This is a genomic window from Kitasatospora sp. NPDC002543, from assembly GCF_053594915.1.
The window spans coordinates 1-47,418 of record NZ_JBSFWR010000066.1; the positions used below are offsets into that span (position 1 = coordinate 1).

General features: G+C 73.4%; 45 protein-coding genes and 2 pseudogenes. 21 read left to right on the forward strand and 26 right to left on the reverse strand.

Annotated elements, in window-relative coordinates:
- Positions 1–94: pseudogene (locus ACWD4P_RS24905) on the forward strand (VOC family protein); the annotation flags it as partial.
- 165 nt (positions 95–259) lie between these two features.
- Here the strand turns inward: ACWD4P_RS24905 and ACWD4P_RS24910 are convergent.
- The 11 genes and pseudogenes from ACWD4P_RS24910 to ACWD4P_RS24960 all read right to left on the reverse strand — a co-directional run.
- Positions 260–1,315: pseudogene (locus ACWD4P_RS24910) on the reverse strand (MFS transporter); the annotation flags it as partial.
- 64 nt (positions 1,316–1,379) lie between these two features.
- Positions 1,380–2,102 (reverse strand): FadR/GntR family transcriptional regulator, encoded by a 723-nt coding sequence (locus ACWD4P_RS24915; RefSeq protein WP_359830137.1) that lies wholly within the window; start codon positions 2,100–2,102, stop codon positions 1,380–1,382.
- 262 nt (positions 2,103–2,364) lie between these two features.
- Positions 2,365–3,210, reverse strand: a complete 846-nt coding sequence (locus ACWD4P_RS24920; RefSeq protein WP_359830138.1) for an HAD family hydrolase — start codon at positions 3,208–3,210, stop codon at positions 2,365–2,367.
- A 52-nt stretch (positions 3,211–3,262) separates the two neighbouring features.
- Positions 3,263–4,537 (reverse strand): serine--tRNA ligase, encoded by a 1,275-nt coding sequence (gene serS, locus ACWD4P_RS24925; protein ID WP_359830140.1) that lies wholly within the window; start codon positions 4,535–4,537, stop codon positions 3,263–3,265.
- A 542-nt stretch (positions 4,538–5,079) separates the two neighbouring features.
- Positions 5,080–6,015, reverse strand: a complete 936-nt coding sequence (pheA, locus tag ACWD4P_RS24930) for a prephenate dehydratase (RefSeq protein ID WP_449781090.1) — start codon at positions 6,013–6,015, stop codon at positions 5,080–5,082.
- A gap of 191 nt (positions 6,016–6,206) precedes the next feature.
- Positions 6,207–7,547, reverse strand: coding sequence for an iron uptake transporter deferrochelatase/peroxidase subunit (efeB, locus tag ACWD4P_RS24935; protein WP_449781091.1), 1,341 nt, complete (start codon positions 7,545–7,547; stop codon positions 6,207–6,209).
- Positions 7,548–7,552: 5 nt separating this feature from the next.
- The gene (locus ACWD4P_RS24940; protein WP_449781092.1) at positions 7,553–9,583 is read right to left on the reverse strand and encodes a FixH family protein; all 2,031 of its coding nucleotides are present in this window, start codon (positions 9,581–9,583) and stop codon (positions 7,553–7,555) included.
- A gap of 12 nt (positions 9,584–9,595) precedes the next feature.
- Positions 9,596–10,123: a copper chaperone PCu(A)C gene (locus ACWD4P_RS24945; RefSeq protein WP_449781093.1), complete on the reverse strand. Its 528-nt coding sequence runs from the start codon at positions 10,121–10,123 to the stop codon at positions 9,596–9,598.
- A complete protein-coding gene (locus ACWD4P_RS24950) occupies positions 10,120–10,779 on the reverse strand; it encodes an SCO family protein (RefSeq protein ID WP_359831504.1) in 660 nt (219 codons plus the stop codon). Before ACWD4P_RS24950 ends, ACWD4P_RS24945 begins: the two co-directional genes overlap by 4 nt.
- A 75-nt stretch (positions 10,780–10,854) precedes the next feature.
- Positions 10,855–11,601, reverse strand: coding sequence for a YcnI family copper-binding membrane protein (locus ACWD4P_RS24955; protein WP_449781094.1), 747 nt, complete (start codon positions 11,599–11,601; stop codon positions 10,855–10,857).
- A 183-nt stretch (positions 11,602–11,784) separates the two neighbouring features.
- The gene (locus ACWD4P_RS24960; protein ID WP_449781095.1) at positions 11,785–12,609 is read right to left on the reverse strand and encodes a hypothetical protein; all 825 of its coding nucleotides are present in this window, start codon (positions 12,607–12,609) and stop codon (positions 11,785–11,787) included.
- A 230-nt stretch (positions 12,610–12,839) separates the two neighbouring features.
- Between ACWD4P_RS24960 and ACWD4P_RS24965 the strand changes: the two genes are divergently transcribed.
- The 3 genes from ACWD4P_RS24965 (at position 12,840) to ACWD4P_RS24975 (ending at position 15,258) form a co-directional block, all read left to right on the forward strand.
- Positions 12,840–13,481, forward strand: coding sequence for an ATP-binding protein (locus tag ACWD4P_RS24965; RefSeq protein WP_449781096.1), 642 nt, complete (start codon positions 12,840–12,842; stop codon positions 13,479–13,481).
- A gap of 167 nt (positions 13,482–13,648) precedes the next feature.
- Positions 13,649–13,876: a hypothetical protein gene (locus ACWD4P_RS24970; protein ID WP_449781097.1), complete on the forward strand. Its 228-nt coding sequence runs from the start codon at positions 13,649–13,651 to the stop codon at positions 13,874–13,876.
- A gap of 59 nt (positions 13,877–13,935) precedes the next feature.
- Entirely contained in the window at positions 13,936–15,258 is a 1,323-nt protein-coding gene (locus tag ACWD4P_RS24975) for an amidase (protein WP_449781098.1), read from the forward strand.
- Positions 15,259–15,292: 34 nt separating this feature from the next.
- Here the strand turns inward: ACWD4P_RS24975 and ACWD4P_RS24980 are convergent, their stop codons facing one another.
- Positions 15,293–15,451: a hypothetical protein gene (locus ACWD4P_RS24980; protein ID WP_359816995.1), complete on the reverse strand. Its 159-nt coding sequence runs from the start codon at positions 15,449–15,451 to the stop codon at positions 15,293–15,295.
- A gap of 202 nt (positions 15,452–15,653) precedes the next feature.
- On the opposite strand from ACWD4P_RS24980, the gene ACWD4P_RS24985 reads away from it, so the two are divergent.
- On the forward strand, positions 15,654–16,475 hold the full coding sequence (locus ACWD4P_RS24985) for a protein phosphatase 2C domain-containing protein (RefSeq protein WP_359816993.1): 822 nt from the start codon (positions 15,654–15,656) through the stop codon (positions 16,473–16,475).
- Positions 16,476–16,615: 140 nt separating this feature from the next.
- Here ACWD4P_RS24985 and ACWD4P_RS24990 read toward each other — a convergent pair whose 3' ends face one another.
- Together ACWD4P_RS24990 and ACWD4P_RS24995 are read right to left on the reverse strand one after the other, a co-directional pair.
- Positions 16,616–17,575, reverse strand: coding sequence for a pirin family protein (locus tag ACWD4P_RS24990; protein WP_449781099.1), 960 nt, complete (start codon positions 17,573–17,575; stop codon positions 16,616–16,618).
- A gap of 124 nt (positions 17,576–17,699) precedes the next feature.
- On the reverse strand, positions 17,700–18,203 hold the full coding sequence (locus ACWD4P_RS24995; protein ID WP_392881702.1) for an SseB family protein: 504 nt from the start codon (positions 18,201–18,203) through the stop codon (positions 17,700–17,702).
- Positions 18,204–18,416: 213 nt separating this feature from the next.
- Between ACWD4P_RS24995 and ACWD4P_RS25000 the strand changes: the two genes are divergently transcribed.
- Entirely contained in the window at positions 18,417–20,246 is a 1,830-nt protein-coding gene (locus ACWD4P_RS25000) for an acyl-CoA dehydrogenase (RefSeq protein ID WP_359816989.1), read from the forward strand.
- 292 nt (positions 20,247–20,538) lie between these two features.
- Positions 20,539–21,846 (forward strand): M18 family aminopeptidase, encoded by a 1,308-nt coding sequence (locus ACWD4P_RS25005; protein WP_449781100.1) that lies wholly within the window; start codon positions 20,539–20,541, stop codon positions 21,844–21,846.
- Positions 21,847–21,973: 127 nt separating this feature from the next.
- Here the strand turns inward: ACWD4P_RS25005 and ACWD4P_RS25010 are convergent, their stop codons facing one another.
- On the reverse strand, positions 21,974–23,818 hold the full coding sequence (locus ACWD4P_RS25010) for an NHL domain-containing thioredoxin family protein (protein ID WP_449781101.1): 1,845 nt from the start codon (positions 23,816–23,818) through the stop codon (positions 21,974–21,976).
- A gap of 92 nt (positions 23,819–23,910) precedes the next feature.
- The gene (locus ACWD4P_RS25015; protein ID WP_359816983.1) at positions 23,911–24,423 is read right to left on the reverse strand and encodes a GNAT family N-acetyltransferase; all 513 of its coding nucleotides are present in this window, start codon (positions 24,421–24,423) and stop codon (positions 23,911–23,913) included.
- A 194-nt stretch (positions 24,424–24,617) separates the two neighbouring features.
- Between ACWD4P_RS25015 and ACWD4P_RS25020 the strand changes: the two genes are divergently transcribed.
- Together ACWD4P_RS25020 and ACWD4P_RS25025 are read left to right on the forward strand one after the other, a co-directional pair.
- The gene (locus tag ACWD4P_RS25020) at positions 24,618–25,106 is read left to right on the forward strand and encodes an LURP-one-related/scramblase family protein (RefSeq protein ID WP_359816981.1); all 489 of its coding nucleotides are present in this window, start codon (positions 24,618–24,620) and stop codon (positions 25,104–25,106) included.
- A 137-nt stretch (positions 25,107–25,243) separates the two neighbouring features.
- Entirely contained in the window at positions 25,244–25,666 is a 423-nt protein-coding gene (locus tag ACWD4P_RS25025; protein ID WP_359816980.1) for a DUF350 domain-containing protein, read from the forward strand.
- A gap of 70 nt (positions 25,667–25,736) precedes the next feature.
- On the opposite strand, the gene ACWD4P_RS25030 is transcribed toward ACWD4P_RS25025, so the two are convergent.
- Positions 25,737–26,084: a winged helix-turn-helix transcriptional regulator gene (locus tag ACWD4P_RS25030; RefSeq protein ID WP_359816978.1), complete on the reverse strand. Its 348-nt coding sequence runs from the start codon at positions 26,082–26,084 to the stop codon at positions 25,737–25,739.
- Between the two features lie 105 nt (positions 26,085–26,189).
- On the opposite strand from ACWD4P_RS25030, the gene ACWD4P_RS25035 reads away from it, so the two are divergent.
- Positions 26,190–27,089 (forward strand): NAD(P)-dependent oxidoreductase, encoded by a 900-nt coding sequence (locus ACWD4P_RS25035; protein ID WP_449781102.1) that lies wholly within the window; start codon positions 26,190–26,192, stop codon positions 27,087–27,089.
- Between the two features lie 23 nt (positions 27,090–27,112).
- A complete protein-coding gene (locus tag ACWD4P_RS25040; protein ID WP_359816974.1) occupies positions 27,113–27,682 on the forward strand; it encodes a GNAT family N-acetyltransferase in 570 nt (189 codons plus the stop codon).
- A gap of 110 nt (positions 27,683–27,792) precedes the next feature.
- On the opposite strand, the gene ACWD4P_RS25045 is transcribed toward ACWD4P_RS25040, so the two are convergent.
- Entirely contained in the window at positions 27,793–28,848 is a 1,056-nt protein-coding gene (locus ACWD4P_RS25045) for an aldo/keto reductase (protein WP_449781103.1), read from the reverse strand.
- Positions 28,849–29,023: 175 nt separating this feature from the next.
- Between ACWD4P_RS25045 and ACWD4P_RS25050 the strand changes: the two genes are divergently transcribed.
- The 3 genes from ACWD4P_RS25050 (at position 29,024) to ACWD4P_RS25060 (ending at position 32,156) form a co-directional block, all read left to right on the forward strand.
- Positions 29,024–29,959, forward strand: a complete 936-nt coding sequence (locus tag ACWD4P_RS25050) for a hypothetical protein (protein ID WP_449781104.1) — start codon at positions 29,024–29,026, stop codon at positions 29,957–29,959.
- An 80-nt stretch (positions 29,960–30,039) separates the two neighbouring features.
- Positions 30,040–31,071 carry an NAD(P)/FAD-dependent oxidoreductase gene (locus tag ACWD4P_RS25055; RefSeq protein WP_449781105.1) on the forward strand — a complete coding sequence of 344 codons (1,032 nt, stop codon included), beginning with the start codon at positions 30,040–30,042 and terminating at the stop codon, positions 31,069–31,071.
- A gap of 152 nt (positions 31,072–31,223) precedes the next feature.
- Positions 31,224–32,156: a class I SAM-dependent methyltransferase gene (locus ACWD4P_RS25060; protein WP_449781106.1), complete on the forward strand. Its 933-nt coding sequence runs from the start codon at positions 31,224–31,226 to the stop codon at positions 32,154–32,156.
- Positions 32,157–32,192: 36 nt separating this feature from the next.
- Here ACWD4P_RS25060 and ACWD4P_RS25065 read toward each other — a convergent pair whose 3' ends face one another.
- Positions 32,193–33,032, reverse strand: coding sequence for an alpha/beta fold hydrolase (locus tag ACWD4P_RS25065; protein WP_449781107.1), 840 nt, complete (start codon positions 33,030–33,032; stop codon positions 32,193–32,195).
- Positions 33,033–33,155: 123 nt separating this feature from the next.
- Here ACWD4P_RS25065 and cutA point away from each other — a divergent pair, with 123 nt between their 5' ends.
- A complete protein-coding gene (gene cutA, locus ACWD4P_RS25070) occupies positions 33,156–33,506 on the forward strand; it encodes a divalent-cation tolerance protein CutA (RefSeq protein ID WP_359816963.1) in 351 nt (116 codons plus the stop codon).
- Positions 33,507–33,557: 51 nt separating this feature from the next.
- Here the strand turns inward: cutA and metG are convergent, their stop codons facing one another.
- From metG to ACWD4P_RS25085, 3 genes are all read right to left on the reverse strand, one after another.
- The gene (metG, locus tag ACWD4P_RS25075) at positions 33,558–35,291 is read right to left on the reverse strand and encodes a methionine--tRNA ligase (protein ID WP_449781108.1); all 1,734 of its coding nucleotides are present in this window, start codon (positions 35,289–35,291) and stop codon (positions 33,558–33,560) included.
- 163 nt (positions 35,292–35,454) lie between these two features.
- On the reverse strand, positions 35,455–35,658 hold the full coding sequence (locus ACWD4P_RS25080) for a DUF397 domain-containing protein (protein ID WP_359816959.1): 204 nt from the start codon (positions 35,656–35,658) through the stop codon (positions 35,455–35,457).
- Positions 35,655–36,503, reverse strand: coding sequence for a helix-turn-helix domain-containing protein (locus ACWD4P_RS25085; protein WP_449781109.1), 849 nt, complete (start codon positions 36,501–36,503; stop codon positions 35,655–35,657). The genes ACWD4P_RS25080 and ACWD4P_RS25085 overlap by 4 nt, the downstream gene beginning before the upstream one ends.
- Positions 36,504–36,828: 325 nt before the next feature.
- Between ACWD4P_RS25085 and ACWD4P_RS25090 the strand changes: the two genes are divergently transcribed.
- Positions 36,829–36,984 carry a hypothetical protein gene (locus ACWD4P_RS25090; RefSeq protein ID WP_359816955.1) on the forward strand — a complete coding sequence of 52 codons (156 nt, stop codon included), beginning with the start codon at positions 36,829–36,831 and terminating at the stop codon, positions 36,982–36,984.
- 70 nt (positions 36,985–37,054) lie between these two features.
- Here ACWD4P_RS25090 and ACWD4P_RS25095 read toward each other — a convergent pair whose 3' ends face one another.
- Together ACWD4P_RS25095 and ACWD4P_RS25100 are read right to left on the reverse strand one after the other, a co-directional pair.
- Entirely contained in the window at positions 37,055–37,657 is a 603-nt protein-coding gene (locus ACWD4P_RS25095) for a GNAT family N-acetyltransferase (RefSeq protein WP_359816953.1), read from the reverse strand.
- Positions 37,658–37,805: 148 nt separating this feature from the next.
- Positions 37,806–39,089, reverse strand: coding sequence for an adenylosuccinate synthase (locus ACWD4P_RS25100; protein ID WP_359816951.1), 1,284 nt, complete (start codon positions 39,087–39,089; stop codon positions 37,806–37,808).
- A 126-nt stretch (positions 39,090–39,215) separates the two neighbouring features.
- Between ACWD4P_RS25100 and ACWD4P_RS25105 the strand changes: the two genes are divergently transcribed.
- From ACWD4P_RS25105 to purM, 3 genes are all read left to right on the forward strand, one after another.
- A complete protein-coding gene (locus ACWD4P_RS25105; protein WP_359816949.1) occupies positions 39,216–40,061 on the forward strand; it encodes a diacylglycerol kinase family protein in 846 nt (281 codons plus the stop codon).
- A gap of 357 nt (positions 40,062–40,418) precedes the next feature.
- Positions 40,419–42,002 (forward strand): amidophosphoribosyltransferase, encoded by a 1,584-nt coding sequence (gene purF / locus ACWD4P_RS25110; RefSeq protein ID WP_359816947.1) that lies wholly within the window; start codon positions 40,419–40,421, stop codon positions 42,000–42,002.
- Between the two features lie 101 nt (positions 42,003–42,103).
- Positions 42,104–43,237 (forward strand): phosphoribosylformylglycinamidine cyclo-ligase, encoded by a 1,134-nt coding sequence (gene purM / locus ACWD4P_RS25115; protein ID WP_359816945.1) that lies wholly within the window; start codon positions 42,104–42,106, stop codon positions 43,235–43,237.
- A gap of 151 nt (positions 43,238–43,388) precedes the next feature.
- Here purM and ACWD4P_RS25120 read toward each other — a convergent pair whose 3' ends face one another.
- Positions 43,389–43,646, reverse strand: coding sequence for a DUF3073 domain-containing protein (locus ACWD4P_RS25120; protein WP_359816943.1), 258 nt, complete (start codon positions 43,644–43,646; stop codon positions 43,389–43,391).
- Between the two features lie 386 nt (positions 43,647–44,032).
- Positions 44,033–45,190, reverse strand: a complete 1,158-nt coding sequence (locus tag ACWD4P_RS25125; RefSeq protein ID WP_449781110.1) for a Glu/Leu/Phe/Val dehydrogenase dimerization domain-containing protein — start codon at positions 45,188–45,190, stop codon at positions 44,033–44,035.
- Between the two features lie 175 nt (positions 45,191–45,365).
- Between ACWD4P_RS25125 and ACWD4P_RS25130 the strand changes: the two genes are divergently transcribed.
- The gene (locus ACWD4P_RS25130; RefSeq protein ID WP_449781111.1) at positions 45,366–46,313 is read left to right on the forward strand and encodes a hypothetical protein; all 948 of its coding nucleotides are present in this window, start codon (positions 45,366–45,368) and stop codon (positions 46,311–46,313) included.
- Between the two features lie 487 nt (positions 46,314–46,800).
- Positions 46,801–47,007, forward strand: coding sequence for a developmental transcriptional regulator BldC (bldC, locus tag ACWD4P_RS25135; protein ID WP_014137253.1), 207 nt, complete (start codon positions 46,801–46,803; stop codon positions 47,005–47,007).
- Positions 47,008–47,418: the final 411 nt, after the last annotated feature.

Here is a 47,418-nt window from a genome sequence, read left to right on the forward strand (position 1 = left end):
GGTCCTCCAGGAGCCGATGGACCAGCCCTACGGGGTGCGCGACTGCGCCTTCCGGGACCCGTCGGGCAACATGCTGCGCTTCAACCAGCCGCGCAGCCGCGCCGACCACCAGGACCAGCACCAGCATCAGCACCAGCGGGGTCTCCCAGCCGCCGGTCAGCTGGCGCAGCGCGCCCGCGCCGACCGGGCCGACCGCCGCGACCAGATAGCCGATCGCCTGCGACATCCCGCTCAGCTGGGCGGCACCGGCGGCGGTGCGGGTGCGCAGCACGATGAACGCCAGGCCCAGGCCCAGCGAACCGCCCTGCGCCACGCCCAGGATGGTCGCCGACACCCACGCGGCGGAGACCGGCGCGACCAGCAGCAGGGCGATGCCCAGCCCGTTCATGGCGACCATGGCCAGTGCCAGCCCGCGCTGGCTGGTCATCCGGCCGGCCAGCAGCGGCACCAGGAAGGCGCCCGTGACCTGCACCAGGTTGGAGAAGGCGAAGACCAGGCCGGCCTGGCCGCGGTCCATGCCGTGGTCGGCCAGGATGGTCGGCATCCAGGCGACCAGGGTGTAGACCAGCAGCGACGAGATGCCCATGAAGAGGCTGATCTGCCAGGCGAGCGGGGACTTCCAGATGCCCTCGATCGGCTTGGCCGGCGCGGCGGCCGGGGCCACCGCCCCCTGCTGCTCCCGCTGCCGCTCCTGGCGGGAGCGCAGCACCTGCGGCAGCCAGGCCACCGCGGCGATCAGCGCGAGCAGCGACCAGGCGCCGAGCGAGGCCTGCCAGCCGCCGCCGAGGGCGTGCTCCAGCGGGACGGAGGTGCCGGCCGCGAGCGTGGCGCCGACCAGCATGGTGGTCGAGTAGACACCGGTCATGGTGGCCGCGCGGTCCGGGAACTCGCGCTTGACCAGACCCGGCATCGACACGTTCAGCACCGCGATCGCCACACCGATGATCACGCAGCCCGCGTACAGGGCCGCCACCGAGGGCAGCACCCGCAGCAGCACGCCCGCGCCGAGCACCAGCACCGCGCCGAACACCACCCGCTCGGCGCCGAAGCGGCGGGTCAGCCGCGGGGTGAGCGGGGCGCCGACGCCCTGGAACAGCACCGGGACGGTGGTGATCAGCCCGCCCACGGTGGCGGACAGTCCGAAGGTCTGCCGGATCTCGCCGACCATCGGGGAGACCGCCGCCAGACAGGCGCGCATGTTCAGCGCGACCAGCACGATGCCGGTCAGCATCAGGAGCGGATGGGCCAGCCGGCTGCGGACGGGGAGCGGGGCAGAAGTGGTGACAACCGGCTGCTGGGCACGGGTGACGGCCATGGGTGTGCTGTTCTTTCGTGAATGTGCGGGGAAGGCGGACGGCGGAAGGGAGGCTCGCGCCGTCCTACTTCCGGGCCGCGATGGCCGCGAGCAGCTGCTCGACGGCCGCGGTGGGCTCGGCGAGCAGCGCGCGGGAGGCTGCCTCGGCCCGGTCCGGGTCACCGCTCTCGATCGCGTCGACCAGTGCCTCGTGGGTGGCCACGACGGCCTCGGGCATCTCGTGGTCGCCGAAGGCGGAGGTCATCGCCTCGCGGACGGAGGCGCCGAAGTAGCGGTACACCTCGGCCAGCGCGGGGTTGTGCGCGGCCTCGACGACGGCGGTGTGGAACTCCAGGTCGTGCTCGACGGTGGCCTCGCGGCTCGCCCGCTCGGGGTGGGCCGCGAACACCTCGGCCTCACGGGCCAGCGCGGCGCGCATCCGCTGGACGTCCTCGGGGGTGTGCCGCAGTGCGGCCAGCCGGGCGCCCTCGGTCTCCAGCGCCGCTCGGACCTCCAGGACGTCCCGGATGCCGGAGCGCTGCACACCGCGCAGCACCGCCGCCGGGTCGCTGGTGGAGCGGACGAACGTGCCCTCGCCCTGCCGGGAGACCAGCATTCCGGCGTGCACCAGCACCCGGATCGCCTCCCGCACGGTGTTCCGCCCGACGCCCAGCTGCTCGGCCAGCTCGTGCTCGGTGGGAATCCTCGACCCCACCGGCCACACTCCGCCGGCCAGCTGCTCCCGCAGCTGCTCGATGGCGGTGTCCACCAGGGAACGTCGCCCGGCCGCCTGCAGACCGCCGCTCATGCCGGACCTCCCTTCCCGCCGTGCACCGATGACCACCTCGGTCGTCGGTCATCCTACAACCACTTGCCCGGTCATCCTACAACCCATCCCCGACCTGCCCGAACCCCCGATCGGCCCTCCCGGAACGGCCCCCGTACCGGCTCCGTACCGGCCCCGCACCGGCTCCGGAGACGACTGTTCCCCGCACCCCCTCGGGGGTGCGGGGAACCGGCAGTGCCTGGTGCGTCGGCGTCCCGCGCCGGCTTCCGCCGGGCCGGGCGGGTCAGGGCCGCGGGTAGAGGCGCTCCAGGACCACGGCGACGCCGTCCTCGTCGTTGCCGGCGGTGACGGCGTCCGCGACGGCGAGGAGTTCCTCGTGGGCGTTGGCCATGGCGACGCCGTGGGCGGCCCAGCCGAACATCGGGACGTCGTTGGGCATGTCGCCGAACGCGATGGTGTCGGCGGCGCGCACGCCCAGGCGGCGGGCCGCGACGGCCAGGCCGGTGGCCTTGGACAGCCCGAGCGGGAGCAGTTCGACCACGCCGGCGCCGGCCATCACCACGCCGACCAGGTCGCCGGCGGCGCGGCGGGCGGCCTCGGCGAGGGCGTCGTCGGTGAGCGCGTGGTGCTGGATGTACAGCTTGCTGAGCGGAGCGCCGAGCAGTCCGTCGCGCTCGACCCGGACGACCGGCAGGCGGGAGCCGATCTGCAGCTCGTAGCCGGGACCGGCCAGCACCTGGCCGTCGAGGCCGTCCTGGTTGGCGGCGATGGCCAGCGGGCCGGTCTCGGCCTCGATCTTCTCGATCGCGAGCGCGGCGAGCCGTCGGTCCAGGGTGAGCGAGGTGAGCAGCTTGTGCGCGCCGGCGTCGTACACCTGGGCGCCCTGGCCGCAGACCGCTATCCCGGTGTAGCCGATCTCGTCGAAGACCGGGCGGGCCCAGACCGCCGAGCGCCCGGTGACGATGATGTGCAGCGCGCCCGCGCCGGTGGCCGCGGCCAGGGCGGCGCGGGTGCGCTCGGAGACGGTCTCCCCGCTGGTGAGCAGGGTGCCGTCGAGATCGGTGGCGACCAGCCGGTAGGGCAGGTCGCCACCGCCGGGGGAGCCGGGGCTGGGGCTGGTGGTGCTCATGGGCCGTACGTCTCCCGGGAGTCGCGGGTGGTGCTGGGTGGTGCGGACCGGGTTACTTGACCGGCTCGAGGACGGTCCGCCCGCCGAGGTACGGCCGCAGCGCCTCGGGCACGACGACCGAGCCGTCGGCCTGCTGGTGGTTCTCCAGGATCGCCACGATGGTGCGCGGGACGGCGACCAGGGTGCCGTTCAGGGTGGCGAGCGGGCGGGTCTTGCCCTCCTCGCGCATCCGGATCGACAGCCGGCGGGCCTGGTACTCGGTGGTGTTGGAGGTCGAGGTGACCTCGCGGTACTTGCCCTGGGTGGGGATCCACGCCTCGATGTCGAACTTGCGCGCGGCCGAGGCGCCGAGGTCGCCGGAGGCGACGTCGATGACCCGGTACGGCAGCTCCAGCGCGTTGAGGAAGTCCTTCTCCCACTGGAGCAGGCGGCGGTGCTCGTTCTCCGCGTCCTCCGGAGTGGTGTAGACGAACATCTCCACCTTCTCGAACTGGTGGACGCGGATGATGCCGCGGGTGTCCTTGCCGTAGGTGCCGGCCTCGCGGCGGAAGCAGGACGAGTAGCCGGCGTAGCGCAGCGGCAGCTTGTCGGCGTCGAGGATCTCGTCCATGTGGTACGCCGCCAGCGGGACCTCGCTGGTGCCGACCAGGTACCGGTCGTCCTCGGCGAGGTGGTACACGTTCTCGGCGGCCTGGCCGAGGAAGCCGGTGCCGTCCATGGCGGCCGGGCGGACCAGGGTCGGGGTGATCATCGGGACGAAGCCGGCCGCGGTGGCCTGGGCGATCGCCATGTTGACCAGGGCGAGCTCCAGCAGCGCGCCGACGCCGGTCAGGTAGTAGGAGCGGGCACCGGCGACCTTGGCGCCGCGCTCGGTGTCGATCGCGCCGAGGATCTGGCCGAGCTCGACGTGGTCGCGGGGCTCGAAGCCCTCGGCGGCGAAGTCGCGCGGGGTGCCGATCTCCTCCAGGGTGACGAAGTCCTCCTCGCCGCCGACCGGGGCGGCCGGGTCGATGAGGTTCGCCAGCGAGCGGAGCAGGCGGTCGGCCTCCTCCTTCGCCGCGCTCTGCTCGGCGTCGGCGGCCTTGACCTCGGCGGCCAGGTCCTTGGTGCGCTGGAGCAGGGCGGTCTTCTCGTCGCCCTTGGCCTGGGCGACCTGCTTCCCGAGCACCCGCTGCTCGCTGCGCAGTTCGTCGAAGCGGCTGCCCGAGGACCGGCGCCGCTCATCGGCGGAGAGGAGGGCGTCGACCAGGTCGACGTCCTCGCCACGGACGCGCTGCGAGGCGCGCACTCGGTCAGGGTCCTCACGAAGCAGGCGAAGGTCAATCACAGGCCCAAGCGTACCGGGCGCCCGTTCCTCCACCGGTACCGCTTTTTCCCTGGGGATAACTCGGCCGATCCTGTGGATAACTCCTGTGGGGAACCTTCCCGGGTCGAGTTATCCACAGGCGGGGGCCCGGGCCTGTGGATCAAAGGGGAGGATCGTCTTCCGCGTGAACGAACCAGGGAATTGAGGTTTCAAACCTCAATCAACCTTCTCGGGTGAGGGAATTGAAGCACTCGGACGGGTGATTTGCTGGCAACCGGGTGACTCTGGTCCGATTGGTCATCTCTGCGACGCAAACCGATGGTCCGACCGGTTCTGCGCAATGGCTATACCGGTTTGTCGACTCGTCCCCAGGCCTGTGGATAACTCCGGGCTGTGGACAGCCGGCGCCCCTGTGGACAGCGGCCTCCGGCTCCGGGCGGCCTGTGGACGACGGGGAGGGTCACGCGACCCGCCTGATCGAACCGGTCCGAAACAGTCGGAAAAGGTCGGAAAGACAAAAGATGTCACCGGGGTGTCCGGGGGTGCCGGACACTCCGCCGGCTTCAGATGTCGCCGCGGCCGTCGAGCGCGCGGGAGAGCCAGTCCGCCGCCGAGGTGAAATCCTCGTCCGAGGTCCCCGGCCGCCGGTGGGTCGACTCCTGCCGGTCGGCACGCGGATAGGAGCCGAGGTACCGCACCTGGGGGCAGATCCGCTTGAGGCCCATCATCGCCTCGGCGACCCGGCGCTCCGACAGGTGGCCCTCGCAGTCGATCAGGAAGCAGTAGCTGCCCATGCCCTCGCCTGTCGGGCGGGACTCGATCCGCATCAGGTTGACCCCGCGCACCGCGAACTCCTGGAGCAGCTCCAGCAGCGCACCCGGGTGGTCGTCCGGCAGCCAGACCACCATCGAGGTCTTGTCCGCGCCGGTCGGCGAGGAGACCCGCCCCGGGCGGCCGACCAGGACGAACCGGGTGGCCGCGCTCTTCGCGTCCGCGATCTCCTTGACCAGCGGCTCCAGCCCGTAGATCGGCGCCGCGAACTCGCCCGCGAACGCGCCGTCGTAGCGGCCCTCGGCGACCAGCCGGGCGCCGTCCGCGTTGGAGGCGGCCGACTCCCACTTCGCGTCCGGCAGATTGGCCGCCAGCCAGCGCCGCACCTGCGGCTGGGCCACCGGGTGGCTGGTCACCGTCCTGACCCCGGACAGCTCGGTGCCCGGCCGCACCAGCAGCGCGAAGGTGATCGGCAGCAGCACCTCACGGTAGATCATCAGCGGTGTGCCGGCGGCCAGTTCGTCGTTGGTCGCGGTGACCGCGCCCTCCACCGAGTTCTCGATCGGGACGAACGCCCCGGCCGCCTCCCCGCCGCGCACCGCGTCCAGCGCCAGCGCCACCGAGGACAGCGGCACCAGCTCCCGGGTCGCCGCCTCGGGCAGCGTGTGCAGGGCCGCCTCGGTGAACGTGCCGGCCGGTCCGAGGTAGGTGTAGCGGGTGGCCGACATGACGCCTCCGTGGGATCTCGGTGCCGCGTGGGCAGGGTGTGCCGAAGCAGCGGGGTGTGCCGAAGCAGTCACCCTAACGATTCCGCGGCCCCGGCAGGAAAGCGTTCCAGTGGCCGGGACCGCGGCGGTGAACTCCGGTGGAACCAGGGGGTCCGGGGGGATCCCCGGCGGATCCCCCGGGACACCCGCGGCTACCCCTCCAGCAGCTGCTGGCCGAGGTACCCGCCGGGCGGCGGGCCCGGCGGCAGCGCGTACAGGCCGCTCGCCTCGTGCCGCAGGAAGCGGGAGAGGCCGTCGCCCCGGGAGAGCTTGCGCTGCACCGGGGTGAAGCCCCTGCGCGGGTCGGACTGGAAGGCGAGGAAGAGCAGCCCGGCGTCCGGCGAACCGTCCGGCAGCAGCCCGTCGTGGTACGAGAAGCCGCGCCGCAGCATCGCCGCCCCGCCGTTGGCCGCGGGGGCGGCGACCCGGACGTGCGCGTCGGAGGGGATCGCCAGGGCGCCGTCCGCGTCCTGCGCGGCGAGGTCCACCGGGGACCGCTCGCCGGCCCCGGCGGGTGCGCCGAGCGGGGCTCCGTCCGACTTGCGCCGCCCGATCACCCGCTCCTGCCGCTCCACCGGCAGCGCCTCCCAGTGGTCCAGCAGCATCCGGATCCGCCGGAACACCAGGTACGAGCCGCCGGCCAGCCAGGCCGGCCCGTCGCCGCCCGCGGCGCAGAACACCGTGGCGGCGAAGCCCTCCTCCTCCGGCCGGGGGTTGTTGGTGCCGTCGATCTGGCCCATCAGGTTGCGTCCGGTCACCGGCCGGGCGGCGGCGCCGGGGGTGCGGGCGAACCCGGCCGACTGCCAGCGCAGCGCCGCGGTTCCGGTCGCCAGCCGCTGGAGCACCCGCAGGGCGTGCACCGCGACCAGGGCGTCGTCCGCGCCGATCTGGACGAAGAGGTCGCCGTCGCCCCGGGCCGGGTCCAGCACGTCACCGGGGAAGGCCGGCAGCGGTTCGAGCCCGGGCGGGCGGCGGTCGGCCAGCCCGGCCCGGTCGAACAGCGAGGCCCCGAAGCCGACCGTGACGGTCAGCGAGCAGGGGCCGGCGTCCAGCGCGACCTGGTTGTCGAACTCCTCGGCCGGCTCCCCGGCGGTCAGCCGCTCGGCGGCCTTCGTCCAGCGCTGCAGCAGGGTGCGCAGCCCGTCCCGGCCGACGCCCTCGGCCAGGTCGAAGGCGGCCAGCTGGACCCTGGCCTGCGCCGGGTCGGTGATCCCGGCCTGGTGCTCGCCGCGGAACGGCACCCGGGCCGCGCCCAGCGTCCCGCCGGCCGAGCCCCCAGCGAGCGCCGAGCGGCCGGTCCGCCCGTCCAGGGCGACCGCCCCGGCAACACCCGCGCCGGCGCCCGCCAGCAGCCCGGCCCCGGCGGTGCCGAGCAGTGCCCGCCGGGTGAACCCCGCCGGCCCGTGGCCCGCCGACGGCTCCTGCCCCTCCGGTCCGTGCCCCGCCGACGGCCCGTGCCCCGCCGGACCCTGCTCCGTGGAAACGTCCGTCATCCCGCTCACCCGATCTTGAACTGCTGGGTCGGGGTGGTCTGGTCGATGTCGGAGGACCGGATCTGCACCGACACCACCCAGGTGCCCGCCAGCGGCAGCTGCGCGGTGCCGCTCCAGCGGCCGGTGCCCTCCGGGGTGAGCGCGACCGGCAGGGGGCCGAGGTCGCGGTCCGGCAGGGTGAAGGCGAGCTGCACCTCGGGGACGTCCACCGGCTGCCCGTCCGCGCCGTCCAGCGCGAGCTTCACCTCGTTCGGCCCGGTCCGGGCCGGGTTGAGGGTCACGACCGCGGTGCCCTTGGCGTTCGGCGTCCGGCCCTTGGTGTCGTACGGGAGCTTGAGCTCGACGGTCCGGCCCGGCTCGGTCTGCGGTGCCGCCGCGGGCCCGCCGGCGGCCGGAGCCGTGGCGGCCCCCGCCCCGACCTCGCTCGCCACCCGTCCGGGCGGGGAGTTGGTGAGCATCGTGGTGACCACCAGCACCGCCACCGCGACCAGGGCCTCGACCAGCACCGAGCGGCGCAGCCCGGCCCGGGTCGGGGTCAGCCCGCGGTCGCGTCCGGCGCTCCGCAGGGCGGCCCGCTGACGCTCCAGCTGTGCCTGCCGGGCCGGGTCCTCGCTGTGCGCCGCCACGGCGACCGGCTCCGGCAGTTCGGCCGGTGCGACCTCCACCGCCTCGGCGGGGGCCGAGCGCAGCCTGGCCAGCCAGGAGCGGGAGATCCAGGCGACGCCGAGCATCGCGACCACGCAGCCGCTCTTCACCAGCAGCAGCCGCCCGTACTCGGTCCCGGTCAGCGCGCCCCAGCTGCCCAGGCCCCGCCAGGACTGGTAGATCCCGGTCGCGGCCAGGACGGCCACCGAGCCGAAGGCGATCTTCGAGAAGCGGTCCACCACCTCGGCGCCGACGCCCTCGCGCAGCGCGACCAGCAGCGCGGCCAGACCGCCCAGCCAGAGCGCCATCGCGATCAGGTGCAGGATGCCGAGCGGCAGCGCCAGCCAGACCTGGATGCCCACCGAGGCGTGGTCGGCGCCGACCCAGGTCGCCGAGAGGGCGACCGCCAGCACCAGGCCGGCCACGCCCAGGCCCAGCCGGACCTCGCGCTGCGGCCGCTCGGCGGCCCGCCGCTCCAGCTCGCGCAGTTCGGCGGCCTCGGCGTCGTCCTCGGCGGCCGCCGGAGCGTCGGAGAATCCGTTCTCCTCCTCGTCGCGCGGCTTCGGGACGACCGGTCGCGGCGGCTGCCCCAGCTGCCCGACCAGCAGCGACAGGAACACCCCGCCGGCCGCGAGCAGCAGCAGCCGGGCGGCCAGCGCGGTGCCGATCCGCTCGTCCAGCGTGGCGCGCACCAGCGACAGGTCGAAGGCCTGCCCGATCCCGGAGCCGCGCTCGTACGGGCCGCGCAGCATCAGCACCGCGACGGTGGAGACCAGCAGCGCCGTCCAGCCGGTCATCAGCAGCCGCTGCACCCGGCGCCGGGCGGTGCCGGCCGGCCAGCAGAGCAGGACGAAGGCGGCGACGCCGACCAGCAACGCGAAGGCGGCGTAGGCGACGGTGCGCCCGGTGCCGTACAGGGCGGCGACCAGGCCGTCCGCCTCGGCGCCCTGGAGCGCGGTGGCCGACACCGAGGTGTCCGAGGGCGCGCCGATGGAGAAGGTGAACGCCCCGCCGACCGGGTGGGAGTCGTCCGAGACGGCCCGCCACGCCACCGTGTACGTGCCGTTGGCGAGCCCGTCCCGCAGCCCGACCCGGGCGGTGTTGCCCTTGCCGTCGGCGTGCGCCGGGTTGCCGGTGTCGACGGCCTTGCCGGCCGGGTCGAGCACCCGGACGGAGTCGCCGGAGAGGGAGACGGACTCGCTGAAGGTCAGCGTCACCGCCTGCGGAGCGGTGGCGACCACCGAGTTCTGCCGCGGGTCGGTGGAATCCAGGGTGGCGTGCGCGGAGGCCGGCCCGGCGCCCGCGAGCATCAGCGCGAGCAGCGCGCCGAGCACTCCGAGCACCCCGGCGATCCGGCGGTGGGTGGCCTTCTCCAGGCCGGCCGACTGCATGGTGGCGGTCCCCTAACTCTGGCCGGGGCGGTAGGTGAGCTCCTTGACCGGCACCTTCACGGAGATGGTGCCGGACTTGGCGAAGGTGAGGTCGAGCTCCAGCTCGTCGCCGAGCGACGGGGCCTTCTGCCATCCCATGATCATGAGGTGGTTGCCGCCCCGGGCGAGCTGCAGCGCGCCGTGCGCGGGGACGTCCAGGCTGTCCACCTGCTCCATGGTCGACGCCGTCGAGCGGTGCATGGTGACGGACTCGGCGGCCGGGCTGGTCACCTTGAGCAGCTGGTCCTGGCCGCCGTCGTTGCGGACGGTCAGGTAGCCGGCCGCCATGCCGCCGGCAGGGGGCAGCGGGATGTAGGAGTCGGCGACGCTGAGCCTGGCCGGGCCGGTGGAGGCGCCGCCCCGGGCGTTCGCGCCGCCGCCGGTGCCGCCGCCCGTGCCGCAGGCGGCCAGGATGGCGCCGCCGCCGAGGGCCGTCGCGACGACGGCGCCGAGCAGGGCGCTGCGGCGGAAGCGGCTGGTTCCGGTCTGCGCCGAGCTCACGCCGCGACCCCCTTGGCGAGCAGCGGCAGGTCGTGCTCGTAGGTCTTCTCCTCGGTGCCGCTCATGTAGAGCACGTGCGCCTTGTCGTCCGAGGGGAGGAAGGCCAGCACCTGGGCGCCGTGGGTGGAGGTGACGGTGCCGTCCCCGTTGACCACCGGGTCCTCGATCATGATGCCGAGCGACTTGGCCGCGGTCTTCACCTTGGCCAGGTCCCCGGTGAGGCCTATGAAGTCGCTGCCCATCGAGTCCAGCCAGGTGCGCAGCACCTTGGGGGTGTCGCGGTCCGGGTCGGTGGAGACGAAGACGACGTTGATCTTCTGGCGCTCCTCGGCGGGGAGCGCCTTCATCGCGACGCCGATGTCGCCCATGGTGGTCGGGCAGACGTCCGGGCAGCTGGTGTAGCCGAAGAACAGCAGGGTGGCCTTGCCGTTGGTCTGCTGCCGCAGGTCGAAGGGCCGGCCGTCGGTGTCGGTCAGCTGGAGGTCCGGCTTCTCGAAGTTCTTGGCGAGCTTGGTGCCCTGGTACGGGGTGTCCTCCTTCTGCCGGGTGACCTTGGCGGTGGTGGAGTCACCGCCGGAGGAGCCGCAGGCGGAGAGGGTCAGGGCGGCGGCCAGCGCGAGGGCGGCCGCGCCGGCCAGACGGGTGGTGCGGGGCATGGGAGTTCCGATCGTGCGCGGTGGACCGCCGGCGGGCCGTACCCGGGGTGCGGGTACGGCCCGCCGGCGCGGGGTTCAGGAGGCGGAGCCGCTCTTGCGGCGCAGGCCGAGCACGCCGACGGCGGTGCCGATCACGCCGACCACGATGCCGACCACGCCCAGGGCGCGGGCGGTGGAGTCGCTGGACTTGGCGTCGCCGGCGGAGGCGGCGTGGTCGGAGCTGTCCCCGTGGGCGCCCGCGGCCGGGGAGGCGGTGACGCCGTGGCCGTCGCCCTCGGCCGCCTTGGTGAGCTTCAGGACGGGCGCGGGCTTGGCCGGCTCGGGCTGGCCGTCCTTGCTCTCGTCGATCCAGCGGGCGATGTCGCCGTTGTCGTAGGTCTGGAGGGTCTTGAACTCCAGGCTGTCGGCGTCGGTCGGCAGCGGGCCGAGCGAGACCCGGAACTCCTGGAACTGACCGGGGGCGATCTTGGTGCCGGCGTCGGCGGTCCAGGTGATCTTGGAGACGGCCTCGGTGACGTCGTTGCCGTGCACCTTGATCGGCTTGTCGAGCTTGGCCTTCTCGACCGTGGCGGTCCAGCCCGGCAGCGGCAGGGTCCGGACCGAGGCCAGCGGGTGGTCCAGCGGGAGGTTGACCTCCAGCTTCACCGTGCTCGCGGTGTCGCTCTCGTTCGGCACCCGGAAGTCGACGGCCGTGTAACCGCCCTGGGCGGCCGCACCCGGGTTCACGGTGACGTGCGCGGAGGCGGGGCCGGCCAGCGCCACCACGGAGGCGGCGGCGGTGAGGGCGACGGCGGCGATGCGGCGGATGGGAAGGGAACGCATGATGCGGGTCTCCGATCGGAGCTCGGCGGCCGTGCTACCGGGCGACGGACGTGAGCCGTACCGCGGGGGCCGCGCGTGGGGACGTGGGAGCAGTGCCTCGGGCCGCCCCGGTGGTCGGGGAACGGCCGGACGGTGCGCACGCCGGGCGTCCGGTACGGCCGCGGGGCCGCCAGGAGACGCCGGTCAGTACGCGAGGGCCCCGCACGGCGGGCCGCGCCGCACCACGCTGTGCCGCAGCGCGGCACCCGTCGGGAGCGGGACCTCCCCGCCCGGGCCACCGAACCGGCGGGCCGGGCCGGCCGTGCCGAACAGGCCGCGCAGCAACGCGGCCACCAGGGCGAACGCCGTACGCAGCGGCGCCGCCCAGTGCTCCCGGGCCGCCGTCGCGGCCACCCGCAGCAGCCGCCACAGCGCTGCCTCGCCGCGCCGCAGCCACCAGCCCGCGACCAGCGCGGCGCCCAGGTGCCCGGCCAGCATGGACGGCGTCATGCCGAACAGGCCGGCCTGCCACCAGGGCGCGGCGGCGAACGCGTGGGGGTCCAGGCCCGCGGAGGAGACCAGTTGCTCCGGGGACGGGCCGCCGGACAGGCCGGCCAGGGTGCCCGGACGGGACTCGTTGCAGATCAGCCGGCCGGCCACCTGCGGCACGGTCAGCGCACCGGAACCGCCGTGGTGCGCGCCGGCCGCGGAGCCGGCGAAACCGTGGAAGCCGTGGAAGAGGCAGTGCAGCCCGAGCTGCCCGGCACCGAGCGCCCCGGCGATGGCCGCCAGCGAGCGCTCCCGCCCGCCGCAGACCGCCGCGAACGCCAGCACCGCGGCGAAGCCGAGCGCCAGCGCGGCCGGCGCCACGTTCCCGCCGCCCGCCAGGGTGTGCCCGGCGGCCGCTATCAGGGTGCACACCAGGGCGAACGGGACCGCCCGGGCAAGCCGCAGGTCCCAGGCGGCGGCCCCCACCGGCTGAGCCGGTCCGGGGGCGCCCGGGAGCGGGGCGGCGGCGAGGGCAGTCATGGCCGGGCCATCCTCTCATTGCGTACGCCGCCGACACGGGCAGGGTGGGAAATCCCTACGAATGCCCCTTTCGGCGGCGGCGTGCGAAGGGGCGTACGCGTCGCCCGGCACAGACCCCGCCTCCCGGTCCATCCGCCGAACGGGCGGTAGCGGCCCCCGGGCACGGTTCACCCGGGAATCGCCCGGAGATACCTAGTTGTATGTGGAGCCGCAGCCAGGAGGGACCTCCCGTGGACATCTGGTGGACTCTGCACCTCAAACGCGACCCGGCCAGCGTTCCGCTGGCCCGGCGCATCCTGCTCGGTGCGATGGCGACGGCGGGCGTCGACCCGCAGATCGCGGACGACCTCGGCGTCGCCCTCACCGAGGCCTGCGCCAACGCCGTCGAGCACGGCGCCACCGGGCGGCCCGACGACGGCTTCCAGGTCACCGCCTCGATCTGCGGCGACCGGCTGCGGATCGAGGTCACGGACTCAGGCCCCGGCCTGCCCGCCCCCGCCGCGTCCGCGCCCGTGAGCCGCCCGGCCGCCCCGGCCCAGGTCCGCCCCGAGGCGGCCGGCCGGGCGCCCCGCCGCACCCGCCGCGGCCGCGCCACCGTCCCGGCCCGCGTCCTCACCGCGCACCGCCCCCGCCGCGACGGCCACCCGTACGACACCCACGTCCTGCCCCACCGCCCCAGCGCCCCCACCCTGCGCCCGGTCGACCTGGACACCCTCCCGGACCTCACCGCCGAGTCCGGCCGCGGCCTCTTCCTCATCCACGCCCTCACCGACCACGTCCAGCTCCGCAACCACCCCCTGCGCGGGGCGATCGTCAGCTTCGACAAGATCCTCAAGTGGCAGGACGGCGCGCTGCTGCGGGCGGCCTCCTGAGTGCGGCCGCCCGGGCGGGGCGAAGTGCGGCTGGAATCCGTTGACTTGGGCCCCGGAGCCGCTGTGCTCCGGGGCCGTTCGTCCACGCACTCACCGGTCGGATCGCCCCGGGGCGATGCCCAGGGCCTCCGGTTGCCGGGGGTGGGAGGGGGCCGGACGATGGGGGCATGAGGCACCAGATGCGAGCGGAGTACGGCGACGGCGGTGCGGCCGCGGGGGTGCGGCTGTGGCACATGGTCCGGGGTGAGGAGAGCGTGGCGATGTGCGGGCGGGAGCTCGACCCGGGCGCGCGGGTGCGGGAGGCGACGGACTGGGGGAGGACCCCGGAGCTGTGCTGCCACACCTGCGGGGCGTACTTCCTGCGCGAGGCGCCGTACTTGGCGGCCGAACACTAGCCGTGACGCCGGTCCGCTGTGGCCGCCGTACGCCGTGACCGCCGTCTACTGTGACCGCCATGGAGCAACCCCTCGTCCGGCCAAGGCCGTTGACCGATGAGGCCGCCGGGCTGCGTGCCGGTGTGCCCGAACTTCCCGTGTACGTGGACCGGTTGTGCGGGCTGATCGAGCGGGTGGACCCGCTCGTCCACGCCTTCGTGCCGGAGCCCGGGCGGCACGACCGGCTGAGCGCGCAGGCGCGTGCGCTGGCCGCGCGCCACCCGGAGCCGGGCGGGCGGCCGCCGTTGTACGGGGTGGCGGTGGGCGTCAAGGACATCGTGCACGTGGACGGGCTGCCCACGCACGGCGGTTCGGCCCTGCCCCCGGGGGTGCTGGCCGGGCCGCAGGCCGTGGTGGTGGACCGGCTGCGGGCGGCGGGCGCGCTGGTCGCGGGCAAGACGGTGACCGCCGAGTTCGCCGCGAGCGCTCCGGGGCCGACCCGCAACCCGCACCACCCGGGGCACACCCCGGGCGGCTCCAGCAGCGGGTCGGCGGCGGCGGTCGCGGCCGGGCTGGTGCCGTTGGCGATCGGCACCCAGACGGTCGGCTCGGTGGTCCGCCCGGCCGCGTACTGCGGGGTGGTGGGCTTCCGGCCGACGTACGGGCGGATCCCGATCGCGGGGGTGATCCCGAACGCGCCGAGCTTCGACACCCTCGGGGTGTTCACCGCCGACCTGGCGGGCGTGGCCCTGACGGCGCCGCTGCTCTGCGACGGCTGGCGGGCGGAGCCCGGGGTGCCGTCCGGGTCCGGGGCGCCGCCCGTGCTCGGGGTGCCGGACGGGACGTACCTGCGGCGCGCCGAACCGGCCGCGCTGCGCGCCTTCGAGGAGCAGCTGGCCCGGCTGGCGCGGGCCGGGTTCACGGTGCGCCGGGTCGAGCTGTTCCCGGACTTCGACGAGGTCGTCCGGCAGCTGCAGACGGTCAACCGCTTCGAGCTGGCCCGCAGCCACGCCGACTGGTTCGCCCGCTTCGGCGGGCTCTACCGGCCGGAGACGGTGGCGGCCGTCCGGGCCGGCCAGGGCGTCGCCGCCGAGGACCGGCTGGCCGCCCTGCGGTTCCGGGAACACCTGCGGGAACGGGTGGCCGCGGCGCAGGCGGCGGCCGGGGTGGACCTGTGGCTGGCGCCCTCGGCGACGGGCGGGGCGCCGGAGGGCCTGCACAGCACCGGGGACGCGGTGATGTCGCTGCCGTGGAGCTTCCTCGGGCGGCCGGCGCTGAGCCTGCCGGCCGGGCGGACCCCGGAGGGGCTGCCGCTGGGCCTCCAGGTGGTCGGTGCGGAGGGCGGGGACGAGCGGCTGCTCGCCCGGGCGGCTCGGATCGAGCCGTTCCTGACGGGGCGCTAGGGGGCGTGTGCCGCGTAGCGGCCGGGCCCGGCCGCTACGACATGCGGGAGGCGCCGGTGCCCCGCGCCGCGGTGCCGCGGGACTCGGGGCCGCGCTGCTCGTCGGGGAAGCGCGGTCCGCCGATCAGGAAGAGCAGTGCGGCGGTCGGGAAGCCGAGCGAGGCGGCCAGCACCACGATGAACTGCCAGAACATCTTCCGCTCCTCGTCAGTCGCGGGCGCCCCGGTCACCCGGAGGGGATCCCGGACCCGGCCCGCTCCGAGGGGCCGAACCGTCCGGTCACTGTCCGACGGTATGGCCGAATCACCCCGGCTGCCACCGGGCGGCGCGGCCCGGCCCGCGCCACACCGCGCACGGGTCTGGGCGCGGGCCGGGGGCGGCGGCCACACTGTCGGGATGCAGCTACAGCTCGCAGGGGAAGCACGGCGGCCCGACCGCGAGAGCGAGGACTTCGCGGCGGCCTCGCCGGAGGCGCTGGTCCTGTTGGACGGCGCGAGTTCGCCGACCGGCCTGGACTCCGGGTGCCGGCACGGGACGGCCTGGTACGTGCGCCGGCTGGGTGTGCACCTGCTGGCCCGGCTCACCGACCGGGCGGACCGGGCGATCGCCGAGTGCCTGGCCGACGCCATCGTGGAGACGGCCGCGCTGCACGGCGGCCGCTGCGACCTGGCCCACCCCAACACCCCGGCCGCGATGGTCGTCGCGGCCCGGCGGCACGGTGAGGCCCTGGAGTACCTGGTGCTCGGGGACTCCCTGCTGGTGCTGGAGTTCAAGGACGGCCCGCCGAAGGTGATCGGGGACAACCAGCGCTTCCCCGGCGGGGAGGAGCTGCGCCGCCAGGTCTGGGAGACCGTCCCCGGTTCGGCCGAGCGGGCCGCGCTGCACCTGGAGTACGTGCTGGCGGTGCGTGCCGCCCGCAACCGGGGCACCGGCCCGTGGATCGCCGCCGCCAGCCCGCGGGCGGCCGAGCACGCCGAGACCGGCTTCGTCCGGCTGGACCGGCTGCACGCCCTGGCCGCCCTGACCGACGGCGCCTCGCGCTACACCGAGCGTTTCGGACTGGGCAGTTGGGGCGACGTGCTGCGGCTGCTCGCCGAGTCGGGGCCGGGCGAGCTGATCGCCCAGGTCCGGGCGGTGGAGCGGGCGGACGCCGACTGCGCGCGCTGGCCGCGCGGCAAGACCCACGACGACGCCTCGGCGGTCTACGCGCTGCTGTAGCCGACCCGGGCGGCGGAACGGCGGAGCAACGGGGCGGCGGAACGGCGGAACCGCGGGTCAACGGAACGGCGCCGCAACGGAACGGCGGAACGGCCGCAGGTGGTGCCTGCGGCCGTTCCGCCGTTCCGGCTCCGGGGCCCTCAGCGGCCGGAAGCGGGGATGGTGCCGAGCCGGCCGGCCTGGAAGTCCTCCATGGCCTGCTGGAGCTCGCGGTGGCTGTTCATCACGAACGGGCCGTAGTGGGCGACGGGTTCGCGGATGGGAAGGCCACCGAGGATGACGACCTCGAAGTTGGGGTCGCGGGAGTCCTGCTTCTCGTCGGCGCGGATGGTGAGCGAGTCGCCGTCGCCGAAGACGACGGCCTGGCCCCGGTGGAAGGGGCGGTGCTCGGTGCCGGCCGAGCCGTTGCCGGCCAGGCCGTAGGCGAGCGCGTTGAAGTCGGGGCGCCAGGGCAGGGTGATCTGGGCGCCGGGGTTGATCGAGGCGTGGATCATGGTGATCGGGGTGAAGGTGGTGCCGGGGCCCTGGTGGCCGTCGAGCTCGCCCGCGATCACCCGGAGCAGCGCGCCGCCGTCCTCGGTGCTGAGGAGCTTGACGCTGCCGCCGCGGATGTCCTGGTACTTCGGGGCGATCATCTTGTCCGAGGCCGGCAGGTTCACCCACAGCTGGAGGCCGTGGAAGAGGCCGCCGGACTTCACCAGCGACTCCGGCGGGCTCTCGATGTGCAGCAGGCCGGAGCCGGCCGTCATCCACTGGGTGTCGCCGTCGGTGATGGTGCCGCCACCGCCGTGCGAGTCCTGGTGGATGAACGTTCCGTCGATGATGTAGGTGACGGTCTCGAAGCCGCGGTGCGGGTGCCAGGGGGTGCCCTTGGGCTCGCCGGCCGCGTAGTCCACCTCACCCATCTGGTCCATCATGATGAACGGGTCGAGGTACTTCTGGTTGATCTTGGCGAAGGCGCGGCGGACGGGGAAGCCCTCGCCTTCGAAGCCCTCGGGGGCGGTCGCCACGGTGAGGACCGGCCGGGCGCTCGTGACGGCGGGGTCCGGCGTGGTGACGCGCGGGAGGGTCAGCGGGTTGTCGACGGTCACGGCGGGCATGTCGGCCTCCTTCGGGGGGTGTCTGGCCTACGTGCACGAGGTTAGTTCAATTCTCAACAACAAGCAAGTTGAAAGTTGAACTATGTAGTGACGAAGGAGCGCGGGGCTCCTCCTCCAGGATGGATCAGCCGTACATCCGGCGCATCGTGAAGTCGACCATCTGCTCGACGGCCTTGGCGTCGAACACCATCCGGTGCTCGCCCTCCATGTCCAGCGCGAAGCCGTAGCCGGTCGGCAGCAGGTCCAGGACCTCGGCGCCGGTGACGGTGAAGTGCTTGGAGTCCTTGCCGGCGTAGCGGCGCAGCTCCTTCAGCGAGCTGAACATCGGGATCACCGGCGTCGGGGTGTTGTGCAGCGCCAGGAAGCCGGGGCGGTCGCCGCGGGGGCAGTGCACCTTCGAGGTGATGAAGATCGCCTGGAAGTCCTCGACCGCCATCGAGCCCGTGGTGAAGGCCCGCACGGCGTCCGCGAGTGAGGGCGGCGAGGGTTCGGGGTACAGGGACTGCTGGGGGGCCTGCGCCTGCCCGCCGTAGGCGTCCGGTCCGGGCATGCCGTTCATGCCCTGTTGCGGTCCCGCCTGCTGCTGGTAGGGGTCGCCCGGGTATGTGTTCTGGTCATATCCGTACACACGGACAGGCTAGCGGTCGCGCACCCTCCTCCGCTGGCGCCGATCCTGACAAGGAGTGGCCGCCGTGGCTGTGGGACGTGACCACGTTCATAGCGGATTCCCCGGCGGGGGCTTGCCCAAGTTACCGCTGGGTAGCATCATGATGCCTACTGGTGGGTACGGGGCGCCGGAACGCGGCGGTCTCCCGGAAGCGACGAACCGGAGATAACGGCCATGGGTCACTACAAGTCCAACCTGCGGGACGTGGAGTTCAACCTCTTCGAGGTGTTCGGCCGCGAGCAGGTGTACGGCACCGGACCGTTCGCGGACATGGACGTCGAGACCGCGAAGAACATCCTCAGCGAGATCTCGCGCCTCGCCGAGAACGACCTCGCGGCGTCGTTCGCCGACACCGACCGCAACCCGCCGGTCTTCGACCCCGAGACCAACACGGCGCCGGTCCCGGCCACCTTCAAGAAGAGCTACCAGACCTTCATGGACGCCGAGTGGTGGCGGCTGGGCATCCCGGAGTCGATCGGCGGCCAGGTCACCCCGAACTCGCTGATCTGGGCCTTCGCCGAGCAGATCCTGGGCTCCAACCCCGCCATCTGGATGTACTCCTCCGGCCCGGCCTTCGCCGGCGTCATCGCCGAGGAGGGCACCGAGGAGCAGCTGGAGATCGCCAAGCGGATGACCGACCGCCTGTGGGGCTCCACCATGGTCCTCACCGAGCCCGACGCGGGCTCCGACGTGGGCGCCGGCCGCACCAAGGCGGTCCAGCAGGAGGACGGCTCCTGGCACATCGAGGGCGTGAAGCGCTTCATCACCTCGGGCGAGCACGACATGTCCGAGAACATCATCCACATGGTGCTGGCCCGCCCCGAGGGCGGCAAGCCGGGCACCAAGGGCCTGGGCCTGTTCATCGTCCCCAAGTTCGACTTCGACTGGGAGACCGGCGAGCTGGGCGAGCGCAACGGCGTCTACGCCACCAACGTCGAGCACAAGATGGGCCTCAAGGCCTCGAACACCTGCGAGATGACCTTCGGCGCCAAGCACCCGGCCAAGGGCTGGCTGCTCGGCGAGAAGGTCGACGGCATCCGCCAGATGTTCAAGATCATCGAGTTCGCCCGGATGATGGTCGGCACGAAGGCCATCGCCACCCTCTCCACCGGCTACCTGAACGCCCTGGAGTACGCCAAGGAGCGCGTGCAGGGTGCCGACATCTCGCAGTTCATGGACAAGACCGCCCCGCGCGTCACCATCACCCACCACCCCGACGTGCGCCGCTCGCTGCTGACCCAGAAGGCCTACGCCGAGGGCATGCGCGCGCTGGTGCTGTTCACCGCGTCCACCCAGGACGACATGACGGCCGCCAAGCTGCGCGGCGAGCGCGACGAGGCCGCCGAGCGCCTCAACGACCTGCTGCTGCCGATCGTCAAGGGCTACGGCTCGGAGCGGTCCTACGAGCAGCTCGCCCAGTCGCTCCAGACCTTCGGCGGCTCCGGGTACCTCCAGGAGTACCCGATCGAGCAGTACATCCGCGACGCCAAGATCGACACCCTGTACGAGGGCACCACGGCGATCCAGGGCCAGGACTTCTTCTTCCGCAAGATCGTCAAGGACGGCGGCCAGGCGCTCACCGCCCTCAACGAGCAGATCCAGAAGTTCATCGGCTCCGCCGAGGGCGGCGACGCCCTGGCCGCCGAGCGCGAGCTGCTCGCCAAGGCCGCCGGCGACCTGGAGGCCATCGTCGGCAAGCTGATCGCCGACCTGACCTCGGTCGAGCAGGACGTCAAGAACATGTACAAGGTGGGCCTGAACACCACCCGCCTGCTCATGGTCTCCGGCGACGTCGTGGTCGGCTGGCTGCTGCTGCGCCAGGCCGCGGTGGCCCTGGCCAAGCTGGAGGCCGGCGCCTCGGAGAAGGACGTCCCCTTCTACCAGGGCAAGGTCGCGGCCGCCCGCTTCTTCGCCAAGAACGTCCTGCCGACCGTCGCCCCGCAGCGCCTGATCGCCGAGGGCATCGACCACGAGATCATGGACCTGGCCGAGGAGGCCTTCTGATCCACCCGTCACCCGCGGCCCCCGTCCCGGGGGCCCGCGGTGCGTGACACCTCCTCCCGAACCGCCTGACACACCCTCGCACCGAAGGGCCCGGCTGCCACCGGGCCCTTCGGTGCGTCCTGGGCCGTGCCCGGTGCCCGGTGCCCGCTGGCGGAAGACCCGGGCCGCACGGCGCCGTACCGGGCGGTTCGCGGTTGAGGCGTTCCGAATGCCCTGTCTGTGCACGGGCATATGCTCAGGTGCGGAGCCGACTCCCCATCCGGTTCCGGCCCTCACTCGACCCAGGAGCAGCATGTCGACCGCCGCCCGCCAGGCATTCTTCGACCGGACGCACAGCGACGACCTGATCGCGTTCCTCGGCACCTCGCCCTCGCCGTACCACGCGGTCGCGAGCGCCGCGGAGCGGCTGGAGAAGGCGGGCTTCCGGCAGGTCGCCGAGACGGACGCGTGGGACGACGCGGCCGGCGGGCGCTACCTGATCCGCGGGGGCGCGCTGATCGCCTGGTACCTGCCGCAGGGAACCGGCCCCGAGACGCCGTTCCGGATCGTCGGCACCCACACCGACTCGCCCAACCTGCGGGTCAAGCCGGTGCCGGACACCGGCTCGGAGGGCTGGCGGCAGGTCGCCGTGGAGATCTACGGCGGCGTCCCGCTGAACACCTGGCTCGACCGCGACCTCGGCATCTCCGGCCGGCTCGCGCTCAAGGACGGCACCGCCCGGCTGGTCCAGCTGGACGAGCCGCTGCTGCGCGTGCCGCAGCTCGCCATCCACCTGGACCGCCAGGTCAACGAGGGCATGAAGCTCGACAAGCAGCGCCACCTCACCCCGATCTGGGGCCTCGGCCCGGTCGACGAGGGCGCGCTGATCTCCTACGTCGCCCAGCGGGCCGGCCTGGCCGCCGCCGACGTGGTCGGTTGGGACCTCATGACCCACGACGTCCAGCCCGCCTCCTACCTGGGCCGCGACCGCGAACTGCTGGCCGCCCCGCGCCTGGACAACCTGCTCTCGGTGCACGCGGCCACCGCCGCGCTCGCCGCCGTCGCCACCGCGGCCGACGCCGCCCGCCTGCCGTACATCCCGGTGCTGGCCGCCTTCGACCACGAGGAGACCGGCAGCGAGTCCGACACCGGCGCGCAGAGCCCGCTGCTCGGCACCGTGCTGGACCGGACGATCCACGCGCGCGGCGGCACCACCGAGGACCGCGCCCGGGCACTCGCCGGCACGGTCTGCCTCTCCTCGGACATGGGCCACGCCGTCCACCCGAACTACAGCGAGCGGCACGAGCCGGGCCACCACCCGATGCCGAACGGCGGTCCGATCCTCAAGGTCAACGTCAACAACCGCTACGCGACCGACGGCGTCGGCCGGGCGGTGTTCGCGGCCGCCTGCGAGAAGGCGGGCGTCCCGTGGCAGAGCTTCGTCTCCAACAACGCCATGCCCTGCGGAACGACGATCGGCCCGATCACCGCGGCGCGGCTGGGCATCAGGACGGTGGACTGCGGCATCGCGGCGCTCTCCATGCACTCGGCGCGCGAGCTGTGCGGCGCGGAGGACCCGTACCTGCTGGCCAGCGCGCTCAAGGCCTTCCTGGAGGGCTGAGGACGGCAGCGGAAGGGGCCCGGCGTTCGTCCGCCGGGCCCCTTCCGCCGTTCCGGGCCGTGCCGCCGTTCCGGGCCGTGCCGCTGGTGTTCCGGGCCGCCGGTGTTCCGGGCCGTGCCGGCCCGGGTCACTCCGTTCCGGACCGCTCCATCCCGGCCAGGACCAGCGGGAGACGGCGGGCGCCGTCGGCGACCAGCCGCACCGGCACGCCCCAGTCCTGCTGGTGCACGTGGCAGGCCGGGTACTCGATCTCCGGGTCGTCGTCGCAGGAGGCGGCCATCGCCGAGACGTGCAGCACGCCCTCGGCGACCTCGGCGGAGAGCACCAGCTCACGGGAGAGGTCGGTGTCCGCGCCCGCGCCGGAGACCAGCAGCTCGGGCGGGGTCGCGCTGACCAGCAGACGGGTCGACGGGCCGTACCGCTCGTCCAGCTTCTGGCCGCTCGGGGCCTCGAAGACCACGTCCAGCCGGAAGGCGCCGGGGGCGACCTCGGTGGCCGCGCGCTGGGTGCGGTGCGCCACCGACTCGACCCGCACCGCCTCCTCCGGCAGCCGCAGCCTGGTCAGCCGGTGCCGGGCCGACTCGACCACCACGATGTCGCCGTCCACCAGCACCGCCCCGGAGGGCTCGCGCAGGTCGGTGGCCAGCGTGCTGACCTCGCCGCTCGCCGGGTCGTAGCGGCGCAGCGCGTGGTTGTAGGTGTCCGCGACGGCCACTGAGCCGTCCGGCAGCACGGTGACGCCCAGCGGGTGCTGGAACAGCGCCTGGCCGGCCGCCCCGTCGCGGTGGCCGAAGTCGAACAGGCCGGTGCCGACGGCGGTTTCGACCGTGCCTGTTTCACGTGAAACCCAGCGCAGCGCGGAGGTCTCGGAGTCGGCGACCCAGAGCCGCTCGCCGTCCGCGGAGACGGCGAGGCCGGACGGCTGGGCGAACCAGGCCTCGGCGACGGGCCCGTCCACCAGGCCCTCGTTGGTGGTGCCGGCCGCGACCGCCACCGTGCCGGCGGCCGGATCGTACGACCACAGCTGGTGCACGCCGGCCATCGCGATCCACACCCGACCGTCGAACCAGGCGACGTCCCACGGCGAGGAGAGGTCCACCTCGCGGGCCGGGCCCTCGGTGGCCGAGCCCTGCCACCACTGGCGGCCGGTGCCGGCCAGGGTGGTCACCCGGCCGTCGGCGAGTCGCACGCCGCGCAGGGCGTGGTTGACGGTGTCGGCGACGACCACGTCGTACTCCGAGCCCTCCGGCAGCAGCGCGAGGCCCTGCGGCTCGCTGAACCGGGGGCCGGCGCCGTCCGTGCCGTCGCCGTCCACCAGGCCGCGCTGCCCGTCGCCGATCCGGCGCACCACCGTCTCGCCGTCCTCGGCCAGCTCCACCAGCGAGTGGTGGCCGGAGTCCGCGACCAGGAAGTGGCCGTTCGGCAACCGGACCGCCTTGCCGGGGAACGCGAGGTCCCCGGCGGCGGGCTCCGGCGCCACGTACGGGCCGTCGCCGCGGCGCAGCGTGCCCTTCGCGGCGTGCTCGGCCTCCAGCTCCTCGACCAGCCGGGCGAGCGCGTGGGCGTGGCCCTCACCGGCGTGCTGGGCGACCACGTAGCCCTCCGGGTCGATCACCACCAGCGTCGGCCAGGCCCGTACGGCGTACTGCTTCCAGGTGGCCAGCGCCGGGTCGTCCAGCACCGGGTGGTGCACCTCGTAGCGGGCGACGGCGTCGACGACGGCCCGGTGGTCGGCCTCGTGCACGAACTTCGGCGAGTGCACCCCGACGATCACCACGGTGTCGCGGTGCTTCTCCTCCAGCTCCCGCAACTCGTCCAGGACGTGCAGACAGTTGATGCAGCAGAAGGTCCAGAAGTCCAGGATGGTGATCTTGCCCCGGAAGTCGGTGAGCGTGAGCTCCTTGCCACCGGTGTTCAGCCAACCGCCTGCCCCGACCAGCTCGGGGGCGCGTACACGTGCACGAGATGCCATGCGTCCATCAAACCGCACGCGGGGGATCCGCATTCCGGGTACCGGGCGGACCGGGTGTGCCGGGGGCGGGGGCGGGGCCTCCGGGCGGGCGGCTACGGGCGGGTGAGGTCGGCCTGCCAGCGGGTCTCGCCGTCCCGGGTGCGGGCGGTGGGGCGCAGGCCGAGGGCGCGGGCGATCCCGGCCGAGGCGCGGTGGTCGGGGTGGATGTGGGCGACGGCGGTGGTGGTGCCGGCGGCGGCGAGGTGGGCGAGCAGGGTGCGGGCGGCCTCGCGGGCCAGGCCGCGGCGCTGCCAGGGGGTGCCGATCACCCAGGCGAGTTCGGCCTCGTCGGGGCGGACGGTGGTCTGCACGTAGCCGACGAGGGCGCCGTCGGCGCGCAGCCGCAGCACCCAGTTGCCCCAGGCCTCGGCCGGGTCCGGGGAGCCGGCGGCGAGCCGGGCGCAGCGGGCGCGCTGTTCCTCGACGCCGGCCGGGCGGCCGCCGGTGAAGGCGTGCAGGGCCGGGTCGGCGAGCGCCGCCGCCAGCTCCTCGGCGTGGCCGGGGGCGATCGGCAGCAGGTCGAGGCGCTCGCTGCGCAGCTCGGCGGTGGTGAGGTCGGTGTGCATGGCGGTATTGAAGGCCATCCCGGAGGCGCCGGGCGAGGGAATTCCGGCCGGTGTGCGGGGCGACGTGCGGGCCGGTGCCGCGGCGTGCCCGCGGTGGTGCTTCGTGGCGGTGCTTTCCCGCGGCCGGGGGATCGGGTTCGAATGGGGCGACGCCAACGGGCGTCGACCGGCGTCAACACGGAGGAGGCCGTACGGTGCGGTATCTGGTCAGGGAGAAGCTGTTCGCGGTCGGCGACGACTACTGGATCGAGGACGACCGGGGCCACAAGGCGTACCTGGTGGACGGCAAGGTCCTGCGGCTGCGGGACACCTTCGAACTGAAGGACGCCCACGGGCGGGTGGTCGCGGTGGTGAAGGAGAAGATGCTCACCGTCCGTGACGCGATGAGGATCGAGGACGCCGACGGCGAGGTGGTCGCCACCGTCCGGGAGAAGCTGTTCACCCCGTTCCGGGACAAGTACCTGGTGGAGCTGGCCTCCGGCGGCGAGCTGAAGATCCACGGCAACCTGATCGACAAGGACTACCGGATCGAGAACCAGCACGGCGACGACCTGGCCCGGATCAGCCGCAAGTGGTTCCGGGTCCGGGACACCTACGGGGTGGAGATCGCGGACGGCGCGGACACCGGTCTGCTGCTGGCCGTCGCGGCCTGTGTCGACCACCTGGTGCACGAGGACGACTGACCCGTCCCCGGTTTCCGGATCCCGGTCCGCTCCTCACCCGGGTGGGGTATGTTTTGCCAACCCTTGACCATGGTGGTCGGGGCCCTGACCGGCTCGGCCGGGGGGAAGGCGTGAGCGGACCGGGGGCTGGGACCACGATGAACGACATCCTGCACGGGCTCGGCGCGGCGGCGGCCTACGGCGCCCTCGGCGTGGTGCTGCTGCTCCTCGGCATCGGCATGGTCGACCTGCTGACGCCCGGCAGGCTCGGTCACCAGATCTGGGTCGAGCGCAACCGCAACGCCGCCGTCCTGCTCAGCTCCGCGCTGCTCGGCATCGGCGGGATCGTCTTCACCGCGATCATGTACACCTACGCCGACTTCGGCAAGGGCCTGCTCTCGACGGCCTGTTACGGGCTGCTCGGGCTGCTGCTGATGGCCGTCGCGTTCTGGCTGGTGGACCTGCTGACGCCGGGCAGGCTCGGTGCGATCCTGGTCGAGCCGGAGCCGCACCCGGCGGTGTGGGTGTCCGCCTCCTGCAACATCGCGGTGGCGGCGGTGGTCTCGGCCGCGATCGCCTGACGGCCCGATCGCCGAGGGCCCGATCGCCGAGCGGCCCCGCTCGCCGCGGCCGCGCTACGCCACGGCCGCGCTACGCCGGGGACGGCGCCTCGCCCAGGAGGTGCTCCCGCCCCCACGCCCCGAGCGGTCCCAGCGCCGTGTTGAGGCGGCGCCCCGCCTCGGTCAGCGCGTACTCGACCCGCGGCGGCACCTCGTCGTACGACTCCCGGTGCACGATGCCGTGCGCCTCCATCTCGCGCAGGTGCGCGGCCAGCACCTTCTCGGTGATCCCCGGCAGCAGCCGGCGCAGCTCGCCGAAGCGGCAGTACGGGCGTTCGCCCAGGGCCCAGAGGATCGACACCTTCCACTTGCCGGCGATCACGTCCATCGCGGCGTCCGTCCCGCAGACGTGCGCCCCCGGCCTCGACACGATCGCCATGCCCACCCCTTCCGCCCCCACGACCTCGATGCTCACCCCAGGGTAACCACCCACTTCGAAGTGCGTACTTGATCGTCTCCGGGGCCGGAACGGAGGCTGACCGCCATGGAAACCAACCCTGCTGAGCACCCGTCCGAGACTCCGCGAACCCCGCTCACCCTGCTCGGCCTCGGCGCGATGGGCACCGCGCTGGCCGAGGCCTGGCTCGCCGCCGGGCACCCGCTGACCGTCTGGAACCGCACCCCCGCCCGCGCCGAGGGGCTCGCCGCCCGCGGCGCCACCACAGCCGCCACCGTCGAGCAGGCCGTCGCCGCGAACCGGCTGGTCGTGGTCTGCCTGCTCGACGACGCCTCCGTGCCGGCGGCGCTGGACGGCGTCGACCTGACCGGCAAGGACCTGGTCAACCTGGTCACCAGCACCCCCGGACAGGCCCGCGCCCGCGCCGCCTGGGCCGAGCGGCGCGGCGCCCGCTACCTGGACGGCGGGATCATGGCCGTCCCGCCGATGATCGGCGTCCCGGAGACCGGGGCGTACGTGTTCTACAGCGGCTCGTCCGAGCTGTTCGAGGAGCACGGGGGCACCCTCGCCGTCCCGGCCGGCACCCGGTACGTGGGCGCGGACCCCGGGGCCGCGGCGCTGCACGACGTGGCGCTGCTCAGCGGGATGTACGGGATGTTCGCCGGGATCGCGCACGCCTTCGCGCTGGTCCGCGGCGAGTCCGTGACACCGGGCGAGCTGGCGCCGCTGCTGGGCGGGTGGCTCGCCGCGATGTCCGGCTCGGTGACCAGGACCGCGGAGCAGCTGGAGAGCGGCGACTACACCCGGGACGTGGTGTCCAACCTGGCGATGCAGGTGGCGGGCCGGCAGACGCTGCTGCGCACCGCCGAGGAGCAGCGGGTGAGCGCCGAACTCCTCCAGCCGTACTTCCGGTTGATGGAGCGCCGCCTGGAGATCGGCAGCGGCGAGGAGGACCTGACCGGGGTCGTCGACCTGCTGCGACGGTGAGGGCGGGCCGGTAACGTACCGGCATGGCAGACCTCGAAGAACGCGCCACCGTCGTCGCGTCCGACCCAGAGCAGGCCGGAGCGGGGGTGGTGGTCCGGCCGCGCCGGGCCGACGACCTCGCCGACTGCGTCCGGGTGTTGGGCGACGTCCACGCCGCCGACGGCTACCCCGCCGACTGGCCCGACCGCCCCGCCGACTGGCTGACCCCGGGCGGCCTGCTCGCCGCCTGGATCGCCGAGGCGGACGGCCGGCTCGCCGGGCACGTCGGCCTCGCCCGCAGCGCCCCCGGCGACCTCGCCCCCGCCCTGTGGAGCCACCGCACCGGCGGCCGCCCGGAGCTCACCAGCGTGATCGGACGGCTCTACGTCGCCCCCCGGGCGCGCGGCCGTTTCGTCGGCGCCCGGCTGCTGGCCTGCGCCGTGGCGCACGCGCGGGCCCTCGGCCTGCACCCGGTGCTCGACGTGCTCGCCACCGACACCGCCGCCGTGGCCCTCTACCGCCGCCTCGGCTGGACCCACCTCGGCACCGGCGACCAGCAGTGGGCCTCCGGACGGACCGTCACCGTCCACTGCTTCGCGGCCCCGAGGGGCTGAGCCGCGGCCCGCCCGGCCGTCACGGCCGGGCGGGATCGACAGGCCGCCGGGCCGCCGAGGTGCCGCAGTGCCGGGGCATCGGGGCTCCGGGACGTCGGCGGCCCGGGGGCTCAGGCCGCGGAGCGGTCGGGGACGGGGCGTCGGCGCAGGGCGGGCGTGGTGAGGGCCGGCGGCTGCCAGACGCCGTCGGCGCGGTAGAGGTCCGTACCGGGCGGGACGATGGCGTCGATCCGGTCGAGGACGGCGTCGTCCAGGACCAGGTCGGCGGCCTTGAGCGCGGATTCGAGCTGCTCCATGGTGCGCGGTCCGATGATCACCGAGGTGACGGCCGGGTGCGCGAGCGGGAAGGCGACGGCCAGCTCGGGAAGGGTGCGGCCGAGCTCCTCGGCGAGCGCGGTGAGGGCCTCGACGGCATCCAACTTGGCTGCAGTGGAGGGCAGTTCGGGGTCGAACCGGTCCGGGTTGCGGGCGGCCCGCCCCCGGCTGAGGTCGATCGGACGGCCCTTGCGGTAGCGGCCGGTCAGGAAGCCGCCGGCGAGCGGGCCCCAGGTGAGCGCGCCCATGCCGAGCCGCTGGACGACCGGCAGCAGATCGCGCTCCACGCCCCGGGCGAGCAGCGAGTACGGCGGCTGCTCGGTGCGGAAGCGCGGCAGCGCGCGGCGCTCGGCGACGTGGTGGGCGTCCACGACCTGCTCGGCGGGAAAGGTGGAGCAGCCGAAGGCGAGGATCTTGCCGGCCCGGACGAGGTCGCCGAGGACGCCGAGGGTCTCCTCGATGTCGGTGGTGTGGTCCGGCCGGTGGACCTGGTAGAGGTCGATCCGGTCGGTGCGCAGCCGGCGCAGGCTCTCCTCGACCTCGCGGACGATCCAGCGCCGCGCGTTGCCGCCCCGGTTGCGGCCCTCGCCCATCGGGAAGTGCACCTTGGTGGCGAGCACGATGTCGTCGCGGTCGCCGCGGGCGGCCAGCGCCTTGCCGACGATCTCCTCGGACTCGCCGGCCGAGTACATGTCCGCGGTGTCGATGACGTTGACGCCCCGGTCGATCGCGGTGTCGATGATCCGGGCACAGTCGGCGTGGTCGGGGTTGCCGACGGCGCCGAACATCATCGTGCCGAGGCAGTAGGTGCTCACCTCGATGCCGGTGCCGCCGAGGACGCGGTAGCGCATGGTGCTGCTCCCCTGGTGCTGAGTCAGTGATGGCTCAGAGGTTAGGAGTTGGAGTGGGCTCCAGCGCAAGGGGTGCCGGCTCCAGCGCGAGGCGTGCCGGGTTCCCCCGGGCGGGGGAGCGGGATCACCGCGCCGGGGGAGGGCCGGCGCGGGTGGTGCGGGCGAGTCTGGCGGCATGGTGAAGAACGGGTGGGTGGTGGCCGGCTGGGGGCTCGGGTACGCCGGGTTCGGGCTGGGGTGCGCGCTGAGCGGGACGGGGCTGTTCGGCGCGGGGTGGCCGGCGTGGGCGGTGACCGGGGTGGGGGTGGCGTCGGCGGCCACGGGCGTGGCCGTGGCGCGCCGCGGACCGGTCCGGTGGCTGGTGTGGCTGCTGTGCGCAGCGGCCTCGGTGGGGGCCTGGAGCCTGCTGATGGACCTGGTCACGCTGCTGTTCGGCCAGCGGGTGGACAGCGTTCCCGACGCGGCGGGGCGTGTTCTGGCGGCGGTGGGGGCGGTGCTGCTGGCCCGCACCGCCCTGGGCCTGCGGCCCGGAGCCCGCGGTGGACCGGCCGGCCGTGCCGCACCGGCCCCCACGGCGGCTCCGCCGACCGTCCAACTCGCCGCCTGGGCGGGCACCGTGGCGTTCTTCCCGTACGTGCTGATGAAGCTGGTCTGGGCGCTCGGCGGGACCTTCGCCGGGATCAGCGGCGACGAGATGTACGCCGGGTACGTGCGCAACGGCTCCTCCGGGCTCTGGCTGCTGCTGGAGCGCCGGGGGCTGGACGGCACGATGCTGCTGGCGCTGCTCGGGGTGTTCCTGCTCTGGGGGCTGGTCCGTCCGTGGGGGCAGGTCTTCCCGCGCTGGGTCCTGCCGCTGAGCGGCCGCCGGGTGCCGCGCTGGCTGCCGCTCACCCCGGCGCTGCTGGGTGCGGCCACGCTGGCGCCGTACGGGCTGTGCGGGATCGGCTATCTGGCGCTGTGCACCGCCGGGGTGACGCGGATCAGGCTGGGCGCGCTGCCGAGCGAGCTGAGCGCGCTGGAGGTCGGCTGGGTCGGGATGTGCGGGTTCGCCGGGTACGGGGTCGCGCTGGTGGTGGCGGCCCGGTCGTACTGGCGGCGGACGGGGGCGTGACGACGGTGGTTTGCTGAGTCGGCAACATTGCTTGCCGTTCCGGCGGGCCGGGCCGCAGCCTGGCGGTGGAGGTGAGCGCCATGGGTGAGACGACACGTACGGCCGGGAACGGCGAGGGCGAGCGCTACGACGCGGTGGTGGTCGGCGCCGGAGCGGCGGGACTGAACGCCGCGCTGGTGCTGGGCCGGGCCCGGCGCCGGGTCGCGGTGGTGGACGCCGGCGAGCCGCGCAACGCGCCCGCCGCCCACATGCACGGCTACCTGAGCCGGGACGGGATGCCCCCGGCGGCCCTGCTGGCGGTCGGGCTGGAGGAGGTCGCCCGGTACGGGGCGGACCTGTTCGACGGCCGGGTCGAGCACATCGAGCCCGCGGAGCCCGCAGAGCCCGCAGAGGCCGCGGAGCCGAGCGGGTCGGGCGGTGCGGGCCGGTCGGGCTTCGTGGTCCACCTGGCCGGCGGGCCGGTGCTGCACGCCCGCCGGATGGTCGTCGCCACCGGGCTGCGGGACGGCCTGCCGGAGCTGCCGGGCCTGGCCGAGCGGTGGGGCCGCGACGTGCTGCACTGCCCGTACTGCCACGGCTGGGAGGTCCGTGACCGCCCGCTCGGGGTGCTCGGCACCGGTCCCCGCGCGGTCGACCAGGCGCTGCTGCTGCGGCAGTGGTCGGCGGACGTGGTGCTGCTCGCGCACACCCTGGTGCCGACCGACGCCGAGCGGGAACGGCTCGCCGCCCGGGGCGTACGGGTGGTCGAGGGCCGGATCGTCCGTCTGGTCTCCGAGGACGGGCGGCTGCGCGGCGTCGAACTCGCCGACGGGCGGACGGTGCCGCGCGAGGCGGTGTTCGTCTCCCCGCAGCCGGTGCCCCGGGACGCCCTGCTCCTCGGCCTCGACTGCGCCCGGGACGCCGACGGCTGGGTCACCACCGACCGGACCGGCCGCACCAGCCTCCCCGGCGTCTGGGCGGTCGGCAACGTCGCCGACCCGCGCGCCCAGGTGGTCACCGCCGCCGGGGCGGGCGCGGCAGCCGGCTTCGCGCTCGACCACGACCTGGTGGCGGAGGACGTCGACCGGGCGGTCGAGCGGTACCGCGCGTCCGGAGCCGCCCTGTCCGTCTGAGCGGGGAGACTCTCGTCGACCCGCGCGCCGCGCGCCACAACCCGCGCGCCACAACCCGCGCGCCGCAACCCGCGCGCCGCAACCCGCGCGCCGCAACCCGCAACCCGCAAGCCACGACCAGCAATCCGCCGAACCGCGATCGGAGAATCCGGATGTCAGCGCACCAGCACGACCACTCCCACGGCGCTTCCCACGGCCACGGGCACGCCCACGGCCACTCCCACACCCACGCCTCCGCCGCCGACCTCGACTGGGACGCCCTCGCCGCACACCTGGAGGTGGAGGCCGACCTGCGGGCCGACGCCGTCACCGAGGCCGGGCGCTGGCTGCTCGCCCTGCACGGGGCGGGCGAGGCGACCGGGGCGGGCGCGGTGCGGCGGATCCTCGACGTCGGCGCCGGTCCCGGGGTGATCGCCGGACTGCTGGCGGAGGTGTTCCCGGCGGCGGAGGTGGTGGCCGTCGACCAGTCGGCCGCCCTGCTGGAGCGGGCCGGGACCCGCGCCGGCGGCCGGGTCGGCACCCGACAGGCCGACCTGCCCGCCGAATTCGACAAGCTCGGCGAGGCCGACCTGATCTGGTCCGGCAACGCCATCCACCACCTGGGCGACCAGCAGGCCGCGCTCACCTCGCTCGCCGGGGTGCTGCGGCCCGGCGGCCTGCTCGCCGTCGCCGAGCGTGGCCTGCCGGCCCGTTACCTGCCGCGGGACTTCGGGCTCGGCCGGCCCGGTTTCCAGGCCCGGTTGGACGCCGCCCACGAGGACGGCTTCAGCGCGATGCGGGCCGAACTGCCCGGCAGCACCGAGGAGATCGAGGACTGGCCGGCCATGCTGGGCCGGGCCGGGCTGACCCCGACCGGCACCCGCACCTTCCTGGTCGAGCACCCGGCCCCGCTCGCCGGCCCCGTCCGCGGCTACCTGCACACCCAGCTGGCACGGCGGCGCGACCAGCTCGCCGACCAGCTCGACGCCGAGGACCTGGCCACCCTGGACGCCCTGCTGGCGCAGGACGCCCCCACCGGCATCCTGCACCGCCCGGACGCCTTCTACCTCTCCGCGATGACCGTCCACACGGCCCGCCGGGACTGATCCGGCGGCGCGGCCGGGGCCGGGCCGCACCGCCGGTCAGGAGTCGAGGAAGTCGGCCACCGTGCGGCGGAAGGCGGCCGGGTCGTCCAGCCACGGGTAGTGGCCGGCGGCGGGCTGGACGGCGGTACGGCCGGCACGGAACAGCGCGGCCGTGGCACGGACCGCCCCGGGCCGCGGGTCGGGGTCGTACTCGCCCGCCAACAGCAGGGCCGGGGAGGCGAGTTCGGCGACTCCGGCGCGGACGGCGGTGGGCTCGTAACCGCCGGCGTGGTAGGCCGCGGCGGCGACGGGGTGGCTCTGGGCGGCGCGGGTGGCCTCGTGGGCGCGGGCGGCGGCGTTCCAGTCGCCGTGGAAGAGCGGTGCCAGGGCGTCCGGGTCGGCGGCGCCGCCCGCGAGGGCGGTGCGGACGGCGGCCCGGGCGGCCGGGTACCACTCCTCCCCGCCGAGACCGCGGGCCTCGGCCGCCTCGCGGAAGTGCTCCTCGGTGCCGGTACGGCCGAAGATCCGGAGGCTGGGCGTGACCAGGACCAGCCGTCCGGTGCGCCCGGGGTGCCGCAGGGCGTACAGGGTCGCGAGCGAGCAGCCGGCGGAGTGGCCGAGGAGGTCCACCCGGTCCGCGCCGAGGTGCGCCCGGAAGGCCTCGACGTCCGCCACCTGCCGGTCCACCCGGTAGCCGGTCGGGTCGGCCGGGCGCTCCGACCGGCCCGTTCCGCGCAGGTCGAGGATGTGCAGGGCGCGGTGCGCGGAGAGGCCGCCGAGGTCGCCGAGGTACTCGGAGTCGCGCATCGCACCGCCGGCGAGTACGAGCAGCGGCTCGCCCTGGCCGAGGACGCGGTAGCGGAGCCGGAGGCCGTCGTGGCCGGTGAAGGTCGTCATCGGGCGATCGTGGCAACCGACGGGCGGACCGGGCAACGGGAATGCGGCCGGGCCGCGGTGATGCGGGCCGGTCCGCGGGGGCGCGGCCCGGGAGCGGGGGCACGGCCCGGGTACGGTCGGGGCATGACAGCGAGCGAGCAGCGCTTCGTCGTGGTGACCACCACCCACGAGAGCGAGGAACGGGCCCGGGCCCTGGCGTCCGCCGTGGTGCGGGAGCGGCTGGCGGCCTGCGCCCAGGTGTACCCCGTGCGGTCGGTGTACTGGTGGGACGGCGAGGTGCGGGACGCCGAGGAGTGGCGGATCGACCTCAAGACCCGGGCCGAACTCGCCGACCGGGTGGGCGAGTTCCTGGCGGAGCGGCACTCCTACGAAACGCCCGAGGTGATCGTCGTACCGGTGGCGGGCGGCCGTGCGGACTACCTGGCCTGGGTGGCCGGTGAGACCGACGGGCGCCCGCCGGGCACGGCGGAGTAGCTCAGGGCGCGACCTGCGGGGAGGCCGGGACGGCCCCGGCACCCGCCGGCGTCACTCCGCCGAGCCGCCGAAGCGCGCCGTCCAGGCCGCCAGGTCCTCGTCCGTGATCTTGGCGAACAGCACCGGCGGCACCGTGAACGCCGTCCCGGCGGGCACCAGGTCCAGCGCCCGTGCCTCCCGGGGGTCGATCCAGTCGCGGGTGGCGGCCGGCGAGTCCTCGGGCAGCGCGAAGGCGCCGCGCATCGCCGCCGCGGTGGCCGGGATGAACGGCTCGGAGACCACCGCGTACAGGTGGATCAGGTTCATCGCGGTGCGCAGGGTCAGTGCCGCCGCGTCCGGGTCGGTCTTCACCTGGAGCCAGGGCGCCTTCTCGTCGAGGTACGCGTTGCCGGCGCTCCACAGCGCGCGCAGGGCCTGCGCCGCCTTGCGGAAGTTGAGCGCGTCCAGCTGGGTCTCGTACTCGGCGAGCAGGGCGGCGACCTGCTCGCCGAGGCGCTGCTCGGCCTCGCCCGCCGGGTGGCCGCCGGGGACGTCGTCGCCGAAGCGCTTGCGGCTGAAGGTGAGCACCCGGTTGACGAAGTTGCCGAGGGTGTCGGCGAGGTCCTTGTTGACCACGGAGGCGAACAGGTCCCAGGTGAAGCTGGAGTCGTCCGACTCGGGCGCGTGCGCCATCAGGAAGTAGCGCCAGTAGTCGGCGGGCAGCAGTTCCAGCGCGACGTCGGTGAAGATGCCGCGCTTCTGGCTGGTGGAGAACTTCCCGCCGTAGTACGTCAGCCAGTTGAAGGCCTTGACGTGGTCGACCTTCTTCCACGGGCGGCGGGAGCCGAGCAGGGTGGCCGGGAACATCACGGTGTGGAACGGGACGTTGTCCTTGGCCATGAACTCGGTGTAGCGGACGGTCTCGTCGGCCTCGTACCACCAGGACTTCCAGTCCCGCAGCTGTCCGGCCGGGGCCGCGTCCGCCCACTCCTTGGTGGCGCCGATGTACTCGATCGGGGCGTCGAACCAGACGTAGAACACCTTGCCCTCGGCGGCCAGTTCGGGCCACACGTCGGCCGGCACCGGGACGCCCCACTCCAGGTCTCGGGTGATGGAGCGGTCCTGGAGGCCCTCGGTCAGCCACTTGCGGGCGATCGAGGAGGCCAGCACCGGCCAGTCGTCGGCGTGGGTGTCGATCCAGCCCTCGACCTCCTCGGTGAGCTTGGACTGGAGCAGGAACAGGTGGCGGGTCTCCCGGACCTCCAGGTCGGAGCTGCCGCTGATCGCCGAGCGGGGCTCCAGCAGGTCGGTCGGGTCCAGCACCCGGGTGCAGTTCTCGCACTGGTCGCCGCGGGCCTTGTCGTAGCCGCAGTGCGGGCAGGTGCCGACGATGTAGCGGTCCGGCAGGAAGCGGCCGTCGGTGTTGGAGTACACCTGGCGGATCGCGCGCTCCTCGATGAAGCCGTTGCGCTGGAGCTCGCGGGCGATCTCCTGGGTGATCTCCCGGTTCTGCGGCGAGGAGCTGCGGCCGAAGTGGTCGAAGGAGAGCCCGAAGCCGTCGTACACCGCCCGCTGCGCGTCGTGGGCCCGGGCGCAGAACTCCGCGACCGGCAACCCGGCTTCCTGGGCGGCCAGTTCGGCGGGGGTGCCGTGCTCGTCGGTGGCGCAGATGAACAGCACCTCGTGCCCGCGCCGGCGCAGGTACCGGGCGTGGACGTCCGCCGGGAGCATGGACCCGACCATGTTGCCCAGGTGCTTGATCCCGTTGATGTACGGAAGGGCGCTGGTGATCAGGTGCCGAGCCATCCTCGGATGCTCCGATTTCTCCCGCACGCGCACCCCACCCGGAGTGCCGTGGCGGGCGCAGGGGTCCATTCGGGCTGCAAGCCTAGGGCAAACAGGGGGTCCCGGCGCGCGCGGCGGGCCGGGCGGACGTCAACGCCGGGCGGAGCTCACGGCCGGCCGGACGTCACGGCCGGGAGAAGTCCCCGTACCGGTCGAACTCCCCGGACTTCACCCCGCGGAGGAAGGCGGCCCACTTGCGCGGCGTGGTGCGCACCACGACCTCGGGGCGGTCGGACTCGCGGATCTCGACCAGCCCGCCCGCCCCGGCTCTGACCTCGACGCAGTCGGTGCTCTCCCCGCTGGCCGTGGCCTTGCGCCACCTGCTCATGCGAAGTCTTTCAACAGGGACCGGATGAAGTCCCTGGACTCCTCCGACCCGAGCGCGATCCCCGCGGTCTCCTCCTTGATCCGGCGGTAGGAGGCGAGTTCGACCTGGGTGTGTACGAACTTCGGTCCGTGGGAGAGGTCGATCTGGACGGTGTCGAGCTCGGGGACCGGTCCGCGGGCGAGGTAGAGGCTCTCCCCGGAGCCGGTGTAGGTGGGCACGCTGAACGGGATCACCCGGATCTCCACCCCGGGGCGCTCGGAGTTCTCCAGCAGGCCCAGCAGCTGGTCGCGCAGCACGTCCGGACCGCCGAACTGCATGCGCAGCGCGGACTCGTGGAGGAACGCGCTGTACGGCTTCGGGTGGTCGACGAAGATCTGCTGGCGCCGGATCCGGAACGCCTTCCGGATGTCCGCCTCCTGCCGGTACTGGGGGGGAAGCCGCTCGAACACCGCGGCGGCGTACTCCGGGGTCTGCAGCAGGCCGGGAATGAAGGTGCTGTTCAGGATGGAGAGGGAGGAGGCGTGGTGCTCCATTTCCGCGATGTCGATGATCGCGTTCGGCAGCCGGCCGCGGTAGCTGTCCCACCAGTACTTGCGCCGGTCCTGGGTCATCGCCAACAGCGCTTCCAGGTAAGGGCCTTCCTCGCAGCCGCAGGTGCGGGCCCAGGTCCGCAGCCGCTCGGCGCTGATGCCCGACTTCCCGTTCTCCATCTGGGAGATCTTGGGCAGGTCGGTGCCGATGGTGGCGGCCAGGGTCTTGGGCGTGACGCCCACGCGTTCGCGCATCCTGCGCAACTCGATCCCGAGGCGCTGCTGGCGCACGGTCGGCGACAAGCGGGGTGGCATGACTCTCTTCTCCGGGTCGCGGCTGCGTCGATGCTTCCGGTGAAGTGTGCCGCGCACACCTGGCCCTAGCTACTGAAATGGGGGATACACCACGATGGAGTGAACGTTCTCGGGCTCGGTAGCAACTCTGGCACCTTGACCCTATGGTCGTCCGTGTCACTCGCTGACATGTTGCCGCCTAAACAGTCGTCAGCGCCCCGCAGGAAACACGCCAGACGCACGGTCGCGACACCCGAAATCACCGACCGGAGACAGCCATGCCCCTCCCCTCGCATCTCCGCCTTCCCCACCGGCCCCTTCCGCACCAGCGCAATTCCGCACCGCGGTGAATGCCCTCCTCGTCGCCGGACTGTCGGCGCTCCTGCTCGCCGTCCTGTTCGTCGGCTGGCTGGTCTGGCTGGTGAACATCCAGCCTTACGAACTCCGTGCGGCGAAACACGAGTTGGCGGCCGGCCATTCCGCCCGCGGTGAGCGGAAATAGCCGTCCCGCGCCAGGCCGCGGGGCCGTCGTGATCCGTCGGGGTGTCCGTCGTGGTCCGCCGATCGGCGGCTCAGCCCCGTGAAAGCCTCTCCGACAGGCGGGACTTGGCCGTCGGCCACTCGTCGGCGAGCATCGAGAAGTAGGCGCTGTCCCGCCAGGTGCCGTCGGGGCGCAGACGGTGGCGGCGGTGGGTGCCCTCGTACTGGGCGCCGAGGCGCTGGATGGCGGTGCGGGAGCGCTCGTTGCGGGCGTCGGTCTTCCAGAAGACGCGCCCCATGCCGAGGTCCTCGAAGGCGTGGGAGAGGAGCAGCAGCTTGGCCTCGGTGTTCACCGCCGTGCGCCACACCGAGCGGGCGTACCAGGTGCCGCCGATCTCCACGCCCTCGTCGCGGGCACTGTAGTCGTGGTACCCGGTGGCGCCGACGGCCCGGCCGCCGGCGAGGTCGATCACGGCGAAGTTCACCGACTCGCCCGCGGCCGCCTCCGCGATCCGGGTGTCCAGGACCGCGCCGAACTCCTCCTCCGAGGCGGGCGGGAGGTGCATCGTCCAGCGCCAGATCTCGGGGTCGGAGCCGACGGTGGCCCAGAGGTCGGCGAGGTGGCGGCGCTCCAGCGGCTCCAGGCGGATGTGGCGGCCGGTGAGGACGACGGGTGAGGGCAGTGTCGCAGTCATGATCCAAACGTAGCCGCAGCCTGCACTAGGTGCAATAGATTTTTGAACTAGTGCATTAATGGGCGCGGACAGCGCGAAGGGCCCCGCGGGACGGATCCCGCGGGGCCCTCGAAGAGGCCTCGGCCGACGGTCGGTCGGCCGGCCGGCCTCAGATGAACGAGTTGATCTCGATCGTCTCATCGCGGCCCGGGCCGACGCCGATGGCCGAGATCGGCGCGCCCGACATCTCCTCCAGCGCCTTCACGTACGCCTGGGCGTTCTTCGGCAGCTCGGCGAAGGTCTTCGCCTTGCTGATGTCCTCGGTCCAGCCCGGCAGGGTCTCGTAGATCGGCTTGGCGTGGTGGAAGTCCGACTGGTTGTAGGGGAGCTCCTCGACGCGCTTGCCGTCGATCTCGTACGCGACGCAGACCGGGATCTGCTCCCAGCCGGTCAGCACGTCCAGCTTGGTGAGGAAGAAGTCGGTGAGGCCGTTGACCCGGGTCGCGTAGCGCGCGATGACGGCGTCGAACCAGCCGCAGCGGCGGTCGCGGCCGGTGGTGACACCGCGCTCCCCGCCGATCCGGCGCAGCGCCTCGCCGTCCTCGTCGAGCAGCTCGGTCGGGAACGGGCCGGAGCCGACGCGGGTGGTGTAGGCCTTGAGGATGCCGATGACCCGGTCGATCTTGGTCGGGCCGATGCCGGCGCCGGTGCAGGCGCCGCCCGCGGTCGGGTTCGACGAGGTCACGAAGGGGTACGTGCCGTGGTCGACGTCGAGCAGGGTGCCCTGGCCGCCCTCCAGCAGGACGACCTTGTCCGCCTTCAGCGCCTCGTCCAGGACGAGGGTGGTGTCGGAGAGGAAGGGCTTGATCTTCTCCGCGTAGCCCAGGTACTCCTCGACCACCAGGTCGGCCGGGATGGTGCGGCGGTTGTACAGCTTGACCAGGACCTGGTTCTTGTCGTGCAGCGCCGCCTCGATCTTCTGGCGCAGGATCGACTCGTCGAACAGGTCCTGGACCCGGATGCCGACGCGGTTGATCTTGTCCGCGTAGGTCGGGCCGATGCCGCGGCCGGTGGTGCCGATCCGGCGCTTGCCGAGGAAGCGCTCGGTGACCTTGTCCAGGGTGCGGTGGTACGGCGTGATCAGGTGGGCGTTGCCCGAGATCAGCAGCTTCGAGGTGTCGATGCCGCGCTCGTTCAGGCCGGCCAGCTCGGAGAGCAGCACCGCCGGGTCGATCACGACGCCGTTGCCGATCACCGGCGTCACGTTCGGGCTGAGGATTCCGGAAGGGAGCAGGTGGAGGGCGTACTTCTGATCGCCGATGACCACCGTGTGACCGGCGTTGTTGCCGCCCTGGTAGCGGACCACGTAGTCGACGGAGCCGCCGAGGAGGTCGGTGGCCTTCCCCTTGCCCTCGTCTCCCCACTGAGCACCAACGAGCACGAGTGCCGGCACAGGCGTACACCCCTTCCGGTTGGGGCATCCTGCGTAGGCCGCAGTCTGCCCCGAGATAGACGAAGCCCCTGGCGCAATGGCGCAAGGGGCTCTTGCACCGAGAGATTACCTGAGGAAGGACCGGTCGTGTCGTCCCTGTCCACGCCTGCTACCGGCGGCCCGGAGCCGCTCCTGCTGCTCCTCGACCCGGTGGCCCGGCAGACCGACGGCGAGTCGGTGCGGATCGCGAAGGACGTGCTCTGCGGAGGTGCGGACGCCAAGGTGGCCTTCCCGGAGAGCCCGTCCGAGCTCGACCGGGTGCTTTCGCACCGGGGCCGCAGGCGACCGGTGGTGATCGGTTCCGACCTCGCGCTGCAAAGGGTGCTCCAGGCCCTGCATCGCCAGCGTGAGCTGGGGTCGGAACCGGTGGGGATGGTTCCGGTCGGGCGCTCGGAGGAGCTGCTCGCGGCCCGCGCGCTCGGCGTGCCGGGGGAGCCGGTCCGGGCCGCGCGGGCGGTGCTGGCGGGCGTGCCGCGCCGGCTGGACCTGCTGGTGGACGACGGTGGCGGCGTGGCGCTGGGCGGGGTGCGGATCACCGGCGGGGCCGCCCGCCGCCCGGTGGGCCGTGCGGGCGGCTGGCGTTCGCTATGGGCGAAACTGGCTGCGGCCGAGCAGGCGAACGCACTCACGCCGGACGGGGCCGACCACGGCTCCCGGGTCCGGGTCGAGGCGGACGGCCGGCTGCTCGCGGACGTCCACCGGCCGGTCCGGCTGGTCCAGGTCACGCTCCCGGCCGGTGCCTCGGAGGGGGTGGGCGAGATGGAGGTGGTGGTCGCCGCCTCCGGCGCCCTGGTGCGCGCCCGGGCGGCGAGCGTCTCGGTGGTCGGGCGCGGCTTCGGCTACGAGGCGGACGGCCACCCGGTCGGCCCGGTCCGGGCCCGGACCTGGACGGTGCACCCGGGGGCCTGGGGCCTGCTGCTGCCGGCGGCCTGACCGGTCGGCCTGACCGGTCGGCCCGGCCCTGCGGCCCGGCCCTGCGGCCCGGCCCTGCGGCCCGGCCCTGCGACCCGACCGATGGGCGGCCGACGGGAGGGCGACCGGCGGGCGACCGGTGGGGGAACCCCGGGTGAGCAGGCTCACGTTCCTCCGTGCCCGGACACCCTCCGCCGTACCCGCCGAACTCCCCAACAGGCGCGAACCGCAAGGCCAACCGCCACTCGCCGGAATTCCCCCCACCCGAAATCCCGGGCCCGTAAGGGGTTTTGTCTACGCGCGTTAACCGGCGGTCGGCGGACAAACCCGCAGTCCCGGGGTCCGGAAGCCCGCGTCAACTGCCCTAGACTCGAAGGCGTGCCACGTGGTGACGGAAGACTCAACCACGATCTTCTTCCCGGTGAGAAAGGCCCCCAGGACGCGTGTGGCGTCTTCGGTGTCTGGGCTCCCGGCGAGGAGGTCGCCAAGCTCACGTTCTTCGGCCTTTACGCCCTGCAGCACCGCGGTCAGGAATCCGCGGGCATCGCAGTGAGCAACGGCTCCCAGATTCTCGTCTTCAAGGACATGGGGCTCGTCTCCCAGGTCTTCGACGAGGCCTCGCTGGGGTCGTTGCACGGGCATATCGCCGTCGGACACGCCCGCTACTCGACCACCGGTTCCTCGGTCTGGGAGAACGCCCAGCCGACCTTCCGGGCGACCGTTCACGGCTCGCTGGCCCTCGGGCACAACGGAAACCTGGTGAACACCGCCGAACTGGCGGCCATGGTCGCCGAACTGCCCGGCGAGGAGCACGTCTCGCGCTCCGGCCGGACCGCCGCGACCAACGACACCGACCTGGTGACCGCCCTGCTGGCCGGCCACCCGGACCTCTCCATCGAGGAGACGGCCAAGGTCGTGCTGCCCGAGGTCAAGGGCGCCTTCTCGCTCGTCTTCATGGACGAGCACACCCTCTACGCCGCCCGCGACCCGCAGGGCATCCGCCCGCTGGTGCTCGGCCGGCTGGAGCGCGGCTGGGTGGTCGCCTCCGAGACGGCGGCGCTGGACATCTGCGGCGCCTCCTTCATCCGCGAGGTCGAGCCCGGCGAGCTCATCGCCATCGACGAGAACGGCATGCGCAGCTCCCGGTTCGCCGAGGCGAAGCCCAAGGGCTGCGTGTTCGAGTACGTCTACCTGGCCCGCCCCGACACCTCCATCTCCGGCCGCAACGTGCACCTCTCCCGCGTGGAGATGGGCCGCCGGCTGGCGAAGGAGGCGCCCGTCGAGGCCGACCTGGTGATAGCGACGCCCGAGTCCGGCACCCCCGCCGCGATCGGCTACGCCGAGGCCAGCGGCATCCCGTACGGCTCCGGCCTGGTGAAGAACGCCTACGTGGGCCGCACCTTCATCCAGCCCAGCCAGACGATCCGCCAGCTCGGCATCCGGCTCAAGCTCAACCCGCTGCGCGAGGTCATCGCGGGCAAGCGCCTGGTGGTCGTGGACGACTCGATCGTGCGCGGCAACACCCAGCGCGCGCTGGTGAAGATGCTGCGCGAGGCCGGCGCCGCCGAGGTGCACATCCGGATCTCCTCGCCGCCGGTGAAGTGGCCCTGCTTCTTCGGCATCGACTTCGCCACCCGCGCGGAGCTGATCGCCAACGGCATGACCATCGAGGAGATCGGCCGCACCCTGGGTGCCGACTCGCTCTCCTACATCTCGATCGACGGCATGATCGAGGCCACCAAGCAGCCCAAGGACCGGCTCTGCCGGGCCTGCTTCGACGGCGAGTACCCGATGGAGCTGCCGGACCCGGCGCTGCTCGGCAAGCTCCTGCTGGAGGCCGAGATCAAGGGCGGCCAGCAGCAGCCGGCCGTCCGCGGCAAGCCGACCAGCGGCAGCGACCTGGACGGCGTCCAGTCGCTGCTCGGCGGGGCGGGCGCGGCCGACGCGCTGCGCCGGCCGTAGCGAACCGACGGTGGGGTCCCGCGAACCGGGGCCCCACCGCTGTTCCACCCCCTCGCTGTTCCGAAGAACCACCCCCACCTGACCCGAGAGGGCCGCACGCCGTGACCAGCTCCCACCAGTCGCCCACCACCACGCCCGACGGAGACGCCGCGCGTCGCCCCTCCGACGGCGCCACCTACGCCGCCGCCGGTGTCGACATCGAGGCGGGCGACCGCGCCGTCGAGCTCATGAAGCAGTGGGTGAAGAAGGCCAACCGCCCCGAGGTGGTCGGCGGTCTCGGCGGCTTCGCCGGCCTCTTCGACGCGTCCGCCTTCAAGAACTACGAGCGGCCGCTGCTGGCCTCGGCCACCGACGGCGTGGGCACCAAGGTGGCCATCGCCGCCGCCATGGACAAGCACGACACCATCGGCCACGACCTGGTCGGCATGGTCGTCGACGACCTGGTGGTGTGCGGTGCCGAGCCGCTGTTCATGACCGACTACATCTGCGTCGGCAAGGTCGTCCCGGAGCGGGTCGCCGCGATCGTCAAGGGCATCGCCGAGGGCTGCGCGCTGGCCGGCTGCGCCCTGGTCGGCGGCGAGACCGCCGAGCACCCGGGCCTGCTGGGCCCGGACGAGTACGACGTCGCGGGCGCCGGCACCGGTGTGGTGGAGGCCGACGCGCTGCTCGGCGCGGACCGGGTCCGGGCCGGCGACGTGGTGATCGCGATGGCCGCCTCCGGCCTGCACTCCAACGGCTACTCGCTGGTCCGCCACGTGCTGCTGAACGAGGCCGGCTGGAAGCTGGACCGCAAGGTCGAGGAGTTCGGCCGCACCCTCGGCGAGGAGCTGCTGGAGCCGACCCGGATCTACTCGCTGGACTGCCTGGCGCTCACCCGGGCCACCGAGGTGCACGCCTTCTCGCACGTCACCGGCGGCGGCCTGGCGGCCAACCTGGACCGGGTCATCCCGGCCGGCCTGCACGCCCGCCTGGACCGCGGCACCTGGACCCCGCTGCCGGTCTTCCAGACCGTCGCCGAGGTCGGCCGGGTGGCCACCCTGGAGATCGAGAAGACGCTGAACATGGGCGTCGGCATGGTCGCGGTCGTCCCGCCGCACTCGGTGGACGTCGTGCTGTCGATCCTGGAGGACCGCGGCGTCGAGGCCTGGCTGCTCGGCGACATCGTCGAGCGCACCGACGAGCACGAGGGCGGCGCGGCCCTCTACAACGCCTACGAGGGCTTCCGGGCGAGCTGACCGGACCGCGACGACGGGAGGGCCCCTCCGGAGCACCGGAGGGGCCCTCCCGCGTCCCGGGCGTCGCCGCGGGACCCGCCCCCGGAGGCGGGAACGCCGAAAACCGGCCCGGCGCCGTGGGCGCCCGGACCGGTCCGGCGGGACTGCTTCGTTACGAGCGGCGGGAGGCCTGGGAGGCCCCGGTACCCGGCCCGCTGTCGTCCTCGTCGTCGAGGTCGGCGTAGCGGGCGGCGTACTCCGCGTAGGGGTCGTCGTCCTCCACTTCCTCGATCGGCTCCGGCTCGATCGAAGAGGTGGACGGCGATACGCCCAGCTCGTTGGACAGACGGTTAGCGTCAAACCCGCCGCTGTTGTACTTCAGCTCGCGGGCGACCTTCGTCTGCTTGGCCTTGGCCCGGCCGCGCCCCATGGGTCGACCCCCTCAACGATGGGGCTCACGGCCCCGAGTCTGACACGTGTTCATGATCAGGACCGGCGCCTGCCCGAATGGGAGAAGCCGTCCCTTGGAGCATTAACGGTACCTGTTTCCGCCGCTGGACGGTACGTCGTCGGTGTGACGTGGCGCGCACCGACTGCACCCGAGACCAGGTCTTTCCAGGTCAAGGGAGGTTTTGCGGCGGTTTTCGCGCTGTCCGGAGGTGTCTGAGGTCCGTCGTTCCAGGACTGATTATCCCCCCTGGGGGGGCCTCGGATCACCCGTTCGGGCGGAGAAGTGAGAATCCGGTTCCACATCGTGATGCGCGGGGGGCCGCAGTGACCGCCCCCCGCGCACCACCGGGCGGGTCGCCGGCCGGATCAGGCGCGGCGGGCGCCGGGCAGCAGCACCGTGCGCAGGGCGCTGATCTCGCGCATCCGCTTCTCGGCCAGGCGGTCGGCGGCGACCGCCGGCGGGACGCCGTCGGCCGCGGCCCGGGTGAAGATCTCCAGGGTGGTGTCGAAGATCTTCGTGGCCTTGTTCTTGGCCCGCTCGAAGTTGAAGCCGTCGATCTCGTCGGCGACCTGGATGACGCCGCCGGAGTTCACCAGGTAGTCCGGCGCGTAGAGGATGCCGCGGTCGGCCAGGTCCTTCTCGACGCCCGGGTGGGCCAGCTGGTTGTTGGCCGCGCCGCAGACGATCGAGGTGCCGAACTCGCCCAGTGCGGCGACGACCGGGTCGGTCAGCGCGCCGCCGAGGGCGCAGGGGGCGTAGACGTCCAGCTTGGCCTGGAGCAGGGCGGTGGTGTCGGCGACCACCTCCACCTCCGGGTGGGCGGCGCGCACGCGGTTGACCGCGGCCTCGAAGGGGTCGGTGACGACGACGGTGGCGCCGTCCGCGACCAGGTGGCCGACCAGGTAGTGGCCGACCTTGCCGACGCCCGCGACGCCGACCCGCTTGCCGCGCAGGGTCGGCTGGCCCCAGCGGGCCTGGGCGGTGGCGCGCATGCCCTGGAAGACGCCGAAGGCGGTCAGGATGGACGAGTCGCCGGCGCCGCCGTGCTCGGGCGAGCGGCCCGTCACGAACTCGGTCTCGCGGGCGATGACGTCCATGTCCTGGACGTAGGTGCCCACGTCGCAGGCGGTGATGTAGCGGCCGCGCAGGGACTCGACGAAGCGGCCGTAGGCCCGGAGCATCGCCTCGTTCTTGTCCTTGTTCGGGTCGCCGATGATGACGGCCTTGCCGCCACCGAGGTCCAGGCCGGCCAGCGCGTTCTTGTAGGACATTCCGCGGGACAGGTTCAGCGCGTCCTCCAGCGCCGCCTCCTCGGAGGCGTACGGGAAGAAGCGGGTGCCGCCGAGGGCCGGGCCCAGGGCGGTCGAGTGGATGGCGATGATCGCCTTCAGGCCCGAGCTGCGGTCGTGGCAGAGGACGACCTGCTCGTGACCGTCGCCGGGGGTGCCGTCCTGTTCGGTACGGAAGATCCTGCTGAGCACGCCGGGTGCGGGGTGCGTGGCGGGGGTCTGTACGTCGGTCACTGTGGTGACTCCAGTATCGAAGGCCCGCTGCGGTGGTGCGGGCGCCTAGGGCGAAGCGTAGCCGCGCGGAGGCCGTCGATCCGCTGTCTTGTCCGAGCTGGGGCCGGACGTCCGAGGCGTGAGACGGTCGGCGGTACGGGGCGCACCCTCCCGGCGCCGGGCGGCGCGTGCGACCATGCAGGACGTGACCGTCGTACGCACTTCCGTACAACCGCCCTACGCCGCCCACCTGCGGGTCTACGAGCCGCTGGCCGCGTACCCGGAGCCCGAGCGGACGCGCTGGCAGGCCTACGCGGCGGAGCACGGGCCGGACGCCGCGGAACCGGAGCGGCCGGTGGCGGCGGCGGTGCTGGAGGAGCAGCGGGAGGCGCTCGCCGGGCTGGCCGCCCGCACGCCCAGGGCGCTGCCCGAGCGGGAGAGCGGGCGGGCCTACCTGCGGGTGGTGGACGGCGTCCTGTACGTCTGCCCGTGGGCGACCAGGCTGCGCAGCTGGCAGGCGCTGGAGGAGCTGAGGGCGGGGGCGCCGGTGGCGCTGCTGGACGCCGTGCTGCCGCCGGTGACCCGGGAGGCCGCCGAGGCGGACCGGGAGCGCTGGCGGGCCGGCCACCCGGACGCCCGGCCGTGGATCCTGACCAGCCGCTGGGAGGTGCCGGTGCGCTGGTTCCTCCCGTTCGGGGAGGAGGACCGCTGCTTCGTGCCGGGCGAGGCCGTCGCGGTGGCCGACGCGGTGGACGGCACGGTGGACGGAGGGGAAGGGGCGGGGGAGCGCGCGGGCGGGCCGGCGGCGCTGTTCTACCTGGTGCCGATGGCGCAGGCGCGCCGGCGGGTGGCGCGGGCCCTCCGGGCGCTGCGCGAGGCGGTGCCGGACGGGGAGCTGGTGCTGGGGGCGGAGCGGGTCGGGCGCTGGCTGGAGGAGTTCCATCCGCGTTCGCTGGTGGAACTGGACTACGGGGGCCTGGTGCATCTGCTGGGCCCGGAACGGTTGTTGGCGGACCGTTCGGCGGGGGAGCTGGAGGAGGGGCTGCGCGCGCTGCGGGCGGGGGACACCGACGGGGCGCTGCGGGTGTACCGGGAGCTGACGGGGCGGTGGCGCCGGGTGCTGGCGCTGCGGAACGCGAACTGACGTCCGACCGCGCGTGTATGACTGTAAGAGGCCTAAGGGCCGCACGGTCGATGACCAAGGTCCTGGTTCGGGTCAATAGCTGCCGAACGTGACACTACTCACCGTTGACGCGAACTTACCCCTATGTGCAAAAATGGGACAACCAGCCCAACTTCACGTGAGCGTGCCCACTTTTGGGTGGTTCTGGAGTCGATGCGTGCTTTGCGGGGAAACGGAGGGTCTGGTCCCTTCGTAACCGGATGTCATCACTATGTGACTGTCCGTTATGGGGTGGTCCATCGCCATCCGTCGGCCTTGAACCCGTGAGGGGTCAATTTTGGCGGTTTGGTCGATAGGGCTGGACGGATGGTGTAGTTGTAGACACCAGGACAAGCCGTTCGTCCTATAACCGACTCGGCCCGTCTATGCCATTTCGGGCATCGCGGGCCAAGGTGCAGAATTTGAAGGATAGAACCGCCCTGGTTCGGTTCTCCCGAGGAGGCCGCTCATGACCGCTCGTACCCCTGATGCTGAGCCGCTGCTGACGCCGGCAGAGGTTGCCACCATGTTCCGCGTGGACCCGAAGACGGTCACCCGCTGGGCCAAGGCGGGCAAGCTGACGTCGATTCGCACGCTCGGCGGTCACCGTCGTTACCGTGAGGCGGAGGTGCGCGCTCTGCTTGCTGGGATTCCTGCCCAGCGCACTGAGGCCTGATAGGCCAAAGGCTCTTTAAAGGGGCCGCTTACCGGACTCCGCCGGGTCCGGTAAGCGGCCCCTTTGTCATGCCCGTCCGAGGGTGTTCCGCGTCGGCCGAGTGGTCGGAATGTTGAACTCCGGATAACGATTTGATGCGCGTGGGGTGGGGGGGATTTACAGTGAATAGCTGTACAATTTTACATATTAAATTAAGGGCGTTCCGGAGGGGGTCGCCCGGGACCGGTTCCGGATGATCTCTGGTGACGACCGTCACACGGTCCGTCACTTGTGGTCTAGACCTACTCGGGGTAAAGGGCCGAACGGTCAAAAGCGAGAGGCCCGGAACCTGACGGTTCCGGGCCTCTCGCGCTGCGGCGATCCCGACGGGACTTGAACCCGCGACCTCCACCTTGACAGGGTGGCGAGCTA

Bases quoted from the DNA above. Each gene is read 5' to 3' on its own strand.
- ACWD4P_RS25095 (WP_359816953.1), bottom strand. From the start codon at position 37,657: ATGACTGCGACACTGCCCTCACCCGTCGTCCTCACCGGCCGCCACATC.
- ACWD4P_RS25035 (WP_449781102.1), top strand. From the start codon at position 26,190: ATGGAAACCAACCCTGCTGAGCACCCGTCCGAGACTCCGCGAACCCCG.
- ACWD4P_RS24920 (WP_359830138.1), bottom strand. From the start codon at position 3,210: ATGAGCACCACCAGCCCCAGCCCCGGCTCCCCCGGCGGTGGCGACCTG.
- ACWD4P_RS24955 (WP_449781094.1), bottom strand. From the start codon at position 11,601: ATGCGTTCCCTTCCCATCCGCCGCATCGCCGCCGTCGCCCTCACCGCC.
- ACWD4P_RS25060 (WP_449781106.1), top strand. From the start codon at position 31,224: ATGTCAGCGCACCAGCACGACCACTCCCACGGCGCTTCCCACGGCCAC.
- ACWD4P_RS24990 (WP_449781099.1), bottom strand. From the start codon at position 17,575: ATGCCCGCCGTGACCGTCGACAACCCGCTGACCCTCCCGCGCGTCACC.
- ACWD4P_RS25130 (WP_449781111.1), top strand. From the start codon at position 45,366: ATGCAGGACGTGACCGTCGTACGCACTTCCGTACAACCGCCCTACGCC.
- metG (WP_449781108.1), bottom strand. From the start codon at position 35,291: ATGGCTCGGCACCTGATCACCAGCGCCCTTCCGTACATCAACGGGATC.
- ACWD4P_RS25085 (WP_449781109.1), bottom strand. From the start codon at position 36,503: ATGCCACCCCGCTTGTCGCCGACCGTGCGCCAGCAGCGCCTCGGGATC.
- efeB (WP_449781091.1), bottom strand. From the start codon at position 7,547: ATGACGGACGTTTCCACGGAGCAGGGTCCGGCGGGGCACGGGCCGTCG.
- ACWD4P_RS24950 (WP_359831504.1), bottom strand. From the start codon at position 10,779: ATGCCCCGCACCACCCGTCTGGCCGGCGCGGCCGCCCTCGCGCTGGCC.
- ACWD4P_RS25040 (WP_359816974.1), top strand. From the start codon at position 27,113: ATGGCAGACCTCGAAGAACGCGCCACCGTCGTCGCGTCCGACCCAGAG.
- ACWD4P_RS24980 (WP_359816995.1), bottom strand. From the start codon at position 15,451: ATGTTCTGGCAGTTCATCGTGGTGCTGGCCGCCTCGCTCGGCTTCCCG.
- ACWD4P_RS24940 (WP_449781092.1), bottom strand. From the start codon at position 9,583: ATGCAGTCGGCCGGCCTGGAGAAGGCCACCCACCGCCGGATCGCCGGG.
- bldC (WP_014137253.1), top strand. From the start codon at position 46,801: ATGACCGCTCGTACCCCTGATGCTGAGCCGCTGCTGACGCCGGCAGAG.
- pheA (WP_449781090.1), bottom strand. From the start codon at position 6,015: ATGTCGGCCACCCGCTACACCTACCTCGGACCGGCCGGCACGTTCACC.
- ACWD4P_RS25005 (WP_449781100.1), top strand. From the start codon at position 20,539: ATGTCGACCGCCGCCCGCCAGGCATTCTTCGACCGGACGCACAGCGAC.
- ACWD4P_RS25025 (WP_359816980.1), top strand. From the start codon at position 25,244: ATGAACGACATCCTGCACGGGCTCGGCGCGGCGGCGGCCTACGGCGCC.
- ACWD4P_RS24975 (WP_449781098.1), top strand. From the start codon at position 13,936: ATGGAGCAACCCCTCGTCCGGCCAAGGCCGTTGACCGATGAGGCCGCC.
- ACWD4P_RS24960 (WP_449781095.1), bottom strand. From the start codon at position 12,609: ATGACTGCCCTCGCCGCCGCCCCGCTCCCGGGCGCCCCCGGACCGGCT.
- cutA (WP_359816963.1), top strand. From the start codon at position 33,156: ATGACAGCGAGCGAGCAGCGCTTCGTCGTGGTGACCACCACCCACGAG.
- ACWD4P_RS25030 (WP_359816978.1), bottom strand. From the start codon at position 26,084: ATGGCGATCGTGTCGAGGCCGGGGGCGCACGTCTGCGGGACGGACGCC.
- ACWD4P_RS25015 (WP_359816983.1), bottom strand. From the start codon at position 24,423: ATGCACACCGACCTCACCACCGCCGAGCTGCGCAGCGAGCGCCTCGAC.
- ACWD4P_RS24970 (WP_449781097.1), top strand. From the start codon at position 13,649: ATGAGGCACCAGATGCGAGCGGAGTACGGCGACGGCGGTGCGGCCGCG.
- ACWD4P_RS24985 (WP_359816993.1), top strand. From the start codon at position 15,654: ATGCAGCTACAGCTCGCAGGGGAAGCACGGCGGCCCGACCGCGAGAGC.
- ACWD4P_RS25045 (WP_449781103.1), bottom strand. From the start codon at position 28,848: ATGCGCTACCGCGTCCTCGGCGGCACCGGCATCGAGGTGAGCACCTAC.
- ACWD4P_RS25120 (WP_359816943.1), bottom strand. From the start codon at position 43,646: ATGGGGCGCGGCCGGGCCAAGGCCAAGCAGACGAAGGTCGCCCGCGAG.
- ACWD4P_RS25010 (WP_449781101.1), bottom strand. From the start codon at position 23,818: ATGGCATCTCGTGCACGTGTACGCGCCCCCGAGCTGGTCGGGGCAGGC.
- ACWD4P_RS25080 (WP_359816959.1), bottom strand. From the start codon at position 35,658: ATGAGCAGGTGGCGCAAGGCCACGGCCAGCGGGGAGAGCACCGACTGC.
- ACWD4P_RS25055 (WP_449781105.1), top strand. From the start codon at position 30,040: ATGGGTGAGACGACACGTACGGCCGGGAACGGCGAGGGCGAGCGCTAC.
- ACWD4P_RS25000 (WP_359816989.1), top strand. From the start codon at position 18,417: ATGGGTCACTACAAGTCCAACCTGCGGGACGTGGAGTTCAACCTCTTC.
- ACWD4P_RS24915 (WP_359830137.1), bottom strand. From the start codon at position 2,102: ATGAGCGGCGGTCTGCAGGCGGCCGGGCGACGTTCCCTGGTGGACACC.
- ACWD4P_RS25050 (WP_449781104.1), top strand. From the start codon at position 29,024: ATGGTGAAGAACGGGTGGGTGGTGGCCGGCTGGGGGCTCGGGTACGCC.
- ACWD4P_RS25065 (WP_449781107.1), bottom strand. From the start codon at position 33,032: ATGACGACCTTCACCGGCCACGACGGCCTCCGGCTCCGCTACCGCGTC.